Source organism: Amycolatopsis xylanica (assembly GCF_900107045.1).
GTDB lineage: Bacteria > Actinomycetota > Actinomycetes > Mycobacteriales > Pseudonocardiaceae > Amycolatopsis > Amycolatopsis xylanica.
In genome coordinates, this window is the sequence record NZ_FNON01000003.1 from 1,079,905 (window position 1) to 1,132,639 (window position 52,735).

The window sequence follows — 52,735 nt, forward strand, 5'->3', positions numbered from 1 at the left end:
CCACCTGCTGCTCATCCAGCAAGACGAAATCGTCCCGGCCCGCCATCGAATCGGCGGCCGTCTTCAGCAGGGTCCTCGCCGGGGCGTGCACCGCGGATTCGAGTTCCGACGCTGCCAGCCTGGCAGCGTCGGCCGTATCTGGGTCCGCGTCGAGCAACGACCACAAATCCGACACCAAGTCGCCCATCTGGTCCGCGGTGTAAAGCTGCCCGAAGTCGTCGAATTCGAAGTCGTCGAGCTCCCACGCTTCGGTGCGGTAGGCATTGTGCAAGTACGCCATCCCCTTGACCAGCATGGGTTTCCTGGCCAGATAGGGGATGAACTCGACCAGATGGCGGCAGTACCGCCGGACTTGCTCCGCGGGGTGGAGGAGCGGCTGATGCCGCCGGTACTCGGTACGCACCAAGCCATTCCCCAAGTTGGCAGCCCGTTCCCACTGCTTGAGCTCGATGAGCACGTAGGACGGTTGACCGGTATCTGGATGAACTCCACAGAGCAGCGCGTCGACACGCCTCGGGCAGTACGGCAGCTGGTACTCGAGAAAGACCTGGATGTGGCCCAGTCGAGCATCGCAGAGAAGGTTCAGCAAGGCAGGAAGGCTTCTCCGCCACGAACCGATCTCTCCATGCTCAACGGTCGGGTCATAGCGAATTCCAACATGGTCGGCGAGATCGCGGATCAGATAGTCCTCTTGGATCGCCCAACGCAGATCGACCGCCGACTTCCAAACAGACAAGAGCCCCTCCCCAGGGTCCGGCCCACGTTCTCGCCAAGTTTGTCACCTGACAGTGGCCCGTTTCAGACTAACGTGTCACTTCTCCAAGGTGAAGACGGCACAGAGATGAGGTCGGCTGGAAGGAGGCGTCCGGACATCGGAATTGCTCAAGTTATAAGACTCGTCGAAGTCAACAGCTCGCGCCTGTCCCGGCACAAGCCGGAGCGTGACGGCTAGGAGCTGGTCTACCCGCCCGCGCCGGATCAGCTCATCAAAGACCGCACCGATATCCAGCGGACACTTCGTATCTGCCCTTGATCACGCCTTGTGCGGACTGCTCGATCACCAATCCGCCGATGATCTGCGCAACGGCGTAGACGGCAAGAATCCGGTCGATCTCGACGACGTGGACCTGATGGCGATCAACCCCTTGCCGCCTTACGTCTGGTATCAGGACATGGCGGACTTCGCGGAAGGTCTCAGCGACGAACGCGCGAATCGTCGCGCGGTGCAGTGGCTTGCCGACAACGGTCTTGTCGACCGTGACACAGCTGACCTCTTCGTCGCTGAGCACCCGGATCCCGCCCCTGCCCTGAGCAAGATCCGTTTCACGTACCGAAACACTAAAGGCGGGGCGGACGATGTGAACCGCCCGCCCCGCACTGCAGGTTCCTACTGGGACAAGGCGCCGAGCAGGCGCAGGTGATCGTCCGTGAGATCGATCGCCTGCGCGGCGACGTTCTCCGCGAGGTGCGCGAGCGACTTGGTGCCGGGGATCGGCAGCATCACCGGCGAACGCAGCAGCAGCCAGGCCAGCGCGACCTGTGCCTGGGTCGCGCCGAGCTCACCGGCGATGGTCGCGAGTACGCCGTCGCCCGCGGTGTGCGCGCCCTTGCCGATCGGCAGGAACGGGACGAAGGCGATGCCTTCCTGCTCGCAGAAGTCGAGCACCGCCTCGGACTTGCGGTCAGTGAGGTGGTACCGGTTCTGGACGCTGGCGATCGGGGTGATGTCGCGCGACTCCTTGATCTGCTCGACGGTCACCTCGGACAAGCCGATGTGACGGATCTTGCCCGCCTCGCGCAGCTCGGCGAGTGCGCCGAGCTGGTCGGCCAATGGCACCGCCGGGTCGATCCGGTGCAGGTAAAGGAGATCGACGGTCTCCAGGCGCAGCCTGCGCAGGCTCAGCTCGACCTGCTGGCGGAGGTATTCCGGGCGCCCCAGCGGAATCCACTCGGTGGGGCTGGGGTGGGTCATGCCCACCTTGGTCGCGACGACCAGGCCCTCCGGGTACGGGTGCAGCGCGTCGGCGAGCACGCCTTCGGCCACCGCGGGGCCGTAGCAGTCCGCGGTGTCGAAGAAGTTCACGCCCAGTTCGACCGCGCGGTGGACGACCGCGGCCGCGCCTGCCGGGTCTTCCGGCGGGCCCCACGAGTTCGGGCCTGCCAGCCAGCGGTTGCCGAACCCGATCCGGCGCACCGGAAGGTCTCCGCCGAGCGCGAAAGTCTCGACACTATCCGTCATCACGATTCTCCCAGTTGATCTTTGATTTTGCCGTTCACGACCGGACTTGATGGGTCACCTGCGGTTCGGTCACCGGCCAGCGGAGGACGCCGAGCACGCTGCAGCACAGCAATGCCGCCCCGAGGCCACCGAAAGCCCAGCCATAGCCCCACAGCCCCGCGAGCCAGCCCGCCACCACCGAGCCCGCGGACTGGACGCCGTAGAGCACCACCACGTACAGGCCGACCGCGCGTGCCCGCATGTCGATCGGCACGTGCACCTGGATCAGGCCGTTGTTGATCGTCACCGCGACCGCGTACACCGCGCCGTAGACGGCCAGCGGGACCGCCATCTGCGGGACCGTCGTCAGTGCGGGCAGCACCGCCGTGCACGCGGCGGTGATCACGCCCGCTCCGAGCAGGATCCAGTTGTCCTCGTACCGGCGGCGCAGCCTCGGGTACAGCAGCGCCATGGCGATCGCGCCGACACCCGCCGAGGCCGAGGCGAAGCCCATCTGGCTTTCCGAAAGCCCTCGCTCGCGCATGACGTAGACCGGAAGCATGCTCCAGATCGTCTGCCCGACGAAGAAGTACAGGAAGCCACGGATGAGCACGGCGCGGAACAGCACCGATTCCCGGACGAGCGCGATCGTCTGCCGGAACGCGTCGGGAACCGTCAGGGTGGCCCCCGCGGACCGGTCGGTCGAGCGATGACCGAAGAAATAAGCGAGCAGCCCGACGAAGGACAGCGCGTTGAGCAGATAGACCGGCGCCCCGCCGAAACCGCTGTAGACGAAGCCCGCGATCGCCGGGCCCATGGTGCGCGCGAGGTTGTAGGAAAGGCTGTTCAGGCTCGCGCCGTCCTTCACCAGTTCCCTCGGCAGTGCCGCGGAGACCTCGGCGTTCCACGCGGGGTAGGTGACCGCCCAGCTGGTGTTGATCGCGAAGGTGAGCCCGAGCAGCCAGCCGACCGTCAGGCCGCCGGTCAGATCCAGCGCCAGGAAACCGGCGGCGGCGAGGATGCTCACCGCGCTGGACCAGAACAGGATGAAACCGCGCCCGAACCGATCGGCGAACAACCCGGCGGGGAAGGAGAAGAAGAAGATCGGCACCATGGTCGTCGCGTAGAGCAACGAGTTCACCAGTGGCGACGGGCTCAAGGTGGCGAGCGCCGCCGCGGCCGCCATGTTGTGCATCCAGGTGCCGAAGTTCCGGCCCAGCCCGATCAGCCACAACGCCCGGTACCCGCGATAGGCGAGCGGCCCCCGCCCTTGCCCAGCCGAGTTGTGGTCCACTGTCAGTCCTGCTCCCATTCGGTGTTGTCGTGGAACCAGGCGATCGCCTCGATGAGGCGGTCTTCGATCTCCCGGTCGTCCTTGCCGGTGACGAGGATCGTCGCGACCTCGGCATTGGTGTAGGCCATCGCCTCGTACCGTTTTCCGACGGGCCCGCAGCGGAAGCTGTACACCCAGTCGAACGGCAGCGCCTCAGGCGCCTTGACCAGGACGCCCGGTTTCGGCGAGATCAGCACGTGGCCGGCGAGGCGCTGCTGCAGCTGCTCGCCTGGCGGCCAGGACGGCGGCTCGAACCCGCAGTAGGAACGGACGGCGGCCATCTTGAAGTTCACCCCGAAGCTCGCCAGGTTCTCCTCGAACACCGACGCGCCGGCCAGCCGGGCGGCGGCCTCGCCGAGTACGAGCTCACCGTTGGGCCGCCGGAACACCTCGACGTGGAACATGCCGTCCTCGCCGAGCGGCAGCACGTTCTCGAGGATGTTCCTGGTGAACGCCACCAGCTCCTTGGCCAGTTCGCTCTTGGCGTCCAGCAGCGCGTTGATCAGGTGACCGCCTGCCAGGAATTCCAGGTGGGTGCCGATGAACCGGCCCGCGCTGATGAACTGGCACTTGCCGCGCGCGTAGAAACCGTCGATCCGGTACTGCTTGCCGTGGATGAACTCCTCGACGATCAGGTCGGGCAACCGGTCGGTCGCCGACAGCACGCCGTTCTCCAGGTGCTCGTCGAGCTCGGCGGGCGAGTCGATCACGAAGGTGTGCGCGGACCCGCGGCCGTCGATCGGCTTCAGGACGATCGGATAGCCGGCCTCGGCGGCGAAATCGACGACCTCGAGCGCGTTCGTGACCCGCTTCCACTTGGCGACCGGGACGCCGGCCGCCGATGCCTTCTCCTTCATCAGGATCTTGTCGCGCAGGTAAACCGCGTCCTGCGGCAGCAAACCGGGCAGGTTGTGACGCTCACGCAGCAGGGCCGCGCGCAGCACATCGATCTCGGCCATCGGCACGACAGCCTCGATGGTGTGCTCGGCGAACAGCTCGTCGGCCGTCTTCAGCACCAGGTCGTTGGCCGCGTACGAACGGAACGCGATGATCTTCTGGAAGCTCTTGCCGTAGTTCTCGTCCAGCCACTCCGGCGAGTGGTCCTGGTCGAACCCGGTGAGCAGGATCGTGTCCCCGCCGGTCGCTTCGAGCCATTCCTCCGGTGTGTTGCGAAGGATGACCTTCAGTGGCGAGAGAATGAGACGCGTCATCGATTTCCTCCAGTGTCAGCTGACGGCTTGGGCGAGTTGCGGTTCGGTCAACGCGGCCACGATCTGCTCCGCGATCAGTTCGGCCTGCCGTCCGACGACGTCGATCGCGCTCGTCACGTAGTGGGCTCCGCAGGTGAGTGCGCCGAGCGCGTACAGCCCGTCCTGGACTTCCCCGTCCGCGGCCAGCACCCGGCCGGTCCGTGGTTCGAGTCGCAGTCCGCCGAACAGGTCACGGGCGGCGATGCCGTCGCCGAGCAGCTGATCGGTCAGCCTCGACGCTCCCTTGTGGACGGTCCTGGCCGCACCGGTGCAGTTGACGATCCAGTCGAACCGCTCACCACCCGACTCGGCGGCCACCTCGAAACCCTGACGGGCCGCGCGGATGTCGTGCACGCCGGCGACCAGGCCGATCGCGCCGGACTTGATCGCGGCGTCGAGCGCGCGGGCACTGACCACCGGGATCGGCACCCGGCGGGCCATCCACCCGCTGTGCAGGTTCCGCAGGAACCAGTGCCGATGCGTGGCCGGCAATGCTTGCCAGCACACGGAAATCACCTCGTTGGTCGAGGCCAGCACCGATTGCCACGCGACCGGCTCGTGCGAGCGGGCGAGGTCTTCTTCGAGCCGCCGGTGCGACTGCGCCGCCGTAAGTCCCGATGTCAGCCCGATGTCCGAGAACCGGGCGCCGGCGAGCCGCAGCTCTCCTGACAGTTCGCGCAAAACGCTGCGCAGGCCGAAGTCCGCGCCCTCCCGCGCCCGCACTCGGCGCATGGCGTGCGGGGTGAACGCCTGCAGTTCCCATGCCGGGTTGTCGCCTCGCACCGACGGCAGCATCCCGCCGCGTGACAGCAGCGAAATCGGCCCGGTGTGCCCGCGGGAGAGCAGGTGCAACGCGGTGTCGATGCCACTGAGGCGGCTGCCGAGCACGCCGACTCGCGCGCCGTCCGGAATCGCCTCGAACTCCGCGCCGAACGGCGGCGCCTGCGGCACATACCCCGGCGCGCCCGTCAGCGCGTACTGATCATGGCTGCCCGGCGCGCCCATGGCGAGCACGACCGCTCCGGCCGAAACCGGCCCCGACCCGGCGGTGTCCACCCGGTACCCGCCGGACGGGCCAGCCTGGACACCGATCGCCTCGTCGCGGACCACGTCGACCACGACGCCGATCCGCCTGGCCCGCCGGATCGACTCGCGCAGCATCGCCGCGAGGTACTCGCCGAAGGTGCGGCGCGGCAGGAATTCCTTCTCCGCCAGCGCCTGCCGTACCGCGCCGGGCCTCGCCACCCAGCGGGCGAACCGGCCGTCCCCGGCCAGGTCCATCCGCCCGGTCGAGCGGTTGAGCAGCGCTTCGCCGTTGCCGGGCCCGTACGCCGTCCCAGTACCGAAGGTCGCGTCGGGATTGATGACGGTGATGCGCTTTCCCGTCACGTCGGCACCATTTCTCTCCAGCTCGTCGATAATACGGCTGAACAGAAAAGTGCCCCCAGCACCGGCGCCGATCAATGCGAAATCAGTCACCAACGCCCCCAAGTTGAAAAACAATTTACCGCGAACGAACCATTTCCCGCCTGCTCCCGATTCAAGTCTCACAGAGCAGGCCGTTCAGCTCAAGCAACTATTACTCGACCCGTCTGTTTAGAATGTCTACGTGATCGATCTTCTCCAGTTGCGCGCTTTGCACGCGGTGGCGGCCAGCGGGTCCGTGCGGGCCGCGGCGGACGCGCTCCACGTGACCACCTCGGCGCTGTCGCAGCGCCTGGGCAAGCTGGAGCGGACCGTGGGCCAGCCGCTGCTCGAACGCCACGGCCGCGGGGTCAAGCTCACCGACGCGGCGCATCTGCTGGTCGACTACGCGAACCGGATCTTCTCGCTGGTCGAAGAGGCCGAAGCACGGGTCGAGGCGCATCGGGGCGCGGTCGCCGGGCGCGTGACGATCGCGGCGTTCCCGACCGCCGCGCGCGGCCTGCTGGTGCCGACGCTCTCCCGGCTCCGGCCCGATCACCCCGCGCTCACCGTGACCCTGCGCGAGCAGGAGCCGCACGAGTCGATCCCGCTGGTCGCCCGCGGCGATCTCGACCTCGCGGTGGTACAGGACTGGTACAACGCACCGCTGGCCATTCCCGACGGTTTGCACCGGTCGCCGCTGCTCGACGATCTCACTGATGTGGCCCTTCCGGAAAATCATCGATTCGCGGACCGGGAATTCGTCAATCTCGAAGAGCTTTCGCATGAAACCTGGGTCACCTGGCCGCCCGGATCGGGTTGTCACGAATGGCTCGTCAGCACCCTGCGCCTGCTGGGCGCCGAACCCGACATCGCGCACACCGCGGGCGAATACCCCACTCAATTCGGGCTCGTCGCCGCCGGTTTCGGCGCGGCGATCATCCCGAGGCTCGGCAGGGACCACCTGCCGGACGGGGTGCGGATCGTGCCGGTCCAGCCGGTGCTGAGCAGGCATGTCTACGCGGTGTCGCGGGCCGAGTCGGCCAAACGGCCCGCGGTCCGTGCGGTCATCGAAGCCATGCAGGCGGTCGCGCGCGACGAACTGCGCGCGACCGCTTGACTCACGCACTCAGCCGCGCGAACTGCTCGTCGGTGAGCTTGATGTCCGCGGCCGCGACGTTCTCCTCGAGATGCGCGACAGAGCGGGTGCCCGGGATGGGCGCGACGACCGGTGAGCGGTGCAGCAGCCAGGCCAGCGAGACCTGCACCGGGGTGGCGCCGATCTCCGCGGCCACCTCGCCGAGCGCGCCACCCGGCTCGGCGTGCGCGCCGGAGGCGATCGGGAGCCACGGCACGAACACCAGGCCCTCGCGCTCGCAGTAGTCGAGGACGTCCTCGTCGTCACGCTGGGTCAGGTTGTAGAGGTTCTGCACGCCCACCACGTCGATGGTCGCCCTGGCCTCCTCGAGCTCGGCCACCGAGACCTGGGACAGGCCGATGTGGCCGATCTTGCCCTCGTCCTGCAGCTGCCGCAGCGCGCCGAACTGGTCGGCCGCGGGCACCCGCGGATCGATGCGGTGCAGCCAGAACAGGTCGATGCGCTCCAGCCGCAGGCGGCGCAGGCTCAGTTCCGCCTGCTGGCGCAGGTACTCCGGGCGGCCGAGCGGGGTGTACACCGACCGCGACGGCCTGGCCTGCCCCGCCTTGGTGCCGATCACCAGGCCTGCCGGGTACGGGTGCAGCGCCTCGGCGAGCAGCTCCTCGCCGACCGCGGGCCCGTAGGAATCGGCGGTGTCGATGAAGTCGACCCCGAGCTCCACCGCCCGGCGCGCCACCGCGAGTGCCGAGGGCACGTCGGCGGGCGGTCCCCATTCATCGGGTCCGGTCATGTGCATCGCGCCGAAACCGAGCCGCCGCACGGTGAGTTCGCCGCCGATGGTGATCGTGGCCGGGCTGTTCATCCGGTTGTCTCCAAGCTTGCTGGTTCGCCGATGGTCAGTACGAGCTTCCCCGCCGACCGGCGCCGTTCGAGGTCCCGGTGCGCGTTCGCGGCTTCCGCCAGCGGATAGGCCGCGCCGATGTGCGCCCGCAGCCTGCCCGCGCCGATCAGGTCGAACACGGCGTTCGCGCGCGTGGCGAGTTCGCCGCCCGCGATGTGATGCTCGAGGTTGGGCCGGGTCAGGAAAACCGATCCCGCGTGGTTGAGCCGCTGCGGGTCCACCGGCGGCACCGGCCCGCCGGACTGGCCGAACAGCGCGAACACGCCTCTCGGGCGCAGCGCGGCGAGGCTCGCCTCGAAGGTCGGCGCGCCGACGCCGTCGTACACGGCGGCCACCCCGTCGCCCGAGGTCAGCCCGGCCACCGCCGCCGCCAGGCCGTCGTACCCGACGACAACCTCGTCGGCGCCGGCCGCCCGCGCGAGCTTTTCCTTGTCCGGTGTGGAAACCGTGCCGATGACATGGCCGCCGAGCAACCGGGCCCACTGGGTCAGCAGCAACCCGACCCCGCCCGCCGCGGCGTGCACGACGACGGTGTCACCCGGCCGCACGCGGTAGGTGTCGTGCAGCAGATAGTGCGCGGTCATGCCCTGCAGCAGCACCGCCGCCGCGGTCTCGGCGCCGACCCCGGCGGGGAGCCGGACCAGCCGATGAGCGGGCACCGCGACACGTTCGGCGTAGGCGCCGGGGAGGTTCGCCCACGCGACCCGGTCGCCGATCCCGATGCCGTCGACACCGTCGCCGAGCTCGCGCACCATGCCCGCGCCCTCCTGCCCCGGCACATAAGGCAACGGCACCGGGTAGCGGCCCGACCGGAAGTACACGTCGACGAAGTTGACCCCGGCCGCCTCGACCTCGACGACGACCTCGCCAGGCTCCGGGCGGGGATCCGGCATCTCACGCGCCTCGAGCACTTCGGGGCCGCCCGTCCGCCCGACCACGACGGCGCGCATCAGAACGCGACCTCGGTGAGCCAGTCCGGGTGCCCGCCGGTTCCCCGCACGACCTCCTGGTAGCGAGCGGCCAGCGCGGTGGCCACCGGTCCGGGTGAGCCGTCGCCGACGATCAGCCCGTCCACCTTCGTCACCGGCAGGATCTCCCACGCTGTGCCCATGAAGAACAACTCGTCGGCCAGGTACAGCTCACTGCGGTCGACCTCGCGCTCGGCCACCGGGACGCCCAGCTCGCCCAGCAGGGTCAGCGCGGTGTCCCTGGTGATGCTCTCCAGCACGCCGCTGCTGATCGACGGGGTGATGACCTGGCCGTCGCGCACCAGCGCGACACAGGCGCCGGGTCCTTCGCTGACCTGATGGCGGGCGTTGAGCATGATCGGCCAGTCGTGCCCGTTCTCCCTCGCCTCCATCAGCGCGAGCCTTCCGTTGTGGTAGTTGGAGAACGCCTTGACCCTCGGCGGCGTCGAGGCGTCGCTGATCCGCAGCCACGAACTCACCGCCGCGGTGACACCTCGGGTCCCGGACAGCCCGCTACGGAACCGCCAGCTGTCGATCACCACCTCGCAGTCCGCGCCGGCGGGCACCATCTGCTCGCGGATGAGGCCACGCGGGAACGCCCAGGGCCGCAGGTACGCGTCTTCGGTGTATTCGTTGGCCCGCAGCAATTCGAGCACCGCCGTGCGCAGCCGGTCCACGTCGAACGGCAGGTTCAGGCGGCAGATCCTCGCCGACTGGTACAGCCTGCGCAGGTGCTCGTCGAGCCGGAAGACCAGCAGCCGCTCACCGTCGGCGGCGCGATAGGCCTTGGCTCCTTCGAACACCGCGGCGACGGACGCGTGGCCTACCGCGTTGACGTGGATCGTCGCGTCCCGCCAGCCGGTCAGCTCGCCGTTCCGCCAGATCCATTGTGGATGGTCGGTGGCGGGCGCGGCCAGTGCGTTCATCGGCTCCAGCGCCGTCATCGGGCCATCACCGGGTCCAGCTCGAAGCAGGCCAGCGAGTCGAGTACCCGGTCCGCGCCGGTGAAGTCCGGGTCCACGGCGACCGAGCTCGGCACCGCCACGCAGCGCAGGCCCGCGGCGAGTGCCGCGCGCAGTCCGGTCGACGAGTCCTCGAAAGCGAGCGCGTCGGACACCACCACGCCGAGGGTGCGCAACGCCAGCAGGTACCCGTCTGGATCGGGCTTGCGCTTGGGCACCTGATCGCCGGTGATCACGGCGGCCAGGTGGTCGCGGACGCCGAGCCTCGCCAGATGCCCCAGCACCCACGCACTGTCCGAACTGGACACCACGGCCGCGGCGATTCCCCGTTCGGCGGCGGAATCGAGCAATGTCCGCACACCGGGGCGCAGTGGCTCGAGGTCGGCGAGCGCCTGCTTCCGGTCCCGCCGCCTGGCGATCACCTCGTCGGCGACAGGCCGCCCGAGCTTGCCGGCCAGGTACGCGGCCGCGTACCGCTCACCGGTGGCGTGGCCGGTCATCGACGCCCAGACCGCCGGTTCGAACTCGAGCCCGAACGAGTCGTAGACCTCCTGCCAGGAAAGGAAGGCCGCGCGCTCGGTGTCGCAGACCAGGCCGTCGAAGTCGAGCAGGATCGCTCGCGTCGCCATCTCAGTGCCCTTCACTCGTCGCCGCGCCCACGCGCCCGCGATCGGGTCGGCCGACCGGGCCGATGACCCGGTCGAGGTAGTCGTTGGTGAACCGCCCGTCAGGATCGACCTGCGCGCGAATCCGCTGGAACGTCGACCATTCCGGGTACCGCGGCGCGAGCACCTCGGCGGTGGCCGTGTGCGCCTTGCCCCAGTGCGGGCGCGCGCCGTGCTCACGCAGGACGTGCTCGACGATGCGCAGCAGCTCGAGATAGGCCGCGGTCCGCGGCACCGTCAGGTTGATGTATCCGGTCGCCCTGCCGTACGCGGGCGAGAGCGGCGCGTCGTCACCGCCGCCGACCCGCACCAGCACCGAGTACGGCGAGTAACGCCCTCCGCCGCGCAGCGCGCCGCGCAGGTGCCGGATGGCCGCGGGTACCTGCTCCAGCGACAGCGCGTGCTCCAATGCCAGGAACCGCACCGGCTGGGGGAAGGTGAACACCTGGTGGCTGCGGCCGACGTACTCGACCGGCTCACCGCCCCCGTCCGACGGCCGGTTCGCCCAGGGAACGATTCCCGGCGCCACCTGACCGGCCAGCCCCAGCAGCCCGCAGCGGACCTCGTCGAGCGTGGTGCGGTAGCCGCGGGCCGAGGCGCCCGGCGACACCGGCGCGTCGGTGCGCCACTGCTCCCTGATGCCCGCCCGGTCCGTCCACGGCAGCCAGGACAGGCTGGCGTGGTCCGCGCCGGCGGCCCAGTCGACGAACCGCTCGAGCACCGCGTCCAGTGGCTCGGCACTCTCCCGCACCCGCAGGTTGAACGCCGGGACGCAGCGGAAGGTCACCGCCGTGATGACGCCGAGCGCGCCGAGCCCGGTGCGCGCGCAGCGGAACAGCTCCGGGGCAGTGTCCCGGTCCAGCTCCCTGACCTGCCCGTCCGCGGTGACCAGCCGGAGCGCGAGCACGTCGCCCGACAGCGGCGGATGCGCGATCCCGCTGCCGTGGTTGCCGGTGGACACCGCGCCTGCGACGGTCTGCTCGCCGAGGGTGCCCACGTTCGGCAAGGCCAGGCCTGCCGCGTCGAGCGCCCGGCACAACCCTCCGAGCCGGGTGCCCGCCCGGACGGTGACCGTGTGCCGTTCGCGGTCGATGCCGAGCACCCCGGCGTACCGGGTGAGATCGAGCAGCAGGCCGTTGGTGGTGACCAGCCGGTTGAACGAATGCCCGGTGCCCGCCACCCTGACCGGGAGATCCTGCCGCGCCGCCAGCGCGACCGCCCGCACGATCTGTTCCTCGTCCGACGGCCGGACGAGGCGCGCCGGTTCGCATCGGGCGGTCGCCGACCAGTTACGCCATACCGCGCTCATCGGGCCGCTTCCACCGCGGGAGCGGGCAGGGTCGCCACGAACCGGCCGACCGCGTCGCTCCAGTGGGGCATCGTGAATCCGAGCTCGGCCAGCAAGCTGTTGTCCAGCGCCGAATTGGCCGGCCGCGCGCCGACGAATCCGCTGCCGTCCATCCGCACCGGGCGCAGGCTCGCGGCCGAGGGCTCGAGCAACGACATCAGCCGCATGCCGACCTCGTGCCAGCTCGCGATCCCGGTGTTGACGATGTTGAGCGTGCCGGTGACCGGCTCGGCCCGCCGCAGCACGAACACCAGCGCGGCTGCCAGGTCCGCGGTGTAGGTGGGGCAGCTGACCTGGTCGGCGATCAGCGAAACCGGTTCGCCTCGGCGGATCCGCTCGACCGTGGCGAGCACGTGGTCGAGTTTCGGGTCGGCGCCACCGAACAGCCACGACGTCCGCACGCTGAGGCCGCCCGGCACTTCCCCGGTGATCCGCTCGCCCGCGAGCTTCGTCAGCCCGTACACGCTCAGCGGCGACGGCACCTCGGCTTCGCGGTAGCCGCCCGCGGGCACCTCGCTGCCGTCGAAGACGTAGTCGCTGGAGATGTAGACCAGCCGGGCGCCGACGAGCTTGCACGCCCGCGCCACGTTGGCGGTGCCGGTGATGTTGACCCGCACCGCCATGCCGGGGTCCAGTTCGCAGTCGTCGACGATCGCGTGCGCGGCGGAATGCACGACCAGGTCGGGCTCGAACGCCGTGATCTCGCGGCGCACCGCCTCGGCGTCGGCGATGTCGAAGTCCGCCTTGCTCACCCCGCGCACCGGCCACCCCGCCGTGGCGGGCGCGGCGGCCAGTGCGGAGGTGAGCGCGGTGCCGAGCATCCCGTCGGCGCCGGTGAGGAAGATCCGCATCACAGGTGACCGAATTCGGCGAGCAGCTCGGCCAGCGTGGCGCCGGAGTTGATCTTGTCGCGGACCAGCTTCTCCTTGCCGATCTGCATGCGCGTGCCGTCCAGCACGTCCTGCGCCTCGAGGCTGGGCACCACCGCGATGCCGTTCTCGTCGGCCACCACGATGTCGCCGGGGTTGATGATCTGGCCGTCCACCACGACCGGGACGTTGAACTGCACCGGCTCGGTGCGGTCGTGGACCTGGCTGGGCGAAGGCCGCGGGACCGTGCTGCGGTACCAGATCGGGAAGTCGAGGTCGCGGATCTCGTCGACGTCGCGGATGGCGCCGTCGACGATGGCGCCCGCGAGCTCGGCCTTCAGCGAGAGGGTCGACATCAGCCCGCCCCACATGGCGGTGCGGCGGGTCTCGTGGCAGGCGATGACCATGACGTCGCCGGGCTGGACCTTGGTCAGCATCGGCATGCAGTCGACCAGGTCGTCGATCGAGAGCGCCACGGTGACCGCGGGGCCCGCGATCTTGTGGTGGGGCTTGACCGGGAGCAGCCCGCCGATCCCGCCGACCCGCTTGCGCGCGTCGGTGACCAGGCAGCTCGGGCTGTACTCGTCGAGCACCGCGACGAACTGCTCGACCAGTTCCTTCGGCGGCCGGGTCACGTCGTTGTACAGGGTCTTCACCGGTGTTCTCCAGTCTTGTCGGGTCGGTTCAACGGGGTGAAACGGTGATGTCCAGCCGGACGGCAGGCCGCTCGCCGCGGATGGCATCGGCCAGCTGCCGGGCCGAAAGCCCGTGTGCGGCAAGGGCTTCGGCTTCGGTGCCGCACTGCGGCACGTGATCGACGCCGATCCCGCGGAACCGAGGCGGCGTGCCGCCGAGCTCCAGCAGCGTCCGCGCGACCGTGTCCGCCTGACCGCCGCGCAGGTAGTGGTCCTCCACCACGAACAGCGATTCCGCACCGTCCGTGAGCTCGGCGAGCCAGTCCGGGTCGACTCGGTTGAGCCACGGCAGGTTGACCACAGTCAGCTCGATGCCATCCGCCTTCAGCTCCTCGGCCGCGCTCAGCAGTTCGGCCAGCACCACCGGCCCGGCGCCGATCGCGATCGTCGATCCGCCTTCGCGCACGACCCGGCCCCTGCCCGCCACCAGGGGCCCGGTGGGCAGCGCCGCGACGGCCGCCGGGACCGCGGTGCTCGCCAGCCTCAGGTAGACACTGTCCGATGTGGACACACAGAAGTCGACGGCGTGGCCGACCTCGGCGATATTGCACGGCGTCAGCACGGCCAGCCCCGGGACCGCCGCCACCGAACCGACATCACGCACGGCCTGGTGCGAATGCCCTGGCGCGGCGGGCAGCAGACCGGCCAGCGTCCCGACGTAGACGATCTTGCGGTCCTCGGTGGCGTTGTTGTAGATCTGCTCGTTCGCGCGGGCGAGCAGGAAGCAGGAGAAGGAGTGCACGAACGGAAGGAACCCTTGCGAGGCAAGGCCTCCAGCCGCCGAAACCATGTCCTGCTCGGCGATACCGAACTCCACGAACCGCTCGGGATAGGTCTGGGAGAACGGGATCAGGCCGGTGTCGAGCACCAGGTCCGCGTCCAAGGCGAGAATCTCCTGGTGCCGCGCCGCGCGCGCCACCAGCGCCTCACCATAGGCCGGGACCAGGCGTTCACCACCCGCCGGGCGCGGCGCCGCAGGAGCCTCGCCTGCCAGGACCAGGTCGCCGAGCCCGTTCGCGCGGAGTATCGCGGTGGCCGCGTCGACCAGCTCACGATGCGCCGTCCGATAGTCCTCTGTGGAGGGTGCGCCGCTGTGGAACAGGTAGCGCCACTCGTCCGGCCCCATCGAGGTGGCCGCGAAGGTCGCGCACCCGCCGCCCTTGATCGTGTCGGCGATGATCACCGCGGGCTGCCCGGCGTGCGCGTCGAAACGCTTGCGCAGCACCGCGTCGATGGCCTGCGGGTCGTGACCGTCGCACCGCAGGACCGCCCAGCCGAACCCGGCGAACCGCGCGGGCAGGTCACCGAGGTCGTTGACGTCGCGGACCCAGGTGTCGGACTGGATCTTGTTGTGGTCGACGACGACGGTCAGCTCGCCCATGCCGCGGTGCACGGCGCCGGCCAGTGCCTCGTAGTTCTGGCCCTCCTGCAGCTCGCCGTCGCCGGTCAGCACGAACACCCGGCGGGTCACCCCGCGCAGCCGATCGGCGAGGATCAGGCCCTTCGCCTTGGAGATGCCCATCCCCAGCGAGCCGGTGTTGAACGGCATGTGCGGCGTGTGCACGTCCGGATGCCCCGGCAGCCCGCCGATCCGGCGCAACCGGTGCACCAGGTCCTCGTCCAGCGCGCCGAGCCCGATCAGCGCCGCGTACAGCCCCGGCGCGTCGTGCCCCTTGGAGGAGAAGTACACATCGCCGTTCTCGGCGAACGGCTCGTCCAGCTCCTCGAGCAGCAGCGCGGCCACCACGTCCATCGCGCTGAAACTGGACCCGAGATGCCCGGACCCGGCCCGCATCACCATGTAGAGCGTGTTGATCCGCGCCAGCGTGGCGAACGCGCGGGCCCGGTCGTACCGGTCGGGCACCCCGGCGAGCACCCGCTCGAACTCGGCGGTCGGCACCCGCGACAGTCCGTCGGTCATCTGATCTCCCGGTTTCGTGGTCACTGGCATACGTAGCCGCCGTCGACGACCAGTTCCTGCCCGGTGACATAGCCGCTCATGCCGGACGCGAGGAACAACAGCGGTCCGACCAGGTCCTCCGGCAGCGCCATCCGGCACAGCGGGACCTTGTCGGTGAACTTCTTGCGGAAGACGGCGTCCTGGCCGCCGAGCACCCCACCGGGCGACAGCGTGTTCACCCGCACTCCGGAGCGGCCCCAGAGCACGGCCAGGTACCGGCTCAGCGCCGCGACAGCCGCTTTGGACATCCCGTAGGCGGGCGGCTTGAGGAACGGCGGATCGAGCTCGAGGTGCTCGTACATCCGCGGATTCGGCGCGACGCTGCCGTAGAGGGAGCCGATGTTGATCACCGATCCCCTGCCCTGCTCGGCCATCCTGGACCCGAACACCTGGCACACGTTCAGCACGCCGAGCGCGTTGACGTCCAGCACCGCCGCCGACAGGTCACCGGGCACGTCCTCGAACCGCCAGGTCCCGCCATCGGTCGACGGCGGCGAGTCGATGCCCGCGTTGTTGACCACGATCGTCGGCGCGCCCAGATCGCGGAGGCAGACGCTCAGTGCCGCCCGGATCGACTCCTTGTCGGTCACGTCGGCGCTCACGCCGAGGTAGCGCTGCCCTGCCCGCTGCTTGAGCTCCGCGGGCGGCTCGTCGGTCAGGTCGATGCCGAGGACGTGGGCCCCGGCGTCGAGCAGCGCCGACACCCAGATGGTGCCGAGCCTCCCGCCCGCGCCGGTGACCACGGCCACCTCACCGGTGAGATCAACGTCCACCGGAGTCCGCTCCCGCGAGTAGCGTGTCCAGCTCCGACTCGGGGTCCTCCGGCACCAGGACGGCCAGCGTGATGTCGCCGTCCGTGTCGATCGCGTCCTGCAGCACGCGCCCGACGACCACGTCGAGCTGGTACGGCTTGAGCCCGTCACCGGGCGACTTGAACGTGATGTCCGCTTCGGTGAGCTCGTGCCCGGCAGGCAGATCGCGCGCCGCGACCAGCTTCTTGCCCATCTTGCGGATCGCGGGCGCCTCGGTCTCACTGCAGGCCTTGACCGGCGAGCCCAGCGCCGCGCGTGTCTCGGCGAGACCCTCCACCAGCCGCGCCAGCTGCGGCGTGTCCAGTGAGAACTTGTGGTCGGAGCCGGGCAGGCCCCGGTCGAGGGTGTAGTGCTTCTCGATCACGCGGGCACCGCGGGCGTAGGCGATCCAGCTCGCCTCCGGGCCGAGGTCGTGCCCGGAGAACCCGATGACCACGTCGGGGAACTCCGCCCGGTAGGTGTCGATCACCGCGAGGTTCAGGTCCTGCGGCGTCGCCGGGTAGACCGCGGTGCACTGCAGCAGGGTGACCTCGGTGGTGATCGGCAGGATCGTGTCCATGGCACGCCGGACATCGGACATGTCGGCCCCGCCGGTGCTGACGATCAGCGGCTTGCCGGACTTCGCCGCGTAGGCCAGCAGCGGCGTGTTGGTCAGGTCGGCCGAGGCGATCTTGATCGCGGGCAGGTCGAGTTCGGCGAGGAAGTCGACGCTGGGCAGGTCGAACGCGGTGGAGATGAAGTCGATACCCAGTTCGGCCGCCACCCCGGCGAGGTGCACGTATTCACGCCTGCCGAACTCGAGCGCCTCGCGGTGCGCGCCGTAGGTGGGGCCGTAGCTGTTGCGCCCGGTGTACGGCTCGTTGTACATGGCCTTGGTGAACAGCGCCTGGTTGTCGCGCTTCTGCAGCTTGGCGGCGCTGGCGCCGGAGGCGGCGGCCTGCCGGAAGAGTTCTTCCGCCTTGTCCAGGCTGCCACCGTGATTGTGGCCGATTTCGGCAATTACATAGGCTTCGGTGTCATCGGCGACACGAGTGTCCCCGATATGCAACTCGCGCATGAATATTCATTCCCTTAGCTTGATTCGACAGAAAAGCGACACTGCGGAAAACCGGCGCCCGTTCCGGCGAAACTCTGGTATGGGCAGGCGAACGCAGATCCGATTTGAATCGGCAAGGTGCTACGAAAGTAGGAGATACGCTCCGTTGATCAGAAGGAGAACCGGTCCCAGCCCGGGTCATCCGCACCCGGGCTCATGGTCGCGAGAACCGGACGAGTCGTCGAATAGTCAAGATCAGCGAGTGAACTGTCACCCATTTGGACGAGCGAGAACGCCAGGCCCGGAATAAGCAGGACACTGGCCGTGGCATGAACAGCAACGTTTTTCACAAAGCCCCCAGGCTTTCTCGATCCGCCGGCACCCCCCGGCACCGGCCTCGAAACCAACCCTGCCCCGCGTCCACTCGTTGGTAAACCGCTTCCGGGTGACCTATCCTGGCCTGGCAACAAGTGGACTCCGTCAAACCGGCGGAAACTGGGGAGGCTTGAGCGTGGACGCGGAAGCGCGGCTCAGCATTGAGATTATCGACACATACACGTGCGCACTACGACATGGTGTGTTCGACCCGGAACACATTGCCCGTGAACTGAATAGCGATCTCGCGCGGATCCGGCAGGCCGAAGAGATCCTGCTGAGCCTGCATCTGCTGACCCCCGGCCGCGACGGCGAGCCGTCCGTCCCCGCGGACCCGGAGGTGGCCGAAGCGGAGCTGTCCGCGCCCATCACCAAGGAAATCCTGAAGCAGCAGAAGGCGATCGCCCGCATCCATCGGCAGATGCACGAACTCCGGCCGTTCTATCGCGACCGCCATCGCATCCAGCACGAGGCCGCCGCCGTGACCACCTACGAGAATCCGGCCGACGTGCGGCGGGAACTGACCGCCATGCTGGAAGGCTGCAGGCACGAGGTGCTGATGATGCAGCCGGGCGGCGGCCGCAGCCATCAGACGCTGCGCCGCGTCATAGCCAGCAGCCTCGCCACCTTGAACCGCGGCGTCGGCATGCGCACCATCTATCAGCATTCCGCGCGCGCGAACCTGGCGACCAGGGGCTATGTCCGCCAGGTGACGGCCGCGGGCGCCATGGTCCGGACCACCATCGACACCTTCGAGCGTCTCATCGTCATCGACGGCGACGTGGCTTTCGTCCCGATGTCACGGGTCGGCGCGGAGGCACCGGGAGCGGCCATCGTCAGCGACCCGACGGTGGTCGGATTCATGTGCCGCTCCTTTGAGAATCTGTGGGAATCGGCCAAGCCGTTCGACGTCACGAGCAGTGACGCGGAGACCAAACCGGACGAGATCCACTCGGCGATTCTCGCGTTGCTCGCACAAGGCCACAAAGACGAGACCATCGCCAGGCGTCTCGGCATCGCGACGCGAACCTGCCGCAGATACATCAAGACCATCGTGGACGAACTCGATGCGAGCAGCCGGTTTCAAGCCGGTGTGCAGGCACTGCACCTCGGCCTGGTCTCGGCCGAGGAACGTGGCAATGACACCAATACCAGATCGGCCGCGGATCGGCACGCGTTTCAATCCTGATTGAAAGCCCGCTCAATCCCTTGACAAATTCGGACGCGCGTTCCGAAATCAAAGCGAACCATTTCGCCGATCACCGAACCTGCTTGATCAAGATCCGCTCAGGTGACGACACGGCGCCCAATAGCAAAGCATGATCGCCCGCAGCGGACCATTCCGAACGCGCCCACATGAAAGCACGCGCAAAGGGAGAACGGCGCCCGGCTCAAACGGGAGCGGACATCGTTCGCCGATTCGCCATGCGAGAGCAAGCTCGTGGATCCCGGCCGGCGCTACGGCGAGGACCACCGGCCGGGCCCCCATCCGACCCCCGGCTCGGATGGGGGCAGACGATCGTCGTTCGCTGGGCCAAATGGCGTATTTCGGACATACCAAATGCTCAATAACCTCGATCGACGTGGGGCTAAGGCTCCGCGCGGTCGCGTGACCGATCCTCCCCGTGTGGTTGCCGGCCGATCCCTGCGAACGACAGGACGAGACGCATGCGCAAAGTACGTTGGGTGACTGCCGCGAGCGTGGTCGCGCTGGCGACCGGGCTCACGACGACTCCGGCTCAGGCCGCCGAGGGGCAGATCCTGGCCGCCGGGTCGCCTGAGGCGATCGCCGGCAGCTACATCGTCAAGGTCAAGGACGACACCGACGCGAACAAGATCGCGACCAAGTTCGGCGCGAAAGTCGAGCGGACCTACCAGAGCGCGCTCAAGGGGTTCGCGGGGACACTTTCCGAAAGGCAAGCCAAGCGGCTGGCCGCGGATCCGGCCGTCGAGTACGTCGAGCAGAACCAGGTGTTCCACGCTGACACGACGCAGCCGAATCCGCCGTCGTGGGGGCTGGACCGGGTCGACCAGCGGAACCTTCCGCTGAGCAAGAGCTACAACTACACCTCGACCGGGGCCGGGGTGAACGTCTACGTCATCGACACCGGGCTGCGGGTCACGCACACCACGTTCGGCGGGCGGGCCAAGAACGGGTACGACTTCGTGGACAACGACGCCGTCGCGCAGGACGGCAATGGCCACGGGACGCACGTGGCGGGGACGATCGCCGGGTCGCAGTACGGCATCGCGAAGGCCGCGACCGTGTACGGCGTGCGGGTGCTGAACAACTCGGGCAGCGGGACGACGGCCGGGGTCGTGGCGGGGATCGACTGGGTGACCAAGAACGCCGTCAAGCCGGCCGCCGCGAACATGAGCCTGGGTGGCGGGGCTTCGACCACGCTGGACGCGGCCGTGCGGCGGTCGATCGCGGCCGGGATCACCTATGGGCTGGCCGCCGGGAATTCCAACACGAACGCCGGCAACACCTCGCCCGCGCGGGTGACCGAGGCGATCACCGTGGGGGCGACCACCAACACGGACGCGCGGTCCAGCTTCTCGAACTATGGGCCTGTCGTGGACATCTTCGCCCCGGGAACCGGCATCACGTCGTCGTGGGGCACCGGTGACACCGCCACGAACACCATCAGCGGGACGTCGATGGCGACCCCGCATGTGGTCGGCATCGTCGCCCGCTACCTGCAGAACCACAAGACCGCGACGCCCGCGCAGGTGCAGTCGGCGCTGATCGCCGCCGCCACTACCGGCAAGGTGACCGGCCTGCCCTCCGGCACGGCGAACCGCCTGCTCTACCTGGACCCGGCTCAGTAAGCGACCGGACGGCCCCGGGCTCGAGTGCCCGGGGCCGTTCAGCGCACCACGTGTAACGGGAGCGTGGTCGCGACGTCGGTGAGGAAGTCCAGCGTGCTGAGAAGCTGGTGGGAGTCCAGGAAATCGTTGGTCTCGATCGAGAGCATGCCGCCCGCCGCGCGGAATGGGTTGAAGCGGCGGTGGTTTTCGGCGAACCAGGCCTGGAACTCCGGGGTGAGCTCGGCCTCGGAATCGATGGCCTTCGCCTTGGTCGGATAGTGCAGCGTGCTGTATTCGATCGTGGCGTCCGGGAGCGGCTGGGTGACGTGGACGACGACGGCCGTACGGATCGTGTCGCCCACCGGATTCCCGTTGGCATCACGGGAACCGCGGTCGCGGGGTGAGACGTACTCGTACGCCGCGAACGGGAAACCGTGGTACGTGCCTTCGAGGCCGGTGCCGACGTACTCACCGCTGTTGCGGTACGGCGTTGCCGCGTATTCGCGGATTTCGCGGCCGTCGCTGGGGAAACGGGACTTCTCCAGCGCGAAATGCTCCGGCGGGTACTCCTGGAAGAGGTCCCAGCCGTTGGCGCGTGACAGGTCCGCCGCGCCCGAACTCTGAAAGCTCCGGCTTCTCACGTTCTTCCGGAACAGCTTGAACAGCACGACGGCCATCACCACGACGAAGATCAGGCCGGCTATGCCGCTCGCGTCCCAATACATCAGAAGTCCAGGTTCTCCGAGTTCTCCTCGCGGGACTGGTCGTCCCCGATGTCACCGTAGTCGCCCGCCTTCTCGCCGCCGCTCTCGTACTCGCTGACCTTGCGGCCGACGCTGATCCCCGTCTTGGTCCATTCCTTGCCGCCCGACGGCGGCTTGATCCCGCCGGTCTTGCCGTCGATGAAGTCGCCGAGCCCGGCGGCGTCCGCGGCCGCCTTCTTCGCGGTGGTGCCAAAAGACTTGCCCGCGCCGGCCGTCACGCGCTTGCCGATCATGCCGTCTTCGGCGTTGTACAGCTTCTCTCCGAGCGAAGCGCGCTTACCCGCTTCCTTGGCGGCGTTGACTTCCAGCTTGGCCATCCCGGCCTGCAGCTTCTTGGTGTCCATGATCTTCTTGAAGTTCGTCTTCCAGTCGGTGAAGAACTTCTTCAGATTCTGCAGCAGTTCCTGGATCTTGTTCAGCAGCTGCTGAAGCTTGCTGACCTGCTTGGTCGCCTTCGCGCCGGTCTGCGCGCCCTTGGCGGTGGTGGCGGTGCCCGCCGCCGCGGTCGAGCCGCCGAAGGTGGGCACGGCCGCCGCGAGCGCGGGGATCCAGATCATGATCAGCCAGGTGATGAACTCGGTGAGCAGCGCTTTGATGAACTCCTCGATGACCGTCATGATCATGCTGGAGATCTGCAGCAGCTTCGCGATGTCACCGGCCTGCCCGGCGATGCCGTCGATCCCGGAGGAGAACTCGGCGAGCTTCTTGCCCGCGGCTTCGGCCGCGGGGCCCTTCCAGTCCGCGAGCGACGAGATCGCGTCTTCGGCGAACTTCTTGCTGTACTCGGCGAGCCCGGTGCCGATGTTGCCGAAGTTCTCGGCGGCCTCCGAGAGCGCGGGGCCGTCACCGCTGACGAAATGGATCGCGTCCTGCAGCGGCTGGACGACCGCGATCAGGAAGTTCAGGCCCTGTCCGACCAGCCAGCCGATCGGGTCGGTCGCGATGTCCTTGACGTCCATGCACGAGCTGACGAAACCCGCGCCCGACGACGCGATCGTCTGGATCTCGCTGCCTTCGACCTTGCCGTCCTTGGTCGCGTCGGTGACGTCTTTGAACACCGAGGCGCCCGAACCCAGCGGGCCCGGCAGCGAGGTCGCGATCTTGTCCGTGTTGATGAACCCGGAATCGGTCGTCTTGATGCTGATTCCGGTCTTCTCACCGGTGGTCTCGGTCATTTCGCGGGCCCGATCTTCGGCGTGCGGCTCTTCGCGGGCGCCTCGAGCAGGCGCAGGATGTCGTTGAGCGCGGCGACACTGTCGTCTTCGTGCCGTTGGTAGGCGTTCGCGGCGCCGTTCATCTTCTCCGAAGCCGCTTCGAGGCCCGCGGACATCTCGCCCAGCAGGTCGTTGAGCTCGGTGAGCATCTCGGTGTACTTGCCTTTGACGAAGATGCCGACGACGCCCCAGGACTTGGCACCGACGTCGGACTGCCCGACCAGGCCGGCGATCTCGCGGGGAATCGCCATGTCCCCGTTCAGTTTGCCCGAGTACTTGCGCAGTTCGTCGATGACGACTGCGTGGCCATCCGGCATCAGTGATCCTCCTCGTCGAACAGGTTCTTCAGGAACGAATCACCCGCCGAGCCACTGCCGCCGGAATACGGTGGCGGCTGCGGGGTGTCGTCGGCACGCCGCAGCACTGTCTGCTCGGAGAAATCGTCGGGCCGCTCGGGCGCCGGCGGTGCTTCGTCTCGCATGTTCGACTTCAGTTCGTCCACTGTGGTTCCCAAAGCCTCGGCCTGAACTTCGAGAACCTGGTCGACCAGGTCCAGCGCGCCGTTGGTGTGCTCGTCGACGATCACCGCCTGCTTGCGCGCGGCCTCCGCGACGGCGCGCTGCAACGTCTCCATCACCACGGAGCCCAGGCCTGGGTTGTCGGCGAAGCGGATCTCCTTGATGGAACCGCCGACGCCTGCCACCACGGTCACCGCTCGATCGGGAGACGTCGCGGTGCTCTCGAGCTCGGTGAGCTCCTGCTGCATGCCGCCGAGATCGGCGAACGGCTCCTCGACGTGCTTGAGCTTGGACTGGAACTGCTCGAACTGCGCCACGAGCTGATCGAACTCGGCCGACACGCTGCCTCCCGTTACTGCTTTCGGACTACGCGGGTCATGATGGCGCATTTTCCACGGCCACGCTCACGGGTACGAGAATTCTTCGCCACTTGTCGACAGCGGCTAGGCACGCAGCTCCACGCAGCACTCGCCGGGGCGCGGGCTCAGCACGGCCTCGGCGGGTGCCTCGAGCGCGCCCAGCAGCCCGGCGAGGAACGCCTGGTTGATCCCGCAGATCAGGCCCGGCGCCTTGGCAGCCAGTGGATGGAACGGGCAGTTGCGCAGCCGCACACAGGTCGGCGCTTCCCGCGCCGGCTCGAATCCGGCCCGCTGCAGGATCCCGGCGGCGACGGTCAGCGCGCGTTCGGCGCCCAGCCGCCCGGTGCGCAAACGTTCGCGTTCCGCTTGGCCGAGCGCCGAACCGCGGGCGCGTGCACCCCGCAGCGCGGCGTCGCGGGCGGTCTCGCCGTCGCGTTCGGTGAGCACCGCGTCCAGCAGGATCTCGGCCAGCATGTCGGGCCTGCGCGGCGGGATGCTGATCCGGATGTCCGTTTCCGACGGCCGGTAGACCTTGGGCGCGCGCCCGACCTTGCCCGCGGGCTCGTAGCTTGATCGCAGCACGCCTGCCTCGACGAGCTTGTCCAGGTGGAACGCGGCGAGCTTGCGTGAGATGCCCACCGAGGCCGCGGCCTCGTCGCGCGTGACCGGCCGCCGCGCCTGCCGGATGAACGCGTACATGCCGTGACGCAGGTCATCCTCCAGCGCGGCGACGGCCCTGATCTGCGCTTGGGGGTCGTCCGTCACCTGCTCACGATAACGCCAACGCTGATTACCGCAAGCGACAGCCTTGACTGGTTACGCGAATAAGACCAAGATTCATTGGCGAAACCACGTCCACGGAGGAGACCGGTCATGCACGCGAGTTCCGCATTGCGCGTCGTCCATGAACCCGACACGGGCGTGGACCTCGCCGCCGCCGAAGTGGCCGCGGCCGCGTTCCTCCAGGCTTTGGGCATCTCGACCGAGTCGGAGAGTCTCCAGGGCACTCCCCGCCGGATGGCGAAGGCGTACGCCGAGCTGTTCACGCCCCGGCCGTTCGACCTGACGACGTTTCCCAACGAGGAAGGCTACGACGAGCTGGTGCTCGCCCGCGCCATCCCGGTGCGGTCGGTCTGCGAGCACCACCTGCTGCCGTTCGTCGGCGTCGCGCACGTCGGCTACCTGCCGGGCGAGCGGATACTCGGGCTGTCGAAGCTGGCCAGGGTGGTCGAGCATTTCGCCTGCCGCCCGCAGGTGCAGGAGCGGCTGACCAAGCAGGTCGCCGACTGGCTGAACGACCAGCTCTCGCCCAAGGGGGTCGGTGTGGTGATCGAGGCCGAGCACAACTGCATGACCTTACGCGGTGTGCAGGCCGTCGGGTCGAGCACGGTCACCTCCACGCTGCTCGGGTCGCTGCGGTCGGACTCACGCTCGCGGCAGGAGTTCTTCGCGCTGACCGGGGTGAACGCGTAGCACCGATGTGTTCCGCATGCCCGGCTCGTTCACCGGCAGACGGCCGGATCGCCGAGATCACGACTTTTCCGCCGGACCTCCTTCCCGCGTTCGGGCTGTCCGCGACGCTGTGAGCCTGCCGGTCAGGAACGCGCGCTCGGCCTCGTTCTCCGTGAGGCCGAGCGCGGCCTGGTAGGCGTCGGCCGCTTCGGCGTGCCTGCCGAGCCGTCGCAGGAAATCGGCCTTCGCCGCGGGGAGATAGCGATACCCGGCCAGCCTGCCGTCGGCTTCCAGCCCTTCGATCTCCGCGAGCGCCTCGGCCGGACCGTCCACGATGGACACCGCGACCGCGCGGTTGAGCGCGACGACCGGGGACGGCCAGATCTTGAGCAACGCGTCGTACAGCGTGACTATCTGGGACCAATCGGTTTCCGCGAAGCTCGGCGCCTCGGCGTGCAGCGCGGCGATGGCGGCCTGCAGCCCGAACCGGCCCGCGTTCCCGCCACGCAAGGCGCCGACGACCAGCTCATGGCTCGCCGCGATGGCCTCGTGGTCTCAGAGCGACCGGTCCTGCTCCTCCAGCAGGAGCAGGCGCCCCTCGGCGTCGGTGCGGGTCGCGCGCCGGGCGTCGGTGACCATCAGCAGCGCGAGCAGCCCGCGCACCTCACGCTCGTCCGGCATCAGCGTGTGCAGCACCCGCGCCAGGTCCAGCGCACGCTCGACCAGGTCGTTGCGGACGAGCCGGTCGCCGGCGGGGGCGGTGTGACCGGTCGTGTAGAGCAGGTGGACGACGGTGAGCACGGCGTCGAGCCGGTCCGGCAGCTCACTCGCCGACGGCACCCGGTACGGGATGCGGGCGGCGGCGATCTTCTTCTTGGCGCGGGTCACCCGCGCGGCCATCGTCGAATCGGGGACGAGGAACGCCTTCGCGATCTCGTCCGTGGTCACGCCGCACACCAGCCGCAGGGTCAGCGCGATCTGCGCTTCCCGTGCCAGCGCCGGATGGCAGCAGGTGAAGATCAGCCGGAGCCGGTCGTCCGGCACCGCGTGTTCGGTGGGAATGTCCATCTCGGACTCTTCCGGCTCGATGAGCAGTGGCAGTTTCTTCTTGAGCGTCTGGTCGCGCCGCACCATGTCCAGCGCGCGCCGCCGGGCCGCCGTGGTCAGCCAGGCGCCAGGACTCGCGGGCACGCCATCGCGTTCCCACGCTTCCAGCGCCGACAAATACGCCTCTTGGACGCATTCCTCGGCCAGGTCGAAGTCGCGCGTGACGCGCGCCGTCGCGGCGAGCACGAATGTCCACTCGCGACGGTGCGCGTCCGCGACCGCGGTTTCGGCGAGACTCACGGCCTGAGTTCGAGGCCCAGCAACGGCCGCACCTCGACACCGCCACGCCAGGTCGCCGGATTGAGCCTGGCCATCGACAGCGCGTGGTCCAGATCGCGCGCCTCGAGCACGTACAGGCCGGCGATGACCTCCTTGGACTCGACGAACGGCCCGTCGGTGATGACGTCACCACGGATCGACGTCGCGGTGGTGCTCGGCTGCAGAGCCACGCCCGCGAGGATCGACCCGCCGAGCTCCTTCACCTGGTTTTCGTGGTTCATGTGCGCCTCGAGCTCCTCGGGCGGCACGTCCGCGTCATCGCCGGGAGCGGGCGAGTAGAGCAGAACCGCGTACTGGGCCATGGGATCGACCTTTCTGTTGATCTCTTCTTACCCGGAGGCACCGACAGAATCCGCACACGCCGACACGGCCCGCGACCTTCCGCCGAGGAGTCCTCCACCCCTACGACGAACGGCCGGAGCCGGTTTCGACAGCCTCCGTGAAGATTTTCAGCCGACCGCCGAACTCGGCGGCCGGAGCCGGATCAACGACCGCCGCCGCCGGAAATCGCCAGCCGTCGGCTGCCTCGGCACCGTGGCGGGCAGCCGCAGCCAGCCGCGGTGGTACCGGCCCGCGACCCGGACCTGCACCGAGGGCTGGAAGTCGTGCTGGTCGATGCCCGCGTAGCCATGCCGGACGATCGAGAAGTAGATGCTGTCCGAAACGACCACCGTCAGCGGATCCGCCGACTTCTTCAGCGCCTGCTTCACCTGCGGCGCGTCGAGCAAGCGGAAGGCCACGTCCAGCGTCTCGCCGAACCAGCCCTGCGGGTCGCAGTGCACCTCACCCGCGTGCAGCACCGCCCGCATCCGCAGCCGCATCTCCGGATAGTCGAGGGTGTGGTCGGTCAGCAGCGCGCTCAGCGTCGGGATGAGGTGGCTGAGAAACACCGTCTTCGGTACCTCGTCGACGGGCTGGATGAGTACCAGTACTCCGTCGCCCCGATCGATCAGCGGCTCGCGGAACGCTTCGGCGATCCCGGCCTCGGCCAGGCTCCGCTCCAGCAGGTCGTACATGACCGCGCGAAGCCCGCCCTTGGCCACGTTGTTGTGTGCGGTCGAGCCTTCCATGTCCACCGCGAAGGCGGTGCGGTGCCTGGGCGGACAGGGAAGCGGGACGTTCACGGCGCCCGCCTGGGACAGGATTTCATGGTGTACCTCCCCGCAAACCAAACGCGAATACCGTTACGACTTTGCAGATGCCCTTGCGTGCCAACGATTTCGCGTCGGCGCACGAGGACCGGCTCCTTCATTGGAGTGACCGGGGTCGGCAAGGCGGTTCGGCAGCGGTACGGTAGCCCGTACGGCATCGACTCCCTGCCGCATGCACGCGGGTCGGACGAGTTGCCTCCGGGGCGGCTTCTGTTGCAGCAGGAGCCGCCCTTTTCTTCGCTCATCTCATGAGCTTTCCCCTAACTCAGCCAAGATCTTGTCGATCAGCTTCACGCTGTCGTCCTCCGTGAGCGCGAGCCCTTCGAGCTCGTCGAAGATCCTGATGTAGTCCTTCGTCTGGTCGGTGAACTCCTCGACGAGGATGTCCTGGTCCGGGATCTCGAGCAGCAGCACGACGTCGTTCTCGATCTCCGAGAGCCGGAAGAGAACGAAGGAGCTGGCCAGTCCCTTGTGCGGGCCCGCGGAGAACGGGACCACCCGGACGTCGATGTTCGACAGCGCGGCCACCTCCTTCAACCGGAGCAGCTGCCCGCGCATCACCTCCACGCTCCCCATCGTGCGGCGCAGCACCGCCTCATCCATGATGAAGACCATTTCCGGGCCGTCCGGCGCGACGATCTCCTGGCGCCGCATGCGGACCGCCGTGCCACGCTCGACCCGCTCCGGATCAGCGTGGTACTGGCTCATCAGAGCAGTGGCGTACTCCTGCGTCTGCAGCAGACCGGGGATGACTCGTCCCTGGAACTGCTTGACCTCGACAGCCGACGCCTCCAGCCCCAGGAAGTTGAGGAACTGCTGGCCGTAGATGTCCCGGTAAGCCTGCCACCAGGCGGGCTTCTTGCCCGCGCGAGCCAGCTCCACCAGCGCTTCGACCCGATCGGCGTCGGTGATCCGGTAGTGGAGCAGCAGGGCCTTGAGATCCGTGATCGAAATCCCCACCACCCCCTTCTCGATGCGGATCAGCTTCGAAGAGGACCAATCGAGGGCATCGGCGACATCGCGTTGCGTGAGACCTAGCTGCTCACGCTCCTGCTTCAGGACGGCCCGCAGGCGTCGAAGCTGGCCGACGGGGGTTTCACCCCTGGTCATCATGTTCCTCCTCGTTGAGCGGCAGATCGCAATCTGCCACATGGCACTATGGTAGCGCGCAGCGGGGCATAAGGCACATCGCCGAAGACAAAGTGAATGTTTCATCTCGGACATGTGGCGAATCGCCACGACGCGTGCACATACTGGCCTACGCCACAGTGAATGAAGGAACGACTGGCGGAAACGTCACACCATCGTGTCAAAGAACGTTGAGCAGGCCATCCCAGGCGGCAGGAGCGAGAACAAGCCGAGGGCCGGAGCGGTCCTTGGAATCCCGCACCATGACCGCGGCATCGGAGATCGCGAGTTCGACGCAGTCGTCAGTACTGCTGGCACTGACCGAGCTCTTGACCCACCGGAGGCCGGACGGCTCGACTTCCACCACAAACGCGCTCTTCCGACGTGCCACGCGCACTCTCCTGCTTCTCCCCTGGGGCCGACACCCGATTCAGGGTATGAGGAGTGAACCACCGTTTACTACCGCCGAGAGAGCTAGCCCGGCGCAGGCAGAAGGATCAGACCACTGCGCTGATCACCACGGATGGTCGCGGCAAGCGCACATGCACATGCGGCCCGGTTGCCAAGTCCACAAAGGACTCGGCAACCGGGCCGCGAGGGGTGCTTCAGAGGCGGCGGAGCTCGACGACCGGGATGACCCGGCTCGTCTTCTCCTGGTACTCCTTGAAACCGGGCATGAGCTCAGCCTGCTTGCCGTAGTACAGAGCGCGTTCTTCGCCCTCCAGCGGCGTCGCCTTGGCCTCGAACTTCTCCGTGCCGATCTCGAGCGTGACGATCGGGTTGGCCAGCAGGTTGTGGTACCAAGCCGGGTGCTTGTCCGCGCCCGCCGCCGACGCGATGATGAAAAGCCGGTCGCCTTCGGCCAGGTAAACGAGCGGAGTGGTCCGCTCTTGTCCACTCTTGGCGCCGATGGTGGTCAGCAGGACCATCGGCGCGCCTTCGAACGGCCCGCCGACCTTGCCCTCGTTTTCCCTGAATTCCTTGATGATCCCCGCGTTCCAGTCGCTCATGGGATCATCCTGCCCTAACCCTGCTCGCCGCGTGCCTTGCGGCGCTGCGCCTCGGCGCGCTCGCGGCACTGGCGCAGGAACTCCTCGTCGGACGCGCTGTCCGCCGCCGAGAACCGGCCGGGCCGGTCGTACTCGGGGTAGCGCGGCGCGTCGCGCTCATACGGGGTCCGGCGTGCGCGCGTGGCGGTCTGCGGACGGCCAGCCGCCAGCCACACGATCGACCCGACCAGCGGGATCAGCAGCACGATCAGCAGCCAAGTGAGCTTCGGCAGGTTGCGGCACGACCCGTCTTCGGTTGTGATGACGTCGACGAGGCAAAAGATCCAGAGCCCGAGCGTGACCACGCCGACGAGCCCGTCGAAATACAGCATGAAAGACCCTCCCAGAGCCGGAACACCCCTCCGGCGACGCGGTAAGTCTTAGCACATCGCCTGACGCGTCGCGTCGAGAATCCCGGCCGCGATCGCCAGCGCGTGCGCCTGCCCGGGGCAGGCTTTCGGGCCGTGACCGAACGGCACCCCGGCGAGATCGATCTCGACCAGGCGCCCGTCCTTATATCTTCTGGTCATCGAAACCGGCGGGCGTTCGCGCAAGGTGGCGGCGAGTGCTTCTTCCGCGGCGCCGCTTTCGTCGAGCGCGTTCTCGACGAGCCCGGCCGTGGCGTCACAGGCCTGCACGAGCAGGCCGATCCGGGCCGCGGTGTGTTCCGTCGCCCCGCCGCAGGCTTCGGCGAGGCGTGCCACAGCGGCGTCTTCAACGGACGTCGCTTCCACATGGGGGTGATAGACCTTCGCGACGATCGCGATGTCCGCGGAAAGCCCGGCGGGAAGGCCGAGCGCCGCGGCGAGTGTTTCCACCACGATCGCTTTGAGGTCGACCGGACCGGAGTTCTCAGCCTCGGTCGTCCGGTCGAACGCCTCGCGGCGCAACCACGCGGGATCGAAGCCCGCGAGTTCCTCCGTCACCAGCGAACGACGTCGCGCGTGGGCCTGTCCGGTACTGAACCGGGCGACGTTCGTCCGCAACCAGCCGACGGTTCCCGGCGCTCCACCGAATACAGGCGGGAGTGTGCAGCGCGGGTCGGCCAGCAGTTCTCTTGCTTCGATCATGCTGAGCACCGTAGGCCCAGGAATTGTCGGTGCTCACCGATATGTTCAGGCGACCAGGCCGACGCGGCGGGAGGTGATCTCCCACAGCTCGGTCGCGAGGTTCTCGTCCGAGGCGAGCTTCGCCGGCTTGGCGGGCTTGCTCTTGACGTAGTAGCCACCGTGCAGCGGCTCGGTGGTGCCCGACAGGTAGACGAGGGTCTCGGCGCCCTGCTCCGGGCTGGTCAGGAAGTGGCGCATCGGCTTGCCCAGAGGGGAGTTCGCGAAGGCGTGCATGAGCTTCATGTCGCGGGAGAACTCGGAGGCGACCACACCGGGGTGGAAGTCGGCGACACCCAGCTCGGGGTAGCGGCGGGCGTACTCGCGGTTGAGGATGGCCGCGGCCAGCTTGCTGTTGGCGTACGCCTTCTGCGACTTGTAGCCCTGCTCGCTGTCGAGGTCGTCCAGGTTGACCTTGCCGGTCTTGTGGTTGTCCGAGGTGGTGATGACCACGCGGCCGCCGCTCTCGCGCAGCCGGTCGGTGAGCAGGCGGGTGAGCAGGTACGGGGCGAGGCAGTTGACCTGGAAAGTCTGCTCGTAGCCGTCGACCGTGATGTTGCGCTGGGTCCACAGGCCGCCCGCGTTGTTCGCCAGCACGTCGATGCGCGGGCAGCGCTCGAGCAGTTCACCGGCGAGGCGTCGCACGTCCGCGAGGTTCGTGTAGTCCACCGTAAGACCTTCGACACCGAGCTCCTTGGCGATGGCGGCCGTCTTGTCGGCCGACCGGCCGACCGGGACGACGTTCGCGCCTGCGGCGTGCAGCTGGCGGGCCGCGGCGGCACCGATCCCGGCGCTGGCACCGGTGACGACGATGGTCTTGCCTGCGAGGTTCTGCATGTCTCTGCGCTCCTGGGGTTGTGGGGAGTTGTCCGTATCTCCGTCTTACACAGTCGTACTATACACACGTTCCAGACGCTTGTATAGTCGATCTCATGACAACCACCGAAACCCGTGCGGGCCGACGCGAGTGGATCGGCCTGGCCGTACTGGTACTCCCCATGCTCTTGGTGTCGATGGACATCACCATCCTTTATTTCGCGATCCCGTCCATCGCGGCTGACCTGCGGCCGAGCGGCCCGCAGCAGCTCTGGATGATGGACATCTACGGGTTCGTGCTCGCGGGCCTGCTCATCACGATGGGCGGCCTCGGCGACCGGATCGGCCGCCGCCGTCTCCTGATCGCGGGCACGGTCCTCTTCGGGCTCGGCTCGGTCGCCTGCGCCTTCGCGTCCAGCCCGGAGCTGCTCATCGCGGGCCGTGCGCTGCAGGGCGTCGGCGGCGCCACGCTCGCGCCGTCCACGCTGGGCCTGATCCGCAACATGTTCCACGACGACAAGCAGCGCCGCGTCGCCATCACCGTGTGGTCCATCGTGCTGTCGGCGGGCGCCGGTCTCGGCCCGGTCGTCTCCGGACTGCTGCTGTCGGCCTTCTCCTGGGGCTCGATCTTCCTGGTCAACATCCCGGTGATGGTCGTGCTGCTGGTGCTGGCCCCGATCCTGGTGCCGGAGTACCGCGCCCCGTCGCTCGGCAGGTTCGACGCGCTCTCGGCCGTGCTGTCGCTCGGCGCGATGCTCGCGATCATCTGGGGCGTCAAGGAAAGCGCTGTCAGCGGCCTCGAAGCGACCCCGGTCGCCGCGATCGCGCTGGGTCTCGCACTGGGTGTGCTGTTCGTGCGCCGCCAGTCGACCATGGCCGACCCGATGATCGAACTGTCGCTCTTCCGCAACCGTGGCTTCGGCGCCTCGATCACCATCGCGCTCGTGTGCCTGTTCGGCATGGTCGGGTTCGGCATCTTCACCACCCAGTTCCTCATGCAGGTGCTGAAGATGTCGGCGATCGAAGCCGCGATGTGGACGCTCGCCAGCCCGGTGGTCGTCGCGGTCGTCGCCCCGCTGGCCGCGAAACTCGCGCAGCGGACCCGTCCCGCCTACATCATCGCGAGCGGTTTCACCGTGGCGGCGCTGGGCTTCCTGCTCATCACCCAGGTCAGCACCGCGCGGAACCTCCCGCTGATCATCAGCGCCACCGTGCTCATCGGCGTCGGCATCGCGGTCGTGATGTCGATCGTCACCGACATGGTCATGGCGACCACCCCGGCCGAGCGGGCCAGCGGCGTCTCGGCGCTGCTGCAGACCGCCCAGGAGCTCGGCGGCGCGCTGGGCATCGCGATCCTCGGCAGTGTCGGCGCGGGCGTCTACACCGCGACCATGGTCAAGACGGCCCCGTCCGGGCTCACCACCGACCAGGCCGTGGCCGCGCGCCAGACGCTCGGCGCGGCGCAGGAAGTCGCGGCGAACCTGCCGCAGGGCAAGGGTGAGCAGCTGGTCCACACCGCGCAGGAGGCGTTCGTCGCCGGCATGCGCCCGGCCGCGATCGTCGCGGCGCTCGTCGTGCTCGCCGCCGCGGCCGCCGCGGTCGGCTTCCTCCGCCACATCGAGAACACCGCCACCACCGCACTGGAAGAGGTCGACGCCGAAGATGCCAAGGAACTCGTCGCAGCCTGATCGGCACGGTTGACGGCCCGCCGGATGAAGCGGGCCGTCAACTCAAGAACGTCACCTCAAAGAACGTTCACCTCAAGAACATCGCCTTGGTTGTGCCACTTCGTGCTGGAACCAGTAGGACGACATCACCCGGCCGTTCGGCAAGGTATGCGTCGGCGGACCGTCCACTTGCCGCATCCCGGCCGCGCGCAACGCGCCCTGACTGGCCAGATTGGTCGTCTCGACCCCGGCACGCACCGATGTGAGCCCCAAGTGCTCGTGTGCGAGCACCAGCCCCGCCTTGAACAGCTCGCCGCCGAGTCCCTGGCCGCGGAATCCCGGCATCAGCCAGCCACCGAGCTCACCGTCCGAATGCACCGAGACCAGTCCCGCGCACCGCTTGCGCCGGGGATGGATCGCGATGAGGTCGATCGCGTCTTCCCGGAGGTCGTACGCCGTGCCCCTGCCGGGCGCCATCGCCAGGTAGCGATCGCGGTGCGGCTCGAGCACGATGTGGTCGAGTTCCCAGCCCAGCCAGCGCTGCGCCTCGTCGTCGCTCGCGCCCGCCACCGCGACCAGGCTGTCGAGCTCGGTCGGAGTGCGGAAGACCAGCGTGCCGACGCGGAAGCGATGCGCGCTCGCCGGGCAACGCCGCCGCCTGAACCAGCCCAACACCGACTCCTCCCAGTTGCCAAGAGGGTAGCCAAAAGTGACACTCGGCTGGCACACGCACTTGTTATCTTGGGCGGGTGACGGTCGTACCGGAAACAACCGAGCTGGATGGCGGCGAAGGGGTGGGCCGTGCCGCCCAGCCCCGCCAGCTCATCGTGACCGTCTACGGCCTGTATTCCCGCAGCGAGGGCGGCTGGCTCTCGGTCGCGTCGCTCATCACGCTGCTGGCCGAGCTGGGCATCGACGAGCCCGCGGTGCGGTCGTCGATCTCGCGGCTCAAGCGGCGCGGGATCCTCAAGGCGGTCCGGCGCGCGGGCGCCGCGGGGTACGAACTCTCGCCGGAGGCGCTGGAGATTCTCCGCGAAGGCGACCAGCGCATCTTCCGCGAGCAGCGCGCGACCCTCGACGACGGCTGGATGCTCGCGGTGTTCTCGGTGCCCGAAACCGAGCGGCACCGCCGTCACGTGCTCCGCTCCCAGCTGACCAGGCTCGGCTTCGGCACCGCGTCCGCCGGGGTGTGGATCGCGCCAGCGCACCTGCGGGACGCGACCGTCGAAATGCTGCGGCGGCTCGAACTCGACGGGTACGCGAACCTGTTCCAGGCGGAGCACATCGCGTTCGGCGAGCTCACCGAGAAGGTCAGTGACTGGTGGGACCTCGAAGAGCTCGAACAGCTCTACGAAGACTTCCTCCGACTGCACACCGGTGTGCTGGATCGGCGCGACCGGTCCGACCGCGAAGCCTTCACGGACTACGTCGCCGTGCTCACCGACTGGCGGCGGCTGCCGTATCTCGATCCAGGGCTGCCCGCCGAACTGCTCCCCGACGACTGGGCGGGCATCCGGGCAGCCGAACTGTTCTTCACGCTGCACGCCGAGCTCGAAGGGGCCGCGCGCGAGTACGTCGCGAAGACGATCAGGCCCTAGGCAGCACCGCGTAGCCCTGCACCTCGACCAGCGCCTCGATGTCCCACAGGCGGCTGACCCCGATCCCGGCCATCGCCGGGTACTCGGTGCCGACCAGCCGCTTCCACACCGCGCCGATCTCGCGCGCGTGCGACTTGTAGTCGTCCATGTCGACGATGTAGACGGTGAGCGAGCAGAGCTGCGCCGGCTCGCCCCCGGCCGCTTTCAGCGAGGTCAGCAGGTTGCCGAGCGCCCGCTCGAACTGCTCGACCACGCCGTCTCCGACGATCTTGTTGTGCACGTCGAGTGCGGTCTGCCCGGCCAGGAAGACCAGCTTGCCGCCGTCCGCGACGACGGCGTGGGAGAACCCGGACGGCTTGCCCAGCTCGGCGGGGTTGATGCGCTCGAAGGCCATGCCGGTCAGGATACGGGATGTATCGCCTCGTTGACGGTCGTACTTGCTACGACATAGTCTGGAGGCCGACGAAGGGAGTCGGCGACGTGCGTATCGCGGTCCTCGGCGGGGGCCCGGCGGGCCTGTATTTCTCCGCGCTGACGAAACAGCTGAACCCGGCGCACGAGATCACCGTCTGGGAGCGCAACGCGCCCGACGACACCTTCGGCTTCGGCGTGGTCTTCTCGGACGAGACGCTCGGTGGCATCGAACACGCGGACACCGCGATCTTCGCCGCCATGCGCGACGAGTTCGCGCGCTGGGACGACATCGACGTCCACTTCCGCGGCACGACGTTCACCTCCGGCGGGCACGGTTTCGCCGCCATGAGCCGCAAGCGCCTGCTGAACATCCTGCAAGAGCGCTGCCGGGCATTGGGCGTGGACGTGCTCTTCCGCACCGAGGCCCCGGACGTGACCGGGCTCGCCGCCGAGTACGACCTCGTGGTGGCCTGCGACGGCGTCAACTCCCCCGTCAGGTCCCGGCTGGCCGACCGGTTCCGGCCCTCGGTGGAGACCCGGCGCTGCCGCTACATCTGGCTCGGCACCGACCTGGTCTTCGACGCGTTCAAGTTCCACATCCTCGACACCCCGGCCGGCGTGATGCAGATCCACGGCTACCCGTATTCGAGCGAGGCCAGCACCTTCATCCTCGAACTGCACGAGGACGTGTGGCAGCGCGCGTTCGCCCCGGTCGCCGAGGAAGCCTTGCCTCCCGGCCGCAGCGACGAACGCTCCATCGAGCTGATCCGCGAGCTGTGCGCCGACGTGCTGGGCGAGCACCAGGTGTTCGCGAACAACTCGAAGTGGACGAAGTTCGGCACCGTGCGCTGCGAGAGCTGGCGGCACGAGAACGTCGTGCTGCTCGGCGACGCGGCGCACACCGCGCACTTCTCGATCGGCTCCGGCACGAAGCTCGCCATGGAGGACGCGCTCGCGCTCGCGGCCTGCCTGCACGAGCAGTCCACTGTGGACGAAGCGCTGACCGCGTACGAGGCCGAACGGCGCCCTGTGGTCACCTCGACGCAGCGCGCCGCGCAGGCGAGCCTCGAGTGGTTCGAGAACATCGGCCAGTACACCGACCAGGACCCGCACGAGTTCGCCTTCAACATCGTCACCCGCAGCCGCCGGGTCACCTACGACAACCTGCGGCTGCGCGATCCCGAGTTCGTCGGCGAGCTCGACGAGTGGTTCGCGTCCCGGCAGTCCTCCGGCGAGGTGCGCCCGCCGATGTTCCAGCCCTTCCGCCTCGGCGAACTCCAGCTGGAGAACCGGGTCGTGGTCTCGCCGATGGACATGTACTCCGCGCGAGACGGCGTGCCGACCGACTTCCACCTGGTGCACCTGGGAAGCAAGGCACTCGGCGGCGCGGGCCTGGTCATGACGGAGATGGTGTGCGTCTCCGAGACCGGCAGGATCACGCCGGGGTGCGGCGGCATCTACACCGCCGAGCAGGAGTCGGCCTGGCGCCGCGTCGTCGACTTCGTCCACGACCACAGTGCGGCCAAGATCGGTATTCAGTTGGGGCACTCGGGTCGCAAGGGCTCGACCAGGCTGATGTGGGAAGGCATCGACGAGCCGCTGCCGGACGGGAACTGGGCGGTCTCCGGCCCATCCCCGTTGCCGTACAAGGCATCGAGCCAGATCCCGCGCGAGCTGACCGCCGACGACCTGGGTGAGCTCAAGGCCCAGTTCGCCGCGGCGGCCACCTCAGCCGCACGAGCCGGTTTCGACCTGCTGGAACTGCACTGCGCACACGGATATCTGTTGTCCTCCTTCCTTTCCCCGCTGACGAACCACCGCACGGATGTTTACGGTGGCTCGCTGGAGAATCGGCTGCGTTTCCCACTCGAGGTGTTCGACGCCGTGCGGGCGGCCTGGCCCGCCGAGCGTCCCCTGAGTGTGCGGATTTCGGCGACCGACTGGCACGAAGGCGGTATCGACGCGGACGCGTCAGTCGAGATCGCGAGGGCTTTCGCCGAGCACGGTGTGTCCGCGATCGACGTCTCCACCGGCCAGGTGGTCAGTGAAGAGAAACCGGCATATGGACGAAGCTACCAGACTCCGTACGCCGACCGCATCCGAAACGAGGTCGGCAGGAAGTACGGCGTGGCGGTCATCGCCGTCGGCGCCATTTCTTCTTACGACGACGTGAATTCGCTGATCCTGGCCGGACGCGCCGATCTCTGCGCGCTGGGCAGGACCCACCTTTACGATCCACAATGGACACTGCACGCCGCGGCCGAGCAGAACTACCGAATCCCCTGGCCCAAGCCATTCGCGGCGGGCAGCCGCAAGCCGCAGGGCGGCCGGGCCGATGGCCCCAAACCGCGGTTGGATCTCATTCGTTCGGGTGAACCGAAAACCGCACACGCCCGCTGGCGACCCGACGGGAGCGCTTCATGACCGCCTTTTCGCTGACGCCGGAGCAGCGGGATTTCGCCGCCGAGGTGACGAGAATCGGCGAGGAACAGCTCCGGCCGCTCGCCGAAGCCGGCCGCGAGGGCGCGGTCAACCGCGAGCTCATCAAGGCGATGGGCTCGCTCGGGCTGCTCGCGAAGCTGTTCCCGGGGGAACGCGAAGCGGCCGCCGTCGACCTCTGCATCCTGCGCGAAGCGCTGGCCACGCGCAGCACCGAAACGGAGACCGCGCTGGCGTTGCAGGGGCTCGGCACCTACCCGGTTCTCCAGTCAGGGCAACAAGAACAGCTCGAGAAGTGGGTGCCCGCCGTCGCCGCCGGTGACGCCGTCGCCGGCTTCGCGCTCACCGAACCGAACGCGGGCTCCGACGCCGCCGCGCTGGAACTCGTCGCGGAACCCGACACCGATGGCTGGCGGCTGACCGGCGAGAAGATCTGGATCTCCAACGCGCCGGAAGCCGACTTCTACACCGTTTTCGCGCGTACGACGCCAGGCGCGGGCGCCCGCGGCGTGAGCGCTTTCGTCGTGCCCGCCGACCGCGCGGGACTCTCCGGCGAACATCTCGACATGGTCAGCCCGCATCCCATCGGGCGGCTCGTTTTCGACGGTGTGCCAGTGCGTTCCGGCGAACTGCTCGGCGAGCTCGATCGTGGTTTCGGCGTCGCCATGCGCACCCTGGACCTCTTCCGCCCCAGCGTCGGCGCGTTCGCCGTCGGCATGGCGCGGTCGGCGCTCGACGCCGCGCTCGCGCACGCGAGCGAACGGATCGCGTTCGGCGGGCCGCTCAAGAACCAGCAGAGCGTTTCGCACAAACTCGCCGAGATGGCGATGCGCGTGGAAGCAGCCCGGCTGCTCGTCTACTCCGCCGCTTCCGCTTACGACGCAGGCGAAACCCGGCTGGCGGGCCGCGCCGCGATGGCCAAGCTCTTCGCCACCGAGACCGCGCAGTTCGTGGTGGACTCGGCGATCCAGATCCACGGCGCCCGCGCGCTGCGCCGGGGACACCTGCTCGAGCACCTCTACCGCGAGGTACGCGCGCCCCGCATCTACGAAGGCGCTTCCGAGGTCCAGCTGACGATCATCGCCCGCGAGCTCTATCGCTGAAAACCGCTGCGCCCCAACGGTTTCGTCAAAACTGTCGGACCATGGGTCTAGCGTGCCTCCCGAGATCAGCATCCGATCGCAGGAGGTATCCGATGTCCGTCATCCCGTTCCGTTTCCTCGACACCCTTCCCGAACTGCCGCAGCCGTCCGGCAACTGGCACGACAACCTCTGGGTTTCCGACGAAAGCACCACGGCGCAGACATACCGGGAATTCATCGCGGCCGCCGGGGAAACCGGCATCTGGCCGGTGGTGATCCCGGACGACTTCAGGTTCGCCAGACCGGCCGAAGACTGGATCGTCGACCGGGGACGGCTGCCGTCCGCCGTCGAGGACGTCGGCGCCATTCGCGCGCTCGACGTGTTCGAGGCGTGGTGGGATCCGCCACCCGACTACGACCGCCGTTTCCGCCCGTTCGGCCCGGACTTCCCCGGGCTCACCCGCCGTTCACCCAAGCGGACCAAGCCGTTCGAGGAGGCGGCTTGGGCGGGCGGGATGCTCGCCAACTCACCGGGGAGCAGACTGGGCCTGGTCAGGGCCGGGCGCCCGGCCGACATCCCGGCCGCCATCGGCTGGGCGGGCATGATCGCCATGACCGACCGGGTGGCCGCGCTGTCCGCCGTGCTGCGCAGCTGGGAGGACCGGTTCGGCGCGGTGCTGGTCGAGCTCGGCTTCGATTCGCTCGCGTTCTCCGTCGCCGCGCCGCCGACCACGCTCAAGCGGGGCATCGCCGTCGCGGCCGAGCACCGCGCGTTCGCACCGGCCAGTTTCGGCAGGTACCTGGAGCAGTGGACGGTGCAGGCGTACGCCGAGGGCATCCTCGGCAGTCACTTCTGGCGGTTCACATGGGTCTGAGACAGGAGCTGCTTCGCGACGATGTAGCCGGACGCGCCGTTGACGCCGTGCCCTGGCCAGGTGGCGGCGCCGACCAGGTACAGGTTCGGCACCGTGGTGCGATGGCCGGGCTGACCGGGCAGTGGCCGGAAAAGGTAGCTCTGCGCCAGCTCGTGGCTGCCGCCGAAGGGATCGCCGGGCCCGCAGTTGGGATTGGCGGCGGCGAGGTCGGCCGGGCTGATGACGTGCCTGGCGAGCACCGCGCCGGGCAGGTTGGCGATGTGCCGCGAAGCGATGTCCAGCACCCGGTCGGCGAAGGCCCGCTTGACATCCTCGGTCCAGCCGTCGCGCACGTCGATGCGGCCTGCCGCGTCGCCGACCGGGCGGCACGGCACGTCCAGCAGCTGCAGCCTGGCGACGGCCTGCCCCGGTGGGCAGCGCGAAGGATCCACCGAAGACGGGGCGTCGAAGGCGATGGTCGGTTCCGCGGGCAGCAGGCCGCGCGTGGCTTCGTTGACCGAACGCGAAAGCGCGTCCAGGCCCTCGGTCAGATGCGGTTCACCCGCTTCGGCGAGCCGAGGGTCGTGGAACCTCGGTGGCTCCGAAAGCGCCAGGTGTACTTGGAAGCACCCCCTGCCATAGCGGAACCGCCCGGCCTGCGCGCGGATCCTCGGCGGGACGGCACCGGGCTCATCGGCGAGCAGCCCGAGGTAGAGCTGGTCGGGATTGACCGAGGCGACCACGGCCCGCCTGGCGGTCACCACCTGGCCGCCATCGGTGCGGACGGCACGCGCCTTGCCGTCGCGGAGCAGCACCCGGTCGACACGCTGGTGGCATTCGACGGTCCCGCCGTGCCGTTCGATCAGCGCCGTCAGCGCCTTCGCGAGCTGCTCGCTGCCGCCCACCGGCGTCGGCATCCCGGCCGTGGTCAGCGCCACCAGCACGAGGATCACCCACAGCGCGCTGTTGACCTCGTCGGGTCCCCTGCCGAGATGCAGCGCCCACGGCGCGAGCATCCCGCGGGTCACCGGCGAGGCGAACGTCTCCTCGAGCAGCACCCTCCCGGTGAGCGTGAACAGGTGCGCGAAGTCGGACAGGCCGCCGTGGGCATCATGCGTCAGCCGGTGGATCGCCTTGCGGGCGGCGGGCGTCGCGAGGTCGGTGCCCAGCAGGCCGAAGACCGGTCCGATCGACGGCTCGACCTCCTTGAGCAGCCTGGCGAGGGCCTCCCCGTCGCCGGGTGCCAGCCGCTCGGCCTCGGCCACGTTCTCCTCGACCGAACCGGCCAGCAGCCCGACGGCCCCCTGCGCCGTCGAGACGCCGGACCAGTAGCGAGGTTTCCGGTAGTCGAGACCGAGGGCCAGCAGCTCGGGCCCCAGCTCGGCGAACGCGGGCCCGCCGGTGAAGAGCGGATGCGCGGACGAGTAGGTGTCGTGCCGGAAGCCCGGCAGGGTCAGCTCGTCGGTGCGGACCAGGCCGCCGGGGCGGTCACCCGCCTCCAGCACGGCGACGCTCCACCCGGCCCTGGCCAGATAGGCCGCGGTGACCAGGGCGTTGTGCCCGCTGCCGATGACCACGGCGTCATACCCGCTCATGGTGATCGATACTGGGCGGCGGCCCGTCCCGCGGACCAGGGACCGCTGTCCCGGATCCGCCGGGAATCAGAGCCCGTCGCCGAGGCCGGCGCCGCGTGCCTTGATGATCACCCTGGCCCGGTCGACCGCGCCGAGCTTGGCCAGGATGCTCGACACGTGGTTGCGGACGGTCTTGGGCGCGAGGTCGAGCCTGCGTGCGATCGCGGTGTTGCCGAGCCCGACCGCGACCAGCTCGAGCACCTCGTGCTCGCGCGAGCTCAGCTGCGGGAACGGCGGAAGCGGCTTCGGCGCCCGCAGCAGGCTGAGCACCTGGTTGGCGATGGCCTGGCCGAACACGGCCGCGCCCGCGGCCACCCCGCGGATGGCGCGGGCGATGTCGTCGGGGGTGGCGTCCTCGAGGAGGTAGCCCATGGCGCCCGCGCGCATGGCGGCCACCACGAGCTCGGCCTCCTGCCGGGTGGTGACGACGAGGATCGCCGTCGCCGGGGCCGAGTTCCGGATCTCCCGGGTCAGCGTCAGCCCGCCGAGCTCGGGCCGGTGGAGGTCGATGAGCAGAACGTCCGGCCGGTGGGCGCGGGTGAGCTCCACGGTCTCCCGGTGCGTCGCGGCGTTCGCCACCACGCGGATGCCATCGGCGAAGTTGTCCGCCGTCGGCACTCCGGCGGCGACAACGGTGAGGTCATTCCGCAGGGTTCGGGTCATCACGAGAGCGTTTGTAGCGCAATAAGTTTGTTCAGTGTCCGCCGTCGTCCAGTGAACAAAGAATCTTCGCCGTCAGCGGACCGGAAAAGGCCCGAACGTCGGACCATTGACGGGTTTCCGCAGGTGTGGCACCGGCCGCTCCCGGCGAATGGAAGCGGCGTGTCCGACGATTTGGAGTACCGGGCCGGATACGGCGACGATGATCAAAGAGGGGAGGTGATCACCGATGCCGAGACGCGAACGTCCGCTAGGGCCTGGCGACGACGTCGTGCTGCGGTTCGCGGCGGGCCTGCGGCGGCTGCGCGAGAACGCGGGCGGGCCGACGTACCGCGAGCTCAGCGTGCGCGCCGGCTACTCCGCCGCCGCGCTCTCCGACGCGGCCAGCGGACGGAAGCTGCCGGGACTCGCGCTGACCACCGCGTACGTCACCGCCTGTGAGGGCGACGCCGACGAGTGGGAGACGCGATGGCGTTCCGTCGCGGCCGAGCTCGCGGCCGCGGGCGGCGAGCCCGAACCGATCGCCGAGACCACGAATCCGTACCTGGGCCTCGCCGCGTTCCAGGCCGGTGACGCGAGCCGCTTCTTCGGCCGCGAGAAGCTCATCGCGGAACTGACGGCCAAAGTGGAGGGACGGCGGTTCGTCGGGGTGTTCGGCTCGTCCGGCTCCGGCAAGTCGTCGCTGCTGCGTGCCGGGCTGGTCGGCGCGCACGGGCCGAGCTGGACCATGGTCTTCACCCCCGGCGCGCACCCGATGGAGCAATGCGCGGCCGGCTTGGCCAGCACCGGGCACGTGCTGATCATCGACCAGTTCGAGGAGATCTTCACCCTCTGCCACGACGAGGAGCGCGCTGAGTTCCTCGACGCGTTGCTCGCGCTCGCCGAGGACGAGCACGGCACACGCGTGGTGATCGGGGTCCGCGCCGACTTCTACGGCCACTGCGGGCGCCACGCCGGGCTGGTCGACGCGCTGCGCGACGCCCAGGTGATGGTCGGCCCGATGAACGCCGACGAGCTGCGCACGGTCATCGTCGAGCCCGCCGTCCGAGTCGGCTACCGGGTCGAATCGGCGCTCGTGACCAGGCTGGTCACCGACGCCATCGGGCAACCCGCGGTGCTTCCGCTGATCTCGCACGCCCTGCTCGAAACCTGGCGCAGACGCCAAGGCCTGACCCTCACAGTCGCCGCGTACGAGGCGGCAGGCGGAATCCACGACGCGATCGCGCACACCGCCGAGGCCGTCTACACCGACCTGGACACCGCTCAGCGGGAGGTGGCCAAGCAGATCTTCCTGCGGCTCACCGCGCTCGGCGAAGGCACCGAGGACACCAAACGCAGGCTCCTGCGCCGGGAACTCGACGCCGAGGACGCCGACACCACGCTGGTGCTGGAACGCCTCGCCGACGCCCGGCTGCTCGCACTGGACCGCGACGGCGTCGACATCGCGCACGAGGCGTTGATCCGCTGCTGGCCCCGGCTTCGGGATTGGCTCGCCGAGGACCGCGAGGGCCTGCGCGTCCACCGCCACCTCACCGAGACCACGGACTCCTGGGAGAAACTCGACCACGATCCCGGCACCCTGTACCGCGGCACCCGGCTGGGGCTGGCCAAGGAATGGGCCGCCACCGCGCACACCTCCCTCACCCCGCGCGAGCAGGCCTTCTTGGACGAGAGCCTCGCCGCCGAGGCCGCCGAAGTGGCCGCCGTCCGCCGCCGCACGAAACGACTTCGCCGTCTCGTCGCGTTGCTCGGCGTCCTGCTCGTGCTCGCCGGGGTCGCGACCTTCGCGGCCTTCCGCGCACAACAGACCGCGACCGAGGAGCGGAACACCGCACTGGCACGGAAAGTCGCCGACGACGCGACCGCGATCCGGGCGATGAACCCCGCACTGGCGACGCAGCTCAGCCTGGCGGCCTATCAGCTCGCGCCGGTTCCCGAGGCCCGTGACGGCCTGTTCGCCGCGCTCACCACCCCGTACGGCGCGCGGATGGACCTCAGGCCGGATTCCGCGTTCCATCTCGCGTTCAGCCAGGACAGCCGCCTGCTCGTGACGGCGGGTCTCCTGCGCTCCGTGCGGCTGTGGGATGTCTCCGATCCGCTGCGACCGCGTCCGCTGTCCACCTTGCCCGGCACGGACGACACCAGGAAGCCGATCGCGCTCAGTCCGGACGGCAGGCTGCTCGCCACGGGCACGAGCACCGGCGCGGTGAAGCTGTGGGATATCTCGAACCCCGCCGCTCCCGTCCAGCTGGGCGTCGCGAACGGCCATGGCAAGCTGGTCTTCGGGCTCGCCTTCAGCCGTGACGGGCGCACGCTCGCCACCGGTTCCACGGACACGACCATCGGGCTGTGGAACGTCACGAACCCGCGCCTTCCCGTACTGACGGGGCGGATCTCCCACCACACCAACAATGTGAACAGCCTGTCCTTCAGCCCTGACGGGAACATGCTCGTGTCGGGCAGCGATGACAAGGCGGTGGCGATCTGGGACATCTCCGACCAGGCCGCGCCGAGGAACCTCTCGGGGTTCACCGGCCACACCGACGTCGTGACCTGGGTCGAGCTCAGTCCCGACGGCCGGACGCTGGCCACGTCCAGCTGGGACAGGACCACCCGGCTCTGGGATGTGACAGCGCCACGCGAACCCAAACCGCTGGCGACGATCACCGCCCAGAAGGCGGCGATCTGGTCCGCCCGGTTCAGCGCCGACGGCACCAGGCTGACGACCAGCAGCGACGACGGCACGGTGTACATCTGGGACGTCGCCATCCCCACCGCGCCGAAGCGGCTCGCCGTGGTGGACAGCAAGGACGGCGGGGTCACCTCGGCAGCGCTCAGCCCGGACGGCCGGACCGTCGCGGCGGTCGGCGATCAGAGCGTGCACCTGCAGGCGCTGGCCGATCTCGTGCTCGACGCCTACCAGTCGAGCACCATCAGCGGAGTCACCGCGGATGGGCGGATGATGGTCACCGACGACGGCTCCGGCCGTGTGGGCAGGCTCTGGGAGATCGGCGACCCGCTGCATCCCCGTGAGCTGGGCAAGGTTTCCACCGAAGACGAGGAGATCACCTCCATCGCGGTGAGCGGTGACGGCCGCGCGCTCGCCGTCGGGTCGATCACCCACCGCCCGGCGGGGCGCCTGCGGCTGTTCGACATCACCGACCCGCGCGCCCCTCGGCTGCTCGCCGTGACGGACACCGTTCCCGTGTACGGCATGAGGTTCAGCCCGGACGGCCGGACGCTCGCGACCGGGCACGACGCCGAGAACGTCCGGCTGTGGGACCTCACCGGCACGAACCGCCTCGATTCGCTGGCCACCTTGGCGACGCCGAAGGACACGGTGTGGGCGATCCGCTTCAGCCCGGACGGGCGCACGCTGCTGGCGAGCACCGGGGATCTCGACCCGGGCATCCGGATCTGGTCGATCGCCGAGCCGCGGCAGCCGCGTGAGCTGACCACGATCGTCAACCAGGAGAACAAGAACAACGGCTTCTACCGGATGGATCTCAGCCCTGACGGCCGCACGCTGGCTGTCACCAGTTCCGATCGGAAGGTCCATCTCTGGGATCTGGCCGATCCGGCCAAGCCGCGCGAGCGGCCCCCGATCGTCGGCGGCACCGAGGGAGCCGGCACGGTCGCGTTCAGCCCCGACGGCACGAAGCTCGCACTCTCCCTCCAGTCCGAGGCGCAGCTGTGGGACCTGACCGACCCGGACGCCCCGGTGCGGGTGGCCGGTGTCCGCACACCGGACGGCATCTCCGGCGTGCACTTCAGCCCCGACGGGCACACGATCGCGATCGGCACCGCCAAGCCGTCCGTGTTCCTGTGGGAGACCGACCTCGGCAAGGTGTCCCGGCGGATCTGCGCGCTCGCCGAGCCGAAGATCACCACGGCCGAGTGGGACCGCTACTTCCCTGGCGTGTCTTACAAACCGCCTTGCCCCTGACGGACTCGCCGGATCGTGTCCCGGAACCAGTGGCCGCTCCGCTTGATCGTGCGCCGCTGGGTCTCGTAGTCGACGCGGACCAGGCCGAACCGCTTCTCGTACCCGTACGCCCACTCGAAGTTGTCCAGCAGCGACCACGCGAAGTAGCCACGGATGTCCGCGCCCGCCTGCCGGGCCGCGGCGACGGCCGCGATGTGTGAGGACAGGTACGCGGCGCGGTCGTCGTCCCGGACGAACCCGTTCTCGTCGGGGACGTCGTCGAACGCGGACCCGTTCTCGGTAATGAACATCGGCAGGCCCGGGTAGTCCTGACTCAGCCGGACCAGCAGGTCCGTGAACTTGTCCGGCAGGATCTCCCAGCCCATCGCGGTCTTCGGCCTGCCGAACGGCACCGGCTCGTCGACCGCGGCGAACTGCTGGCCGAAGTAGTAGTTGACGCCGAGGAAGTCCAGCGGCGCCGCGATGATCGCGAGGTCGCCGTCGCGGACGGGCACACGAACCCCTTGGGCGGCAAGGTCTTCCACCACGTCCGACGGATAACGGCCGTACACCAGCGGGTCCAGGTAGATCCGCACGCCGAGCCCGTCGGCGCGCCGGGCAGCGTCGCGCGCGGGCTCGCTCTCGTCCGCCGGTTCGGACGTGCCCATGTTCAGCGTGATACCGAACTCGATGCGGCGCTGGGCCGCGGAGCGCATGCGCTCGGTCGCGAGCCCGTGGCCCAGCAGGAGGTGATGCACGGCGGCGATGCCGTCGCCGAGGTCGCGGCGGCCCGGCGCCATCACGCCGTGGACGTAGCCGTGCATGGCCGAGCACCACGGCTCGTTCAGCGTGGTCCAGTTGCGGACCCGGTCGCTGAGCCGGTCGAACACCAGCATCGAGTAGTCGGCGAACCGGTACGCGGTGTCGCGCGACGGCCAGCCGCCCGCGTCCTCGAGCTCCTGCGGCAGGTCCCAGTGGTACAGCGTGAGCCACGGATCGATGCCCTTGTCGAGCAGCCGGTCGACGAGCCGGTCGTAGAACGCCATCCCGGCCTCGTTGAGCTTGCCGCGGCCACGCGGCTGGATGCGGGGCCAGGCAACGGAAAACCGGTAGGTGTCGACGTCGAGCGACTTCATCAGCTCGACGTCGGCCGGCATCCGGTGGTAGTGGTCGCAGGCGACGTCGCCGGTGTCGCCGTTGTGCACCGCACCGGGCACCCGGCTGAAAGTGTCCCAAATGGACGGTGTGCGGCCGTCCTCGGCCACGGCCCCTTCGATCTGGTAGGACGCGGTGGCCACACCCCACCGGAAGATCGGGGGCAGCGTGTCGATGAGTTCCTGTTCGGCGCTCGCGGTCTCCGTCACACTCATGGCCATCCCCTCCCAAGGCGTCAGCAGCACCGTACCTAACTTTAAGCATTAAAGAAACTCACCGAACCGCGCCGGTCACCAGATCGATCTTCCAGTAGCGTTGCAGTGAAAGGAAAAGCGCGATGACCGGGATAATCGAAAGCAGGGTGCCGGTGATCACCAGCGAGTACAGCGAAGCCTCCGCCGCGCCATGCCGCAGCAGCGAGTAGAGCCCGACCGTCAGCGGGAACTTGTCCTCACTGGTGACCAGCACGAACGGCAGCAGGAAGTTGTTCCAGATGGCGATGAACTGCAGCAGGAACACGGTCACCAGGCCGGGCCCCATCAGCCGCAGTCCCACAGTGCGGAACAAGGTGAACTCGCTCGCCCCATCCAGCCTGCCCGCTTCGAGCAGCGCGTCCGGCACCGAGGCCGCCGCGTAGATGCGGCAGAGATAGATCCCGTACGGGTTGAACAGCTGGGGCAGCAGCACGCCCAGGTAGCTGTCGGTCAGCCCGATCTTGGACAGCAGCAGGTACTGCGGAATCGCCAGCACGATCTGGGGCAGGAGCACCCCAGCCAGGATGGTGTTGAACAACAGGCGACGGCCCCGGAACTCGTACTTCGCGAGCGCGTAGCCGGCGGCGGCGCTGACGAACGACGCCAGCACCCCGCCGACGGCCGCGTACAGGAAGCTGTTCAGCATCCACTGCCAGAAGATGCCACCACTGTAGGCCGACAGGTCGCCCAGGTTCTCGAAAAGCCCGGTCGACGGCAGATACGTCGACGTCGAGAACAGCTCGGCCTTGGACTTCGTCGCGGCGACGAGGATCCACACGGTCGGCACCACGCAGTACAGCGCGCCGAGCACCAGCGCGATGGTCGGCAGCCAGGCCGTCCGCCGCTTCATCGCCGCACCAGCCGTGCGGCGATGAACGAGACGGCCAGTGCCATTACGGTGAACAGCACCGAGGTCGCCGCCGCGCGGTACAGGTCGGAGTCGACGAAGGCGTCGTTGTAGATCTTCATCAGCGGCACCCAGGTCGAGGAGATCGCATTGGACAACGGCCGCAGCGTGTTCGGCTCGTTGAACAGCTGCAGTGCCGCCAGTGCCGAGAACAGCGCGCACATCCAGATCGCGGGCCGCACCATCGGCACCTTGATCCGCAAAGCGATCTGGAACTCCGAGCAGCCGTCGAGCTTGGCCGCTTCGTAGACCTCGGGTGGCAGCGCGCGCAGCGCGGTGAAGATGACGATCATGTTGAACCCGGCCGCGCCCCACACGACGATGTTGCCGACCGAGAAGAACACCGAAGTGGTACCGAAGAAGTCGCCGCCGAACGGGCTCGTCGCCGGCAGGTACAGGAAGCCCCACATGAGCGTCGCGATCACGCCGGGCACCGCGTACGGCAGGAAGATCGCCAGCCTGCTGAACCGGCCGAGCCGGGTGCGCGGCACGTCGAGCATGAGCGCGAACAGCAGCGCGAGCCCGACCGTGCCGGGGATCGAGATCGCCCCGACCGCGAGCATCCGCAGCACGCTGTGCCACAGCTCGGCGTCACCGAAGACCGAGGCGTAGTTGTCGATCCCGGCGAACACGGTCGAGCCGCCAGTGCCGAGCAGGCCGCCGGAGACCTTGCGCTGCTGGAAACTCAGCACCAGCGCGTAGATCCCCGGCGCCACCACGAACCCGGCGAACAGCAGCACCGCGGGCAGCACCAGCAGGTACGGCAGGCGGGTTTTCCGGTGCGCCATCAGACGACCGTGAAGCCGAGCTTCTTCATGTCCGCGACGCTCGCGTTCTGCATCGAGTCCAGCGCCGCCCCGAACGGGCCGCCTTGCTGGAGCGCCGCGCCGAACGAGTTGGTGTAGCCGCTGAAGGTCACAGTGACGTTGGGGCCCCACATCGAGAAGCTACGCGCGCCCGGCGCCACCTGCTTCACGATGTCGTAGAAGTTCGCCTGGTTGGGGAAGAACGCGGGCGGCTTCTGCAGGATCGGCAACGACCGGCCCGCGGTCGACGCCGGGTAGACGTTGATCTGCTGGATCTGGTCGGTGACCGCGTCGGCGTTGGTGTTGAGCCAGGACGCGAACGCCGCGGCCTCCTTGGCGTGCTTGGAATCGGTGGTCACCGTGGTCGCCGAACCACCCCAGATGCCGGTGTCCCGGTTGCCCTCGGTCCACGCGGGCAGCGGCGCGACCGCCCAGCGGCCTTGCGTGTTCGGCGCGATGCCACCGAGCTGCGCCGGCGCCCACGCGCCGGAGATCCAGGTGACGAGCGTGCCGTCGTTCATCTCCTTGTTCCACTGCGGGGAGAACGACGGGTTCTTGGCCACCAGCCCGTTCTTGACGAGATCTTCCCAGTAGCTCGCGACCTTCTTGGACTGCGCGCCGTTGATGTCGACCTTCCAGCTGGTGCCGCTGGTCGTCCACCAGTCACCGCCGGCCTGCTGCACGAGCCCGGTGAACCAGCCGGGGTCGGCGGCGTCGAAGTTGGTGATCGTCGAACCCTTGGCCTTGATCGTCTTCGCGGCCGCCGCGTACTCGTCCCAGGTCTTCGGCGCGCTGAGGCCGTACTCCTGGAAGAGATCGGCGCGGTAGAACAGCATCAGCGGCGCCACGTCCTGCGGCACGCCGTAGACCTTGTCCTCGAAGCGGACCGGCTTGAGCGTCGGGTCGTCGAACTCCTTGACCGTGTCCTTGGTGAACTCGGTGATGTCGCGGACCACGCCGCCCGCCACCAGCGAGGGCAGCGACTGGTACTCGACCTTCGCGATGTCGGGGCCGTTGCCCGCCTGGTGCGCGGTGATCAGCTTGCTGACGAGCTGGTCGCCGCCCGCGGGGTTGGTGAGGGTGACGTGGATGTCCGGATGGGACTCGTTCCACTTCGCGACGACCTTGTCCATGTTGGGGTCCCAGCCCCAGTAGGCCAGCTCGACCTTGCCGGGCGCCGGGCTCGAGCATCCGGCGAGCAGCACCAGTGCGACCGCCATGAGTCCACGTCGACTCTTCATCCCACCATCTCCTCAGATGATCATGTCATCGTGCGGCCCAGACGAGGCCGCGGTGCGTCAGCTCCCGCACGGTCGGGTGTTCGAGATCGGCCACCCGGTGGCCGATCGCGGAGAAGAACAGCCGCCCCGCGCCCCACCGCCGTGTCCACACCACCGGCATGCTGACCAGGCCGGGGCCGTGCCCACCGGCGGCCGGGGTGACCACCGTGCGCGCGATGACGTCGTTGAGCGAATCGCTGAGCAGCCAGTACTGCTCGGTGCGGACCGTGAAGTCGCTCAGCCCGGCCACGATCGGGTGCGGCGCGTCGATGGTCACCTCGTACTCGAGGAACTCCTCCGGGTGGAACAGGAAGAGCCCGCCGACCATCCGCAGATAGTCGGTGTTCGTGGTGAAGGTACCGACGATCCCGCCGTGCCAGCCCGCGAACCCCGTCCCCGCGTGCACGGCCTCGGTCAGCCCAGCCGCCTGCGCCTTCGTGAGTTCGCCTTGCGACCAGCACTGCACGATCAAATCGGTCCGGTTGAGCCGTTCGGCGTCCAGATAGACATCGAGGTCGTCCGCGATGTCCACGTCGAACCCCGCGGCGACGAGCCCGGGCCGGAACAGTTCGGTCGTCTCGACCGGCGCGTGCCCCTCCCAGCCGCCGCGGACGATCAGCGCTGTCCTCATCTGGTCGCCCACTCCGGGAGTGCCAACGGGGTACGTTGCAGCCCGATCCACTGCCGCTTGGTGAACCCGGCCATTTGGTTCTCGGCGCCGTGCCGCGCGTGCGCGTCGTTGACGTGCACCTCCCCGGCTTTCAGCTGCTCGGCGACGGTCAGCCCGCGCATGAGGTCCCGTGTGAAGACCGAATTCATCAGCATCGGGAGGCCGTTCGTCAGGGCGATGGCCTCGGCTTCGGTGTCCACGACGGTGATCGGGATGACCGGGCCGAAGATCTCCTCGCGGAACGCGGGCATTTCGGGCGTGACATCGGTGAGAACGGTCGGGCGATAGAACAGGCCTTCGTATTTGCCGCCGGTGACGAGCCGTGCGCCGCGTGCGAGTGACGGCTCGACGATTTCCCCGTGCAGGCGATCGCGTTGCTTCTCGCTGATCAGCGGCCCGAGGTCTGGATCGTCGAGCGGATCGCCGACGGTCAGCGCTTCGGCCCGCCGGGTGACCGCTTCGAGGTAGGCGTCGGCGACCTCGCGGACGACGATGTGCCTGCTCGCGCTGATGCAGGTCTGCCCCTGGAACTCGAACGACGCGATCATCGCGCAGGCCGAGGCGAGATCGAGGTCGGCGTCGTCCAGGATGACGAACGCGTTACTGCCGCCGAGTTCGAGCCGCACGTCGCGACCATCGGCCTGGATCGTCTCGCCGACCCCGCGGGATCCGGTGAAGTCGAGCATGTCGAGCCCCCGGTGCGCGGCAAGGGCTTTGCCTGCCTCGGGCCCGCCGGTGACGACGTTGAACACGCCGGGCGGCAGGCCCGCGTGTTGCGCGGCCTGCGCGAGCACCTGGCCGCCGATGGTCGGCGTGAGCTCGGCGGGCTTGAGCACGACGGTGTTGCCGAACGCCAGCGCGGGCGCGACGGCCCGCATGGCCAGGTTCATCGGGTAGTTCCACGGCGTGATCAGCCCGGCGACGCCGAGCGGGACGGTCCGCGACATCGACAGCTTGCCCGCTTTGTACGGCTGGAGCAGGTCGCCCGCGGTGCCGGTCGCCTGGACGACCGAGATCTCCAGCTGGCGGATGCTGGTCCCGACCTCGTCCTCGGCTTTGCTCCGCACACCGCCGGTCTCGCGCATGCTCTGCTCGACGAGTGCTTCGTAGTTGGCGGCCAGGTACTCGGCGAACTTGCGCAGATACGCGGCTCGCTCGGGCGCCCCCAGCGCGGCCCACCCCGGCTGCGCGGCCCGTGCGGCCTCGACCGCCTCGTCGACGTCCGCGCCGTCCCCCAGCGCGAACTCGCCGATCCGTCGCGCGGTCGCCTTCTCCTCGACCACCCCGGTCCTGCCCGACCGCGATGCCCTGAACTCCCCGCCGACATAAAGCCCGCTGACTTTGTCCACGACTTAAGCTAAGTCACAAGCCCACGCCCGCGCAATGGTCTCTTGAGCCCGAAAGTGGCTTTCGTCAGATGCCATACCCCGAAAGCCACTTGGTCTCAATCGGTTGTTGCAAGTAGTGGTGGCTGATAGGAGATCGTCATGCCAGGACCCCGGTTGACGTGCGAGGAACGGGAAAAGATCCAGAACGGTCTGGATCAGGGACTTACCCAGGATGTGATTGCGAGAGTCCTGGGTAGGTCACCCTCGACGATTTCACGGGAAGTGCGCCGAGGTGGTGGGCCGCGGTGCTCCAGGCCCGGCGCCACGATCACTGGCCGGCCTCGCCGCTACCGGGCCGACCGAGCCCAGCGTCTGGCCCTCGAACGCGGCCGGCGCCCGAAAGCCCACCGGCT

The 52,735-nt window shown here is 68.7% G+C and carries 52 protein-coding genes (1 of these 52 cut by a window edge); 12 read left to right on the top strand and 40 right to left on the bottom strand.

What is annotated here, in order from left to right:
• Positions 1-736: the beginning of a DUF2075 domain-containing protein gene (locus BLV57_RS18670; RefSeq protein WP_245757377.1), read on the bottom strand. 1,148 nt of this gene lie to the left of the window's left edge; only the first 736 of its 1,884 coding nucleotides appear in the window; the start codon lies at positions 734-736; its stop codon lies beyond the left edge, outside the window.
• Positions 737-1,040: 304 nt separating this feature from the next.
• Here BLV57_RS18670 and BLV57_RS43955 point away from each other — a divergent pair, with 304 nt between their 5' ends.
• Positions 1,041-1,421, top strand: a complete 381-nt coding sequence (locus tag BLV57_RS43955) for a hypothetical protein (RefSeq protein ID WP_245757378.1) — start codon at positions 1,041-1,043, stop codon at positions 1,419-1,421.
• On the opposite strand, the gene BLV57_RS18680 is transcribed toward BLV57_RS43955, so the two are convergent.
• From BLV57_RS18680 to BLV57_RS18695, 4 genes are read right to left on the bottom strand one after another with little or no spacing between them, the layout of a single operon-like run.
• On the bottom strand, positions 1,388-2,239 hold the full coding sequence (locus BLV57_RS18680; RefSeq protein ID WP_091290247.1) for an aldo/keto reductase: 852 nt from the start codon (positions 2,237-2,239) through the stop codon (positions 1,388-1,390). The two genes, BLV57_RS43955 and BLV57_RS18680, sit on opposite strands and share 34 nt — an antisense overlap.
• Positions 2,240-2,273: 34 nt before the next feature.
• A complete protein-coding gene (locus tag BLV57_RS18685; RefSeq protein WP_091290249.1) occupies positions 2,274-3,530 on the bottom strand; it encodes an MFS transporter in 1,257 nt (418 codons plus the stop codon).
• Positions 3,515-4,762: an ATP-grasp domain-containing protein gene (locus BLV57_RS18690; protein WP_091290250.1), complete on the bottom strand. Its 1,248-nt coding sequence runs from the start codon at positions 4,760-4,762 to the stop codon at positions 3,515-3,517. Before BLV57_RS18690 ends, BLV57_RS18685 begins: the two co-directional genes overlap by 16 nt.
• Positions 4,763-4,777: 15 nt before the next feature.
• On the bottom strand, positions 4,778-6,352 hold the full coding sequence (locus BLV57_RS18695; protein WP_091290252.1) for an FAD/NAD(P)-binding protein: 1,575 nt from the start codon (positions 6,350-6,352) through the stop codon (positions 4,778-4,780).
• Positions 6,353-6,410: 58 nt separating this feature from the next.
• Here BLV57_RS18695 and BLV57_RS18700 point away from each other — a divergent pair, with 58 nt between their 5' ends.
• The gene (locus BLV57_RS18700; RefSeq protein ID WP_091290254.1) at positions 6,411-7,325 is read left to right on the top strand and encodes a LysR family transcriptional regulator; all 915 of its coding nucleotides are present in this window, start codon (positions 6,411-6,413) and stop codon (positions 7,323-7,325) included.
• 1 nt (position 7,326) lies between these two features.
• Here BLV57_RS18700 and BLV57_RS18705 read toward each other — a convergent pair whose 3' ends face one another.
• Genes BLV57_RS18705 through BLV57_RS18750 form a run of 10 tightly spaced genes read right to left on the bottom strand, consistent with a single transcriptional unit; the run spans position 7,327 to position 17,541 of the window.
• Entirely contained in the window at positions 7,327-8,166 is an 840-nt protein-coding gene (locus tag BLV57_RS18705; protein WP_091290255.1) for an aldo/keto reductase, read from the bottom strand.
• Positions 8,163-9,155: a quinone oxidoreductase family protein gene (locus tag BLV57_RS18710; protein ID WP_091290257.1), complete on the bottom strand. Its 993-nt coding sequence runs from the start codon at positions 9,153-9,155 to the stop codon at positions 8,163-8,165. The genes BLV57_RS18705 and BLV57_RS18710 overlap by 4 nt, the downstream gene beginning before the upstream one ends.
• Complete coding sequence (ilvE, locus tag BLV57_RS18715) at positions 9,155-10,117, bottom strand: branched-chain-amino-acid transaminase (RefSeq protein WP_091290258.1); 963 nt, start codon at positions 10,115-10,117, stop codon at positions 9,155-9,157. The genes BLV57_RS18710 and ilvE overlap by 1 nt, the downstream gene beginning before the upstream one ends.
• Positions 10,114-10,764, bottom strand: coding sequence for an HAD family hydrolase (locus tag BLV57_RS18720; protein ID WP_091290260.1), 651 nt, complete (start codon positions 10,762-10,764; stop codon positions 10,114-10,116). The genes ilvE and BLV57_RS18720 overlap by 4 nt, the downstream gene beginning before the upstream one ends.
• Position 10,765: 1 nt before the next feature.
• Positions 10,766-12,109, bottom strand: a complete 1,344-nt coding sequence (locus tag BLV57_RS18725) for a D-arabinono-1,4-lactone oxidase (RefSeq protein ID WP_091290261.1) — start codon at positions 12,107-12,109, stop codon at positions 10,766-10,768.
• On the bottom strand, positions 12,106-12,999 hold the full coding sequence (rfbD, locus tag BLV57_RS18730; protein WP_091290263.1) for a dTDP-4-dehydrorhamnose reductase: 894 nt from the start codon (positions 12,997-12,999) through the stop codon (positions 12,106-12,108). The genes BLV57_RS18725 and rfbD overlap by 4 nt, the downstream gene beginning before the upstream one ends.
• Positions 12,999-13,673: an RraA family protein gene (locus BLV57_RS18735; protein WP_245757379.1), complete on the bottom strand. Its 675-nt coding sequence runs from the start codon at positions 13,671-13,673 to the stop codon at positions 12,999-13,001. The genes rfbD and BLV57_RS18735 overlap by 1 nt, the downstream gene beginning before the upstream one ends.
• Positions 13,674-13,701: 28 nt before the next feature.
• A complete protein-coding gene (locus BLV57_RS18740) occupies positions 13,702-15,633 on the bottom strand; it encodes a transketolase C-terminal domain-containing protein (protein ID WP_091290490.1) in 1,932 nt (643 codons plus the stop codon).
• Positions 15,634-15,653: 20 nt separating this feature from the next.
• Positions 15,654-16,445: an SDR family oxidoreductase gene (locus BLV57_RS18745; RefSeq protein WP_091290264.1), complete on the bottom strand. Its 792-nt coding sequence runs from the start codon at positions 16,443-16,445 to the stop codon at positions 15,654-15,656.
• The gene (locus BLV57_RS18750) at positions 16,435-17,541 is read right to left on the bottom strand and encodes an N-acetylneuraminate synthase family protein (protein ID WP_091290266.1); all 1,107 of its coding nucleotides are present in this window, start codon (positions 17,539-17,541) and stop codon (positions 16,435-16,437) included. The genes BLV57_RS18745 and BLV57_RS18750 overlap by 11 nt, the downstream gene beginning before the upstream one ends.
• 490 nt (positions 17,542-18,031) lie before the next feature.
• Here BLV57_RS18750 and BLV57_RS18755 point away from each other — a divergent pair, with 490 nt between their 5' ends.
• The gene (locus BLV57_RS18755) at positions 18,032-19,084 is read left to right on the top strand and encodes a helix-turn-helix transcriptional regulator (RefSeq protein ID WP_143047095.1); all 1,053 of its coding nucleotides are present in this window, start codon (positions 18,032-18,034) and stop codon (positions 19,082-19,084) included.
• A gap of 479 nt (positions 19,085-19,563) precedes the next feature.
• Positions 19,564-20,727, top strand: a complete 1,164-nt coding sequence (locus tag BLV57_RS18760; RefSeq protein WP_091290269.1) for a S8 family peptidase — start codon at positions 19,564-19,566, stop codon at positions 20,725-20,727.
• Positions 20,728-20,765: 38 nt separating this feature from the next.
• Here the strand turns inward: BLV57_RS18760 and BLV57_RS18765 are convergent, their stop codons facing one another.
• The 5 genes from BLV57_RS18765 to BLV57_RS18785 form a co-directional block, all read right to left on the bottom strand.
• On the bottom strand, positions 20,766-21,431 hold the full coding sequence (locus BLV57_RS18765) for a hypothetical protein (RefSeq protein ID WP_091290270.1): 666 nt from the start codon (positions 21,429-21,431) through the stop codon (positions 20,766-20,768).
• Entirely contained in the window at positions 21,431-22,645 is a 1,215-nt protein-coding gene (locus BLV57_RS43310) for a hypothetical protein (protein WP_176968675.1), read from the bottom strand. The genes BLV57_RS18765 and BLV57_RS43310 overlap by 1 nt, the downstream gene beginning before the upstream one ends.
• A complete protein-coding gene (locus BLV57_RS18775) occupies positions 22,642-23,001 on the bottom strand; it encodes an ESX-1 secretion-associated protein (protein WP_176968676.1) in 360 nt (119 codons plus the stop codon). Before BLV57_RS18775 ends, BLV57_RS43310 begins: the two co-directional genes overlap by 4 nt.
• Positions 23,001-23,543: a YbaB/EbfC family nucleoid-associated protein gene (locus tag BLV57_RS18780; protein ID WP_091290272.1), complete on the bottom strand. Its 543-nt coding sequence runs from the start codon at positions 23,541-23,543 to the stop codon at positions 23,001-23,003. Before BLV57_RS18780 ends, BLV57_RS18775 begins: the two co-directional genes overlap by 1 nt.
• A 102-nt stretch (positions 23,544-23,645) precedes the next feature.
• Positions 23,646-24,260 (bottom strand): helix-turn-helix transcriptional regulator, encoded by a 615-nt coding sequence (locus BLV57_RS18785; RefSeq protein ID WP_091290491.1) that lies wholly within the window; start codon positions 24,258-24,260, stop codon positions 23,646-23,648.
• 174 nt (positions 24,261-24,434) lie between these two features.
• On the opposite strand from BLV57_RS18785, the gene folE reads away from it, so the two are divergent.
• On the top strand, positions 24,435-25,034 hold the full coding sequence (gene folE / locus BLV57_RS18790) for a GTP cyclohydrolase I FolE (RefSeq protein ID WP_091290273.1): 600 nt from the start codon (positions 24,435-24,437) through the stop codon (positions 25,032-25,034).
• A gap of 57 nt (positions 25,035-25,091) precedes the next feature.
• Here folE and BLV57_RS43960 read toward each other — a convergent pair whose 3' ends face one another.
• The 10 genes from BLV57_RS43960 to BLV57_RS18835 all read right to left on the bottom strand — a co-directional run bounded on the left by BLV57_RS43960 (position 25,092) and on the right by BLV57_RS18835 (position 31,670).
• Positions 25,092-25,523 (bottom strand): RNA polymerase sigma factor, encoded by a 432-nt coding sequence (locus tag BLV57_RS43960; RefSeq protein WP_245757380.1) that lies wholly within the window; start codon positions 25,521-25,523, stop codon positions 25,092-25,094.
• A gap of 45 nt (positions 25,524-25,568) precedes the next feature.
• Positions 25,569-26,360 (bottom strand): RNA polymerase sigma factor, encoded by a 792-nt coding sequence (locus BLV57_RS43965; protein WP_245757381.1) that lies wholly within the window; start codon positions 26,358-26,360, stop codon positions 25,569-25,571.
• Positions 26,357-26,701 (bottom strand): YciI family protein, encoded by a 345-nt coding sequence (locus BLV57_RS18800; protein ID WP_091290275.1) that lies wholly within the window; start codon positions 26,699-26,701, stop codon positions 26,357-26,359. The genes BLV57_RS43965 and BLV57_RS18800 overlap by 4 nt, the downstream gene beginning before the upstream one ends.
• A gap of 147 nt (positions 26,702-26,848) precedes the next feature.
• Complete coding sequence (locus BLV57_RS18805) at positions 26,849-27,523, bottom strand: hypothetical protein (protein WP_176968678.1); 675 nt, start codon at positions 27,521-27,523, stop codon at positions 26,849-26,851.
• Between the two features lie 273 nt (positions 27,524-27,796).
• Complete coding sequence (locus tag BLV57_RS18810; RefSeq protein WP_176968679.1) at positions 27,797-28,660, bottom strand: helix-turn-helix domain-containing protein; 864 nt, start codon at positions 28,658-28,660, stop codon at positions 27,797-27,799.
• 199 nt (positions 28,661-28,859) lie between these two features.
• On the bottom strand, positions 28,860-29,069 hold the full coding sequence (locus tag BLV57_RS18815; protein WP_091290279.1) for a DUF397 domain-containing protein: 210 nt from the start codon (positions 29,067-29,069) through the stop codon (positions 28,860-28,862).
• Between the two features lie 214 nt (positions 29,070-29,283).
• Positions 29,284-29,688: a nitroreductase family deazaflavin-dependent oxidoreductase gene (locus BLV57_RS18820; RefSeq protein ID WP_091290281.1), complete on the bottom strand. Its 405-nt coding sequence runs from the start codon at positions 29,686-29,688 to the stop codon at positions 29,284-29,286.
• A gap of 14 nt (positions 29,689-29,702) precedes the next feature.
• Positions 29,703-30,059 (bottom strand): PLDc N-terminal domain-containing protein, encoded by a 357-nt coding sequence (locus BLV57_RS18825; protein WP_091290283.1) that lies wholly within the window; start codon positions 30,057-30,059, stop codon positions 29,703-29,705.
• Positions 30,060-30,107: 48 nt separating this feature from the next.
• Positions 30,108-30,797, bottom strand: a complete 690-nt coding sequence (locus BLV57_RS18830; protein ID WP_245757382.1) for a cytochrome P450 family protein — start codon at positions 30,795-30,797, stop codon at positions 30,108-30,110.
• A 45-nt stretch (positions 30,798-30,842) separates the two neighbouring features.
• Complete coding sequence (locus BLV57_RS18835) at positions 30,843-31,670, bottom strand: SDR family NAD(P)-dependent oxidoreductase (RefSeq protein ID WP_091290285.1); 828 nt, start codon at positions 31,668-31,670, stop codon at positions 30,843-30,845.
• 95 nt (positions 31,671-31,765) lie between these two features.
• Between BLV57_RS18835 and BLV57_RS18840 the strand changes: the two genes are divergently transcribed.
• Positions 31,766-33,337 carry an MFS transporter gene (locus BLV57_RS18840; protein ID WP_091290287.1) on the top strand — a complete coding sequence of 524 codons (1,572 nt, stop codon included), beginning with the start codon at positions 31,766-31,768 and terminating at the stop codon, positions 33,335-33,337.
• Positions 33,338-33,409: 72 nt separating this feature from the next.
• Here the strand turns inward: BLV57_RS18840 and BLV57_RS18845 are convergent, their stop codons facing one another.
• A complete protein-coding gene (locus BLV57_RS18845) occupies positions 33,410-33,988 on the bottom strand; it encodes a GNAT family N-acetyltransferase (protein ID WP_176968680.1) in 579 nt (192 codons plus the stop codon).
• A gap of 77 nt (positions 33,989-34,065) precedes the next feature.
• On the opposite strand from BLV57_RS18845, the gene BLV57_RS18850 reads away from it, so the two are divergent.
• The gene (locus tag BLV57_RS18850; protein ID WP_091290291.1) at positions 34,066-34,914 is read left to right on the top strand and encodes a PaaX family transcriptional regulator; all 849 of its coding nucleotides are present in this window, start codon (positions 34,066-34,068) and stop codon (positions 34,912-34,914) included.
• Here the strand turns inward: BLV57_RS18850 and BLV57_RS18855 are convergent.
• Positions 34,904-35,308 carry a RidA family protein gene (locus tag BLV57_RS18855; RefSeq protein WP_091290293.1) on the bottom strand — a complete coding sequence of 135 codons (405 nt, stop codon included), beginning with the start codon at positions 35,306-35,308 and terminating at the stop codon, positions 34,904-34,906. The genes BLV57_RS18850 and BLV57_RS18855 overlap by 11 nt on opposite strands.
• A gap of 86 nt (positions 35,309-35,394) precedes the next feature.
• Between BLV57_RS18855 and BLV57_RS18860 the strand changes: the two genes are divergently transcribed.
• The 3 genes from BLV57_RS18860 to BLV57_RS18870 all read left to right on the top strand — a co-directional run bounded on the left by BLV57_RS18860 (position 35,395) and on the right by BLV57_RS18870 (position 39,724).
• Positions 35,395-37,752, top strand: coding sequence for a bifunctional salicylyl-CoA 5-hydroxylase/oxidoreductase (locus tag BLV57_RS18860; protein ID WP_091290295.1), 2,358 nt, complete (start codon positions 35,395-35,397; stop codon positions 37,750-37,752).
• A complete protein-coding gene (locus BLV57_RS18865) occupies positions 37,749-38,870 on the top strand; it encodes an acyl-CoA dehydrogenase family protein (protein WP_091290297.1) in 1,122 nt (373 codons plus the stop codon). Before BLV57_RS18860 ends, BLV57_RS18865 begins: the two co-directional genes overlap by 4 nt.
• Positions 38,871-38,962: 92 nt before the next feature.
• The gene (locus BLV57_RS18870) at positions 38,963-39,724 is read left to right on the top strand and encodes a DUF4253 domain-containing protein (RefSeq protein WP_176968681.1); all 762 of its coding nucleotides are present in this window, start codon (positions 38,963-38,965) and stop codon (positions 39,722-39,724) included.
• Here BLV57_RS18870 and BLV57_RS18875 read toward each other — a convergent pair.
• Positions 39,697-41,298: a phytoene desaturase family protein gene (locus BLV57_RS18875; protein WP_091290301.1), complete on the bottom strand. Its 1,602-nt coding sequence runs from the start codon at positions 41,296-41,298 to the stop codon at positions 39,697-39,699. The genes BLV57_RS18870 and BLV57_RS18875 overlap by 28 nt on opposite strands.
• A 66-nt stretch (positions 41,299-41,364) precedes the next feature.
• Complete coding sequence (locus BLV57_RS18880; protein ID WP_091290303.1) at positions 41,365-42,000, bottom strand: response regulator; 636 nt, start codon at positions 41,998-42,000, stop codon at positions 41,365-41,367.
• Between the two features lie 226 nt (positions 42,001-42,226).
• Here BLV57_RS18880 and BLV57_RS18885 point away from each other — a divergent pair, with 226 nt between their 5' ends.
• Positions 42,227-45,943, top strand: a complete 3,717-nt coding sequence (locus BLV57_RS18885; protein ID WP_091290304.1) for a WD40 repeat domain-containing protein — start codon at positions 42,227-42,229, stop codon at positions 45,941-45,943.
• Here the strand turns inward: BLV57_RS18885 and BLV57_RS18890 are convergent.
• The 6 genes from BLV57_RS18890 to BLV57_RS18915 are packed head-to-tail and all read right to left on the bottom strand — an operon-like array spanning position 45,922 to position 52,343.
• Positions 45,922-47,292, bottom strand: coding sequence for a GH1 family beta-glucosidase (locus tag BLV57_RS18890; RefSeq protein WP_091290305.1), 1,371 nt, complete (start codon positions 47,290-47,292; stop codon positions 45,922-45,924). The genes BLV57_RS18885 and BLV57_RS18890 overlap by 22 nt on opposite strands.
• A gap of 58 nt (positions 47,293-47,350) precedes the next feature.
• Positions 47,351-48,181 (bottom strand): carbohydrate ABC transporter permease, encoded by an 831-nt coding sequence (locus BLV57_RS18895; protein ID WP_091290307.1) that lies wholly within the window; start codon positions 48,179-48,181, stop codon positions 47,351-47,353.
• Positions 48,178-49,026: a carbohydrate ABC transporter permease gene (locus tag BLV57_RS18900; RefSeq protein ID WP_091290309.1), complete on the bottom strand. Its 849-nt coding sequence runs from the start codon at positions 49,024-49,026 to the stop codon at positions 48,178-48,180. The genes BLV57_RS18895 and BLV57_RS18900 overlap by 4 nt, the downstream gene beginning before the upstream one ends.
• A complete protein-coding gene (locus tag BLV57_RS18905) occupies positions 49,026-50,285 on the bottom strand; it encodes an ABC transporter substrate-binding protein (protein ID WP_091290311.1) in 1,260 nt (419 codons plus the stop codon). Before BLV57_RS18905 ends, BLV57_RS18900 begins: the two co-directional genes overlap by 1 nt.
• A gap of 25 nt (positions 50,286-50,310) precedes the next feature.
• On the bottom strand, positions 50,311-50,955 hold the full coding sequence (locus tag BLV57_RS18910; protein WP_091290493.1) for a ThuA domain-containing protein: 645 nt from the start codon (positions 50,953-50,955) through the stop codon (positions 50,311-50,313).
• Positions 50,952-52,343 (bottom strand): aldehyde dehydrogenase family protein, encoded by a 1,392-nt coding sequence (locus BLV57_RS18915; RefSeq protein WP_091290313.1) that lies wholly within the window; start codon positions 52,341-52,343, stop codon positions 50,952-50,954. The genes BLV57_RS18910 and BLV57_RS18915 overlap by 4 nt, the downstream gene beginning before the upstream one ends.
• A gap of 138 nt (positions 52,344-52,481) precedes the next feature.
• Between BLV57_RS18915 and BLV57_RS44405 the strand changes: the two genes are divergently transcribed.
• On the top strand, positions 52,482-52,735 hold a 254-nt coding region (locus BLV57_RS44405), incomplete at its 3' end, for a helix-turn-helix domain-containing protein (protein ID WP_143047097.1).

Bases quoted from the DNA above. Each gene is read 5' to 3' on its own strand.
- BLV57_RS18680 (WP_091290247.1), bottom strand. From the start codon at position 2,239: ATGACGGATAGTGTCGAGACTTTCGCGCTCGGCGGAGACCTTCCGGTG.
- BLV57_RS18685 (WP_091290249.1), bottom strand. From the start codon at position 3,530: ATGGGAGCAGGACTGACAGTGGACCACAACTCGGCTGGGCAAGGGCGG.
- BLV57_RS18690 (WP_091290250.1), bottom strand. From the start codon at position 4,762: ATGACGCGTCTCATTCTCTCGCCACTGAAGGTCATCCTTCGCAACACA.
- BLV57_RS18705 (WP_091290255.1), bottom strand. From the start codon at position 8,166: ATGAACAGCCCGGCCACGATCACCATCGGCGGCGAACTCACCGTGCGG.
- BLV57_RS18710 (WP_091290257.1), bottom strand. From the start codon at position 9,155: ATGCGCGCCGTCGTGGTCGGGCGGACGGGCGGCCCCGAAGTGCTCGAG.
- ilvE (WP_091290258.1), bottom strand. From the start codon at position 10,117: ATGACGGCGCTGGAGCCGATGAACGCACTGGCCGCGCCCGCCACCGAC.
- BLV57_RS18720 (WP_091290260.1), bottom strand. From the start codon at position 10,764: ATGGCGACGCGAGCGATCCTGCTCGACTTCGACGGCCTGGTCTGCGAC.
- BLV57_RS18725 (WP_091290261.1), bottom strand. From the start codon at position 12,109: ATGAGCGCGGTATGGCGTAACTGGTCGGCGACCGCCCGATGCGAACCG.
- rfbD (WP_091290263.1), bottom strand. From the start codon at position 12,999: ATGCGGATCTTCCTCACCGGCGCCGACGGGATGCTCGGCACCGCGCTC.
- BLV57_RS18740 (WP_091290490.1), bottom strand. From the start codon at position 15,633: ATGACCGACGGACTGTCGCGGGTGCCGACCGCCGAGTTCGAGCGGGTG.
- BLV57_RS18750 (WP_091290266.1), bottom strand. From the start codon at position 17,541: ATGCGCGAGTTGCATATCGGGGACACTCGTGTCGCCGATGACACCGAA.
- BLV57_RS18760 (WP_091290269.1), top strand. From the start codon at position 19,564: ATGCGCAAAGTACGTTGGGTGACTGCCGCGAGCGTGGTCGCGCTGGCG.
- BLV57_RS18765 (WP_091290270.1), bottom strand. From the start codon at position 21,431: ATGTATTGGGACGCGAGCGGCATAGCCGGCCTGATCTTCGTCGTGGTG.
- BLV57_RS43310 (WP_176968675.1), bottom strand. From the start codon at position 22,645: ATGACCGAGACCACCGGTGAGAAGACCGGAATCAGCATCAAGACGACC.
- BLV57_RS18775 (WP_176968676.1), bottom strand. From the start codon at position 23,001: ATGCCGGATGGCCACGCAGTCGTCATCGACGAACTGCGCAAGTACTCG.
- BLV57_RS18785 (WP_091290491.1), bottom strand. From the start codon at position 24,260: ATGTACGCGTTCATCCGGCAGGCGCGGCGGCCGGTCACGCGCGACGAG.
- folE (WP_091290273.1), top strand. From the start codon at position 24,435: ATGCACGCGAGTTCCGCATTGCGCGTCGTCCATGAACCCGACACGGGC.
- BLV57_RS18800 (WP_091290275.1), bottom strand. From the start codon at position 26,701: ATGGCCCAGTACGCGGTTCTGCTCTACTCGCCCGCTCCCGGCGATGAC.
- BLV57_RS18810 (WP_176968679.1), bottom strand. From the start codon at position 28,660: ATGACCAGGGGTGAAACCCCCGTCGGCCAGCTTCGACGCCTGCGGGCC.
- BLV57_RS18820 (WP_091290281.1), bottom strand. From the start codon at position 29,688: ATGAGCGACTGGAACGCGGGGATCATCAAGGAATTCAGGGAAAACGAG.
- BLV57_RS18825 (WP_091290283.1), bottom strand. From the start codon at position 30,059: ATGCTGTATTTCGACGGGCTCGTCGGCGTGGTCACGCTCGGGCTCTGG.
- BLV57_RS18830 (WP_245757382.1), bottom strand. From the start codon at position 30,797: ATGATCGAAGCAAGAGAACTGCTGGCCGACCCGCGCTGCACACTCCCG.
- BLV57_RS18835 (WP_091290285.1), bottom strand. From the start codon at position 31,670: ATGCAGAACCTCGCAGGCAAGACCATCGTCGTCACCGGTGCCAGCGCC.
- BLV57_RS18840 (WP_091290287.1), top strand. From the start codon at position 31,766: ATGACAACCACCGAAACCCGTGCGGGCCGACGCGAGTGGATCGGCCTG.
- BLV57_RS18855 (WP_091290293.1), bottom strand. From the start codon at position 35,308: ATGGCCTTCGAGCGCATCAACCCCGCCGAGCTGGGCAAGCCGTCCGGG.
- BLV57_RS18865 (WP_091290297.1), top strand. From the start codon at position 37,749: ATGACCGCCTTTTCGCTGACGCCGGAGCAGCGGGATTTCGCCGCCGAG.
- BLV57_RS18870 (WP_176968681.1), top strand. From the start codon at position 38,963: ATGTCCGTCATCCCGTTCCGTTTCCTCGACACCCTTCCCGAACTGCCG.
- BLV57_RS18875 (WP_091290301.1), bottom strand. From the start codon at position 41,298: ATGAGCGGGTATGACGCCGTGGTCATCGGCAGCGGGCACAACGCCCTG.
- BLV57_RS18880 (WP_091290303.1), bottom strand. From the start codon at position 42,000: ATGACCCGAACCCTGCGGAATGACCTCACCGTTGTCGCCGCCGGAGTG.
- BLV57_RS18885 (WP_091290304.1), top strand. From the start codon at position 42,227: ATGCCGAGACGCGAACGTCCGCTAGGGCCTGGCGACGACGTCGTGCTG.
- BLV57_RS18890 (WP_091290305.1), bottom strand. From the start codon at position 47,292: ATGAGTGTGACGGAGACCGCGAGCGCCGAACAGGAACTCATCGACACG.
- BLV57_RS18895 (WP_091290307.1), bottom strand. From the start codon at position 48,181: ATGAAGCGGCGGACGGCCTGGCTGCCGACCATCGCGCTGGTGCTCGGC.
- BLV57_RS18900 (WP_091290309.1), bottom strand. From the start codon at position 49,026: ATGGCGCACCGGAAAACCCGCCTGCCGTACCTGCTGGTGCTGCCCGCG.
- BLV57_RS18905 (WP_091290311.1), bottom strand. From the start codon at position 50,285: ATGAAGAGTCGACGTGGACTCATGGCGGTCGCACTGGTGCTGCTCGCC.
- BLV57_RS18910 (WP_091290493.1), bottom strand. From the start codon at position 50,955: ATGAGGACAGCGCTGATCGTCCGCGGCGGCTGGGAGGGGCACGCGCCG.